The sequence below is a fragment of the Streptomyces sp. NPDC021100 genome (genome assembly GCF_044333095.1).
In the GTDB taxonomy this organism is placed as follows: Bacteria; Actinomycetota; Actinomycetes; order Streptomycetales; family Streptomycetaceae; genus Streptomyces.
In genome coordinates, this window is record NZ_JBIRQH010000001.1 from 605,825 (window position 1) to 661,422 (window position 55,598).

The window sequence follows — 55,598 nt, forward strand, 5'->3', positions numbered from 1 at the left end:
CGGCGCGGAGGACTACGCCTGGCCGCGGCCGGAACTGGACGCCATGGCGGAGGAGCTGTCCGCGCGGCGCGTGCTGATCGCGGGCGCGGGGCACTCGCCCAATGCCGAGGAGCCGGTGGCCACGGCCGCCCGGCTCCTGGAGTTCTGGTCCTCCCTGTCGGCGGCCGGCCCATCGACCGGCTCCCCCTCGTCGGTCAGCAGCCCCGCGCCGCCTCGGTGACCGTGAAGATGCCGCCCTCGGGGTCGCAGAGGGTCGCCTCCTGGCCGACCCGGGAGGTGCCCGGCTCCGCGACGACCGAGCCGCCGGCCGCCTGGGCGGCCTCGACGGCCTTCTCCACGTTGTCCACCCGGAAGTAGACGTGCCAGCGCGGCCGGACCTTGGGGTCGGGGGCCGCCTCGACGGCGCCGCCGCGCAGGCAGGCCACCGTCTGGCCGGCCACCCGCACCATGACCACGTCGTCCTCGTAGCGCACGTCCGTCTCCTGGCCGTCCCACTGGAAGACGCCGCCGTAGAAGAGGGCGGCGTCGAAGCAGTCGCGGGTGCGCAGTTCCAGCCAGGCGGGGGCGGCGCCGCTGCCGATGCTCCAGTCGCGCAGCACCCGCCCCTCCCAGAACCCGAAGACCGCGCCGTCCGGGTCAGCGGCCAGGACGGCGCGGCCGCCGCCGAAGGCGAGCGGGCCGACGGCGACGGTGCCGCCACGCTCGCGGACCCGCGCGGCGGCCGTGTCCGCGTCGTCCACGGCGAAGTAGCTGCTCCAGTGGACGGCGACGCCCATCCGGCGGGCGACGTTGCCCAGTCCGGCGACCGGCCGGCCGCCGGAGAGCGCCACGCAGAAGTCCTCGCCCAGCGACCCCTGCCGGAAGGTCCAGCCGAGCACCGCGCCATAGAACCGCTGCGCCGCGCCGAGGTCGCCGGTCAACAGGCTCACCCAGCAGGGCGTCCCCGGCCCCACGCGCTCGGAAGCCGACATGGCCGATCGCCTCGTTTCTCTTGTCCGGTACTCCAGCGGTGACGGGCGGCCGGCGCGCGTCGGGCCGCGACCCACCCGTAGCAAGGGTTCCACTCGGTCCTCCGGTGCGCATTCCGGCACGCGCGTCCCGCGCGCAGTTCTTCCCCTCGGCGTATGCCCCCGTTCCGTCACTCCATCCCCGTTCGCTTCACCGGTACCTCAGAACCTCATCCGGAGGTGGTCCCAGAAGCCGTCGCGCAGCGCCCGGCGCAGGTCCGCGTGGCCCCGGAGGGACAGGCCGAGCAGCGCCTCGGCGGCGACGAGCAGCTCCTGGTCGACGGCGCCGGGGAGGTAGGGGTGGCCGGGGAGGAGCTCGGCCAGGGCGTCCGGGCCCCGGGCGCCGAGCCACTCGGTGGCGACCCGGGCGCCGACGAACCGCACCTCGTCGCGGTCCGGGACCGCCCCCCGGTGCGCCGGCGCCTCGACGGGCGGCTCGGGGGCGGCCCGCCGGGTCACATAGGGCTCGCAGAACTCCCGGTCGAAGGTGCGCCGGCTGTCGACCTCCCAGAGCAGCGGGTCCGCCTGGTTGCGCCCGCCCGGGGCCTCGATGCCCCAGAGGTGGACGCGGGCGCCGTAGCCCTGCGCGGCCTCGACGGCGGAGACCAGGTCCTCGTCGCCGCCGACGAGCACGGCGTCGCTGATCGCCCGGTGCCGGGCCAGGGTCTCCAGGTCGGTGCGGATCAGGGAGTCGACGCCCTTCTGCTGGTTGTGGGCGTTGAGGTTGCCGAGCCGGACCTTGACGTCGGGGAGCTCGGCGATGGCCTGCTGCTCGGTGGTGTGGATGCGGCGGCGGGCGCCGTCGTACCAGTAGACGCGCAGCAGCCGGCTGTCGGGGAAGATCGTCCGCGCCTTGTCGATGAACGCCTCGATCAGGCCCTCGGCGTCGAGCTCGATGGCCCGGCGGTCCTCGCTGCCGACGACGAGGCGGCCGGCGGCGGCGTAGGCGTAGCCGGCGTCCACGAAGACGGCGTGGGTGGCGGGGGTGGTCGCGACCTCGGCGAGGACGCGGGTGAGCAGTTCGTTGGTGTGCTCGATGCCGGCGACGACCTCGGCCAGGCCGGGCGTTTCCGGGTGTTCTTCGGTCATGTGGGGGGCTCGCTCGCTCAAAAACACTACCGGTCAGTAATTAGTCATGATAAAAATTTCTTTAGCGTAGGGAATGTTTGCAGACAGCACCTCGTTGGACAGATTCGGAACGCGCCGCAGAGTGGCGGCGCCGTTTCCTGTTCTCGCGAAGTTCTCCTCAGGAGGATCAGACGAAGGGAGAAGCCTGTGCGCTTCGAGATCATGCGACTGGACGACGTCGACGGCACCGCCCTCGACAGCACCGTCGTGGACGCCGCCTCCGTCAACCGGATCGTGCAGCAGGCCGCCTCGATCGGCCAGCGCATCTACATCCGCCCGGCCGACACCGCGAACCGGTGACAGGCTGAAGAGTACGCACGTCCGGCAGCCGTCGGACGCGGAACGCCCCCGCACGGACCGTCCGTACGGGGGCGCTTCGCGTTCACGGAGGCGTACTCGGGCCGCCGGCGCGGGGGTTCACCAGTTGTGGATCACCTGGGAGACGCCGTTGATGATCTGCTGCACGGCGAGGGCGGAGAGCATCATGCCCGCGAGCCGGGTGACGAGCACCACACCGCCGTCCTTGATCACCTTGATGATCAGCAGCGAGTAGCGCATCACCAGCCACAGCACCACGTGCATGGCGGCGATGGCGGTCCACACCGAGACCTGGGCGGCGACCGAGTCCGCGTGCTGCACGGCGAGGATCACCGAGACGATCGCACCGGGCCCGGCCAGCAGCGGCATGCCCAGCGGCACCAGCGCGACGTTGACGTCCTTCGTCTGCGTGGGCTCCTCCGACTTGCCGGTGAGCAGGTCCAGCGCGATGAGCAGCAGGAGCAGACCGCCCGCGATCATCAGGGCCGGGGTGGTGATGTGCAGGTAGTCCAGGATCTGCTGGCCGCAGACGCCGAAGACGGTGATGACGCCGAAGGCCACCGCCGCCGCCTGCCAGGCCATCCGCCGCTGGACCTTGGCGGGCCGGCCCGAGGACAGGGCGAGGAAGATCGGCGTGATCCCGGGCGGGTCCATGATCACGAACAGGGTGAGGAAGAGCGAGCCGAAGACAGCGAAGTCGAACACAGTGAGGGCCTTGCGGTGTGGTGCCGGTCGGAGGACGGGGAGGGCGACGCGCGGAGCGGCTGTCGCGGGCTGAAGAGGGGCGAAGAGCGATGAAGAGGGATGCAGAGGGGCGTCGCAGAAGCGAAGGAGGCGAAAGGGGGCGCGTGGAAGGGAGGGTGGTGGCGCGCCGATGTCGTACGGCGCACGGAGGCGCGCGGAAGCCCGGACGCCGTCAGGAGCGCCCGGCCCGCGCGGAGGGCCTTCCGGGGTGGTGTGGGCTCAGCCGCCCGCGCCCGGGACGGGGAACGCGCCCGTCGCGCGGCGCGTGATCTCGCCGTAGATCTCGGGGTCGGTGGTGAACTCGCCGAGTTCACAGGTCTTGTTGCGGCCGTGGTAGTCGCTGGACCCCGTGGTCAGCAGGGAGAGGTCGGCGGCGAGGCCGCGCAGCCGGGCGCGGGTCGGCGCGTCGTGGTCCATGTGATCGACCTCGATGCCGTCGAGTCCGGCCGCGGCCAGCTCGGCTATCGCGCCCTCGGGCACGCACACGCCCCGCTTGACGGCCATCGGGTGGGCGAGGACGGTGACCCCGCCGGCGGCCTTGACCAGGCGGACCGCATCGAACGGGTCGAACTCGTGCTTGTCGGCGTAGGCGCGCCCGCCGTTGCCGATCCACTCGGGCGTGAACGCGTCCGAGACGGTGTCGATCACCCCGAGCTCGACCATGGCCGTCGCCACGTGCGGCCGGCCCACGGCTCCCTTGGCCAGCTCCGCGACCCGCTCCCAGGTGATCGGCACGCCGAGTTCGCGCAGCCGGGCCACCATGGCGCGGGCGCGGGGCTCGCGCCCGTCGCGGACGAGCTCGCGCGCGGCGGCGAACTCCGGCTCCGCCGGGTCGAAGAGGTACGCCAGCATGTGCACGCCGACGCCGTCGGAGCCGCCCAGCCGGCAGGAGAGCTCCGCTCCGGTGACGAGGGTGAGGCCCGGCGGCAGCGCCGCGACGGCCTCCGCGTGCCCGCCGACGCCGTCGTGGTCGGTCAGCGCCACGACGTCCAGGCCCGCCGCGGCGGCGTTGCGGACCAGCTCGGCGGGGGTGTCCGTGCCGTCGGAGGCCGTCGAGTGGGTGTGCAGGTCGATGCGCACGACTCGGGCCTCCCAGCGAACGGACGAGAGCTGAACGGAACAGAACGGAACGGACCGGTCAGCGACAAGCTACGGACGAACCGGTTCAGGATAACGGTCGTCCGCTCGCTCACCGGCCGGTCCGGTCCGGCACCCCGGGCGTGGTGGACGCGACGGTTTGTACAGTCCGGCTCGGACGGCGCGCCGCGGGGCCCAGCCGGCCTCAGGGGGAGACGATCCAGGGCGAGAGCGCCCCGCAGGGCAGCAGGTCCACCTCCGCGCCGGCGTCCCGCAGGTCGGTGAGGACCAGTTCGTCGTACATCAGCAGCCCCGACCTCTCGGGCCAGACGATGGCCCACAGCCAGAGCCCGCACGCCTCGCCGGCGAAGACCGCCCGGTCGCCGGGGACGCCGGAGACGTGCCAGAGCGGGGTGGGGCGGCCCGCCGCGAGGACCTTGGCGTCCGGGGAGCGGTCGACGCTCAGCCGCGTACCGGGGTCGGGGCCGTCGATGCCCGCGTACCGGGCGCCCAGCCCGACGCCCAGTTCCTCCGCGACCAGCAGCAGCTCGCCGGGGCCGCCCAGCGGGCCGGGGCCGGAGCAGGCGACGGCGGTGGCCCGGCCGCCGCTGCGGTCGTCACCGGCGCAGACGACGCCGGTGAACAGCCAGCCCACCGGCAGCGGCCAGGGCATCCAGACGGGGACCCGCGCCCGGCCGACGACGACGGCCAGCGCCTCGACGCTCGGCGGGACCACGGGTTGCAGAGGGTGCACACTGCCGTGCACTGCGCATTGCCAGGAGTCGGCGAAGAGACCGGGCGCACGCACCCGGCCACCGCACTTCGGGCAACTGGGTTCGCCCCTCATAGGTTCCAACGGTCCTCCGAGGGCGCCGTCGCGTCAAGGACGATCACCCTTCCGGAGTGCCGCCCGCCGGCGCCCGCGTCCGGCCCGCGCGTCAGTCGAGCGGAACGCCCTTGCGCAGCGGGTCCCGGAGGTCCGTGCCGTGCCGCAGCCAGCGCTCCTGGAGGGCCGCCGCGCCGTGGACGCGCTTCCAGGCGGCCTCGTTGGGGGTCATCGGCAGCAGCGGGAGGAAGCGGACGGGATCCATCGGCTCGTCGAGCGCCAAGTCCTCGACGAGTCCGCCGGGCTCGCCGACGAGGACGGCGGTGAAGGAGGCGCCCGGCCACAGCGGCTCGCCGGTGTCCAGGGACGCGCCCGGGGCCACGACCAGGCCCTCCACCTGCGGGGAGGCGGCGAGGACGGCGAGCGGGCGGAGCACCTTGTCGGTGTCGGCGCGGCCGGGGCGGACGGTGAGGAGCAGTTCGGCGCGCGGGCCGCGCACCGGGTCGGCCAGCGGGGACGTCGGGTCGGCCATGGGGTGCGCGGACATGCCGAGGGTGGCGTACCGGACGGCGTCCCCGCCGGCGGCGTCGCCGGCGGCCGTGCCGGCGGCCGTGCCGGCGGCGGCGGAGACCGGGAAGCGGAGGACCTCGATGCGGTCGGTGCCGAGGAAGGTCACCGCGGCGCGGGCGTCCGGTTCCCCGAAGGCGGAGCGGAGTCCGGCCTCGACCCGGGCGAGAACGTCTGACATGCGCCGAGCATAGAACGCGTATCGAACAGGCAAAGCGGGGGCTTGACGTCCCGGGCGGCTGCTAGCCTTGGCCTCTGGTCAGGGAGTCACGTCCGTCCCTCAGCGGGGACCGGCCGGAGGAGGTGGGGCTGCGGTGGATCCTAGTCGACCGTGCAGTACCGACAGTTCTCCCGTCTCTCCGCTCCGGACGCGCGTCCCGCGATCCCTGTGATCTGACGCCTTCCCCCACCGGCCCCCTGTGCCGGCTCCGGGAAGTCCCTTCGCGCCCGCGGCTCTTGGCGGAAGAACGCTGCCTCACGCCCCCCCTGCAAGTCTTCAGCGAAGTTCTCCGCGAACTGCCGCCGTTCTCGCGCGGCGCACGAAGCGCGGCCCGCTTCGTGGACGTACGCCTGTGGCCGTACCCCGTTCTCCACAGGCCCGCACGTCCCCGTTCCGGGCTGTGTTGCCCCCGCGCCCCCGACCGGCGGCCGGCCCGTGAATGGAGCCAGCCATGTCGATGATCCGTGACCTGCGCGCCGCCGTCCGTCCCGCCCTGCGCCGCGGCGGCGCCCCGTACGAGTACGACGCCACCCGGGACGCGTCCGCCAGCACCGCCGTGGTGGACTGCGCCGTCTACCGCGAGGGGATGCGGGCCAGCGCCCCCTGCGGCCCCGCCGAGGCCATGCGGCGCGTGCGCGCCGATGGCGGCTTCGTCTGGATCGGCCTGCACGAGCCGACGGAGCAGGAGTTCGCGGGCATCGCGCGCGAGTTCAACCTGCACCCGCTCGCCGTGGAGGACGCCGTCCACGCCCACCAGCGGCCCAAGCTGGAGCGGTACGACGACACCCTGTTCACCGTCTTCAAGACCATCCACTACGTCGAGCACGCCGAACTCACCGCGACCAGCGAGGTGGTGGAGACCGGTGAGGTGATGTGCTTCACCGGCGAGGACTTCGTCATCACCGTCCGGCACGGCGGCCAGGGCTCGCTGCGCGCCCTGCGGCACCGGCTGGAGCAGGACCCGCCGCTGCTGGCCAAGGGCCCCTCCGCCGTGCTGCACGCCATCGCCGACCAGGTCGTGGACGGCTACATAGCGGTCGCCGACGCGGTGCAGGACGACATCGACGAGGTCGAGATCGATGTCTTCTCCGCTCCCGGCAAGGGGTCCTCGCGGGGCGGCGACGCGGGGCGGATCTACCAGCTGAAGCGGGAGGTGCTGGAGTTCAAGCGGGCGGTGACGCCGCTGATGCGGCCGATGCAACTGCTGAGCGAGCGGCCGATGCGGCTGGTCGACCCGGACATCCAGAAGTACTTCCGGGACGTCGCCGACCACCTCGCCCGGGTGCACGAGCAGGTGGTGGCCTTCGACGACCTGCTCAACTCGATCCTCCAGGCCAACCTCGCGCAGGCGTCCGTCGCCCAGAACGAGGACATGCGCAAGATCACGTCGTGGGCGGCGATCTTCGCGGTGCCGACGATGATCGCGGGCATCTACGGGATGAACTTCGACCACATGCCGGAACTGCACTGGAAGTACGGCTATCCCGCCGTCATGGTCGTCACCGTCGCGATCTGTGTGACGATCCACCGCGGCTTCAAGCGGAACGGCTGGCTCTAGCGGTCCCCCGCCCCCCTCTCTGCCCGCGCTCCGCGGCGATCACCAGGGCCAGGCCCGCCAGGATCACCGCGAGCGCCGGGTAGGACGCGGCCGGCGGCAGCTGCCCCAGCCAGAGCGCCGCGATCAGCGCCGCGCCCGGGGTCTCCAGCAGGATCGCGGTCGAGGTGACGGACGGGCCGAGGCTCTTCACCACCCGGTTGACCAGCGAGTGGCCGAGCAGCTGCGCGGTGGCCGTCAGCAGCACCAGCTGCGTCCAGGCGCCGCCGTCGTAGGGGCCGAGGGAGGCGCCGGATATCAGGCAGGCAGCCAGCAGGGCGGCGGTCGTCGTCGCGTAGCAGACGAGGGTGTACGGGACGGTGGCCACCGTCCGCCGCACCTCCGCGCCCAGCAGGACGTACCCCGCCGCCGCCATGCCGCCCGCCAGCGCGAGACCGTCCCCGGCCAGGGCGCGCGGCGAACTGGAGAGGTCCACGCCGGTGAGGATGACCACGCCGAGGAAGGCCAGGGCCGTGCCCGCCCAGGCCACGGCGGGCTGCCGCCGGCCGCGCAGCCGGAGCAGGATCATCGTCCATATCGGGGTGGTGGTGACCAGCGCGGTCGAGGAGGCCACCGAGGTCATGCCGAGGCTCGGCAGCCACACGCCGAAGTGCAGCGCGAGCAGGGCCCCGGCGGCGACGGACAGCAGCACCGCCCGGCGGTTCATGGCCCGCAGCGCGGCACGGTGCCGCAGCAGTGCGACCGGGGTGAGCACGCCCACCGCCATGGCGTTGCGCCAGAACGCGATGGCGAGCGCGGGGACGGCCGTGATGTGGGCGATGAGCGGCGCGGACAGGGCGAGCCCGGAGACGGCGACCAACAGGAGGACGAGGTCGAGGGACACCAGGGACGCTGCCGCCCGCGCGGTGGCCGGCTTGGCGTCGAGGTGCGGTGCGGACGACGCGGCGATCGCCGGCCGCTCGGTACAGGAATCGCTCACGCCCCAAGCCTAGGCCGCAACATCGCGCAGGGTAACCGGAATCATCGGCGCACGGAGGGACGAACCGGCGCGTGGCCCTAGAGTTGGGCGCATGACGGAGACGCGGGCGCTGATCGAAGAGGCTGCCAAGAAGTCGGGCCTGATCTGGGTCCAGGGCCCCACCGGGCCCAGCCGGGCCCTCTGGCACGTCTGGCACGAGGGCGCGGTCCTCGTCGTCGGCGGCCCCGGCGAACAGCCGGTGGACGACCTCGGCCTCGTCGACGGCGGCACCGCCTCGGTGACGGTCCGCAGCAAGGACAAGGGCGGCCGGCTCGTCGAATGGACCGCCACGGTCGCCGAACTCGCCCCCGGTGGCGAGGAGTGGGGGGCGGCGGTCGCCGAACTCAAGGCCAAGCGGCTGAACGCTCCCGACGCGGAGACGATCGCCGAGCGGTGGGCGCGGGAGTGCCGCGTCCTCCGGCTCGCCCCCACCGGGGCGACCGCTTCCCTCCCCGACGGATCGCTCGCGGCCGTGCCGCTGCCCACTCCCGCCACGACGCGGCGGGCGATGCCGGCGGGGTTGCCGCGGCTGCTGCGGCGGGGGCGCCGCGGCTGAGGCCCCTGCGGGGGGCTGTGCCCCGGTCCCACCCCTTCGCCGATTCCTGGGGCTGCGCCCCAGACCCCCTTGTCCTCAAACGCCGGACGGGCTGGATAGTCAGCCCGTCCGGCGTTTGAGGACAGCGCGCGCAGCGCGCTTCAAGGGGTGCGGGGCCCGCCCCCGCAAGAAACGGTGAAAGGGCGGGACCGGGGCACATCACCCCCCGGCAGGGAGCCGCTTCCCGTAGTCGAGCATCTGCCCCTTCTCCGGCACGCGCAGCGGAAACCCCTTCCCCCACTCCGCGAAGTCCACCTCACCCGCACCCCCCGCCCGCTGAAGCCGCAGCGGATACGGAGTCCCGTCGAGGGACACGTCCAGAACCCCACCCGACCCCCGCGCATCACCCGCCGTGAGCCGGATGGAGCGAGCGCCCCCCACCGTTCCGTGGTCCCCACGGAAAAGCTTGCCGTGCAGCCCCAGAAGACCATCAAGCAGCGTGTTCTTGTCGGTGAAGCCGCGCAGCCGCTGATAAGCGGGGTCGCCGGAAGGCACCTTCACGTACTTGCCGTTGAGCTTCTGGGCCGCCGTGGCGAGGTCGCCTTCGCCCTTCTTGGCGGAGGTCCCGGCGCCCGGCGCCGGGACCGGGTTCGGGCCGCCGCCCGGGCGGGCACCCGCGCCGCCGCGGGCCCAGAACGCCGCGTCCCCCTTGACGAACAGCTCGTCGCCGACGCGCAGCAGCTCGAAGGCGACGTCCCCGGAGGTGACCTTGCCGCTGCCGCCGTCCTGCTTCAGCCGGACGGCGATCCGATAGGTGCGGCCCTGGCTGACGACGCTGCCGGACAGGTGGACGGCGTCGGCGCCGCGGGCGGCCTCCCGAGCCCGTTCCTGGATCGCCGCGGCCTTGAGTTTGCCCACGCCGTTGGTGCCCGCGTCCGGGTCCTCCTTACCGCCGCAGGCCACCAGGCCCGTGGACAGCCCCACGCACAGGGCCCCCACGAGAGCCGCGTTCCGGGTTCGCACCTGCTCCTGCCTCCTGTCAGCACTGGATACGGCAGCGTACTCGCGCGCTCTTCCCCCGCGGACCGCCCCCGGTACCTCAGAGCGGCACGGCGCGGCCGGTCACGTTAGCCTGAACCGGACAGCGGCCGGGGGCGGCCGGCGGAGGAGGTGTGCGGCGTGGCGGCGAGCGTCCGCGTGTTCGTGTCGCACCTGTCCGGTGTGGCCGTATTCGACCCGAACGGCGACCGGGTCGGCCGGGTCCGCGACGTGGTGGCGATGCTCCGGGTCGGCGCCCGGCCGCCGCGCGTGCTGGGGCTGGTCGTCGAGGTCGTCAGCCGGCGCGTCATCTTCCTGCCGATGACCCGGGTGACGGGCGTGGAGTCCGGCCAGGTCGTCACCACCGGCGTCGTCAACATGCGGCGCTTCGAACAGCGTCCCACCGAGACGCTGGTCCTGGGCGAGCTGCTGGACCGCCGGGTGCGGCTCGTCGCCACCGGGGACGAGGCCACCGTCCTCGACGTGTCGATCACCCAGCTCCACGCCCGCCGCGAGTGGGAGATCGACAAGGTCTTCGTCCGCCGCGGCAAGGGCGGGGCGCTGCGCCGGAAGGGGGAGACGCTGACCGTCGAGTGGTCGGCCGTCACCGGCTTCTCCCTGGAGGAGCACGGGCAGGGCGCCGCCAGCCTGCTGGCCACCTTCGAGCAGCTGCGCCCCGCCGACCTCGCCAGCGTCCTGCACCACCTGTCCCCCAAACGGCGTGCCGAGGTGGCCGCCGCCCTCGACGACGACCGGCTCGCGGACGTCCTGGAGGAGCTGCCGGAGGACGACCAGATCGAGATCCTCGGCAAGCTCAAGGAGGAGCGCGCGGCCGACGTCCTGGAGGCGATGGACCCCGACGACGCGGCCGACCTGCTCTCCGAGCTGCCCGAGGAGGACAAGGAGCGGCTGCTCACCCTGATGCAGCCGGGGGACGCGGCGGACGTGCGCCGGCTGCTGGCGTACGAGGAGCGGACGGCGGGCGGTCTGATGACGACCGAACCGATCGTGCTGCGGCCCGACGCCACCGTCGCGGACGCCCTCGCACGGGTCCGCAACCCCGACCTCTCCCCCGCGCTCGCCGCCCAGGTGTACGTCTGCCGGCCGCCCGACGAGACACCGACCGGCAAGTACCTGGGGACCGTCCACTTCCAGCGGCTGCTGCGCGACCCGCCGTTCACGCTCGTCGGCTCGATCACCGACACGGACCTGCGGCCGCTGCCCCCGGACACCCCGCTGCCCGCCGTGACCAGCTACCTGGCGACGTACAACATGGTGGCGGCGCCGGTGGTGGACGCCGGCGGCTCGCTGCTGGGCGCGGTCACCGTGGACGACGTGCTGGACCACCTGCTGCCGGACGACTGGCGGGAGACGGAACTGCATCAAGGGGCGCTGGGTATGAGCGCGATGGAGGCGACGGACGGCCCGGGCGGAACGAACGAGTCGGGGGAGGCGAGGGATGGGCGCTGACCGGGGCCGTGACCACGGTCCGTCGCGCGAGCGGGCGAAGGAACGATCCGCCGCCGCTCCCGCTGCCCAGCGCGTCCGGCTGGACCAGCCGCAGCAGAAGCGGCGCCGCTGGCTGCCGGAGTACGACCCGGAGGCGTTCGGCCGGACCTCGGAGGAGATCGCCCGCTTCCTGGGCACCGGCCGGTTCATCGTCTGGATGACGGTCGTCATCGTGCTGTGGGTGGTGTGGAACTGCACCGCCCCCGGTCATCTGCGCTTCGACCGCTATCCGTTCATCTTCCTCACCTTGATGCTCTCCCTCCAGGCGTCCTACGCCGCCCCGCTGATCCTGCTGGCGCAGAACCGGCAGGACGACCGGGACCGCGTCAACCTGGAGCAGGACCGGGAGCAGAACGAGCGGTCCATCGCCGACACCGAGTACCTGACGCGGGAGATCGCGGCGCTGCGGATGGGGCTCGGCGAGGTGGCGACGCGGGACTGGATCCGCTCCGAGTTCCAGGACCTGATCAAGGAACTGGAACAGCGCCGGGTATTCCCGGAGGAGAGTGAGGAACGCGACCGCTGACGGCCTTACCCCGCTGTCGGTGGTCCGCCGTACCATCAGGGCATGGCTACCGAGACCCCTGTCACCGTCCCCGCCGAAGAGGCGGTGCGCGCCGCGCTCGCGACGGTGAACGACCCCGAGATCCACCGGCCCATCACCGACCTGGGCATGGTGAAATCCGTCGACATCGCGGCGGACGGCTCGGTCGCGGTGGCGGTCTACCTGACGGTGGCCGGCTGCCCGATGCGGGAGACGATCACGGAGAACGTGCGGACGGCGGTCGCGGGTGTGGCGGGCGTCACCGGTGTGACGGTCGAGCTGGACGTGATGGGCGACGAACAGCGGCGCGAGCTGGCCGCCACGCTGCGCGGCGGGGTCGCGGAGCGCGAGGTCCCGTTCGCCAAGCCCGGTTCGCTGACCCGGGTCTACGCGGTGGCGTCCGGCAAGGGGGGCGTCGGCAAGTCCTCCGTGACGGTCAACCTGGCGGCGGCGATGGCGGCCGACGGGCTGAAGGTCGGCGTCGTGGACGCGGACATCTACGGCCACTCGGTGCCGCGGATGCTGGGCGCCGAGGGCCGTCCCACCCAGGTCGAGAACATGATCATGCCGCCGTCGGCGAACGGTGTGAAGGTCATCTCCATCGGCATGTTCACACCCGGAAACGCGCCGGTCGTCTGGCGCGGGCCGATGCTGCACCGCGCGCTCCAGCAGTTCCTCGCCGACGTCTACTGGGGCGATCTCGACGTCCTCCTCCTCGACCTGCCGCCGGGCACCGGCGACATCGCCATCTCGGTCGCCCAGCTGGTGCCCAACGCGGAGATCCTGGTGGTGACGACGCCTCAGCAGGCCGCCGCCGAGGTCGCCGAGCGGGCCGGCTCCATCGCCGTGCAGACGCACCAGAAGATCGTCGGCGTGGTGGAGAACATGTCCGGGCTGCCCTGCCCGCACTGCGACGAGATGGTCGACGTCTTCGGCACCGGCGGCGGGAAGCTCGTCGCCGACGGCCTCACCCGCACCACCGGCGCCACCGTCCCCGTCCTGGGCTCGATCCCGATCGACGTCCGGCTGCGCGAGGGCGGCGACGAGGGCAAGCCCGTCGTGCTGACCGACCCCGACTCGCCGGCCGGCAGCGCGCTGCGCGCCATCGCGGGCAAGCTGGGCGGGCGGCAGCGGGGGCTGTCGGGGCTGTCGCTGGGGATCACGCCGCGCAACAAGTTCTGAGCCCGGCCCCTTCGGGGGCGGGTCGGTCGGCGGCGGCCGGGCGGGGCGAGGCCGGCAGCCCACGCGTCCGTCCGCGCCGCGCGTCAGTCCGTGTACGACGCGATGTCCTCGATGACCGCGAAGCCCATGCCATAGGCGCTCATCCCCCGCCCGTACGCGCCGATGTGCACCCCGCCGGCGCAGCCCCCGGTCCCGCAGGAGCCGCCGTCGCCGCCGTGGCCGCAGGCGTGCGGGGCGGAGCCGGCGAGGACCCAGCCGTACTCGGACTCGCGGTAGCGGAAGTCCGCGGAGACGCCGTCGACCGGCAGAGAGAGAGTGGTCCAGGGGGCCTCGTCCAGGTGGTCGGCCAGCTCCCAGGCGAGGGCCGTCTGCTGGTCGAGCCAGTTCTGCCGCAGGGCCCGCTCCATGCGGGCGGGCCAGGTGCAGGCGAGAAGGCCGGCGCCGGCGAGCCAGGCCGCCGAGGAGACGGAGGTGGCCTCCAGCACGCCCGTGCCGTCGGCGCTGCGGCGCACCGGGCGGCTGGCGACGGTCACGACGACCGAGAAGCGCTGCCCGTCGGAGAGGGTGCCGGCCTTGTCGAACCGGTCGGGTTTGGGGGAACGGCCACCCCTGCCAGGGCGGCCCGAGCGCAGTGTGGGCTCCGCACCGTGGCCCGTCGCGCCGTGCTCCACCGTGCCGTCGGCGGCCGTGCCGACCTGCAGCAGCCAGCGCCGTCCGGTGAACGTGCCGTCCAGCCCGTACCAGGGGAACGCCGCCTGGAGGTAGCCATCGAGTGGTCGCCGGTCGCCGGGTGCCCGCTCCGGCTCGTCCGGTCCCCCGGGGAGGGCCTCCCCGGCGGGCGCTCCGGCCGTCACTGCCCGACTGGTGGTCTCCATCTGCGCGGCGCCTCCTCGTTGCCCCGTCGTGCCCGGCCTGCCGTTCCGGCGAGCGCCGTCGACCCGGACAAGGGGAGGATAGCCACCCGCGTCAATGGGGCAGCGCAGGCGTGGCTCAGGTGGCGTCGGAGTCGAACGGAGGTCGCTCGCCCGGCTGGACGGGCCCCTTCTTCAGCAGATCCGGCTTCTTGACCAGGTCCGGGCCGCCGGAGGACGGCGGGCCGGCCGGCTCGGGGTCGCGGCCGTGCACCACGTCGGCCACGTCGGCCATCTCCGAGCGGAAGTCGAAGCCGTTGCGGATCTCCTTCAGCCCGAGCTCGTCCTTGTCGAGGACGTGCTTGCGGACGAAGGTGCGCGGGTTGAGGTCCTCGAACTCGAAGTCCTTGAACTCGGGACCCAGCTCGGACCGGATGTCCTCCTTGGCGCTCTCCGAGAACTGCCGCAGCTTGCGCAGGGTGCGCGACACGTCCTGGATCATCTTCGGCAGCTTGTCCGGACCGAAAATGAGCAGAGCGAGGACGACGAGCGCGATCAGCTCGGGAAGTCCTATGTCGAGCACCTGCAGCTCCTTGATGCGTGGGCGGCCCAGGGGTTCAGGCCGCCTCTCACGGTACCTGGCCCGGAGGGCACCGCGGGAGACGGCCGGGCCAACATCGGGCCAAGGGTCAGCTCGAACTGGCCGTCCCGAGGGTCATCCGGACCGTCCGCTCCTTGCCGTCGCGCTCGACGGTGAGGGTGAGGCGGTCGCCCGGACGGTGGCTGCGGATCTTGACGATGAGCTCCTGACCACTGCGGACGGGCACGTCGTCGACTTTTTTGATGACGTCGCCGGGGGCGATGCCCGCCTTCTCGGCCGGCCCGCCCGGGGTGACGGGCGTGCCGCTGCCGCCTTTGGGATTCACCCGGGCGCCCTCGCCCTGGTACTCCATGTCGAGTGACACACCTATCACCGGATGGGTGGCCCGGCCGGTGTTGATCAGCTCCTCGGCAACCCGCTTGGCCTGGTTGATCGGGATGGCGAAGCCGAGCCCTATGCTTCCGCCCTGGCCGCCCGACTCCGAGGAGCCGCCGGCCGAGCGGATGGCGCTGTTGATGCCGATGACCCGGCCGCGGGAGTCCACGAGGGGGCCGCCGGAGTTGCCCGGGTTGATCGGGGCGTCCGTCTGGAGGGCGTCGACGTAACTGACGTCACTGCCGTCCCCCTTCTTGCCGCCTGCGGTGATCGGGCGGGCCTTGGCGCTGATGATGCCCGTGGTGACGGTGCCGGCGAGGTCGAAGGGGGCGCCGATGGCGACGACCGAGTCGCCGACGTGCACGGAGTCCGAGTTGCCCAGCGGCAGCGGGGTGAGCCCGGAGACGCCCTTGACCTTGACGACGGCCAGGTCGTAGCCGCTGTCCCGGCCGATGACGGTGGCCTTGGCGGTCTGGCCGCCGTTGAACGTGACCTGTATCTCGCCGCCGTTGCCGGCCGGCTCGACGACGTGGTTGTTGGTGAGGATGTGGCCCTTGTTGTCCAGGACGAAGCCGGTGCCGGTGCCCTGGCCGCCGCTGCCGCGCACGTGCAGGGTGACGACGCCGGGCAGGGCGCGGGCCGCGATGCCCGCGATGCTTCCCGGGTCGCGGTCGGCCTTGTCGGCGGGCGCCTGGGGCAGCGTCACCCGGTGCCCCGGCCCGCCGTCCCGCTCCAGCCACGCCCCGATCCCACCACCGAGCCCACCGGCCACCAGGGCCACCACGAGCGCACCGGTGACCAGCCGGGACCGGCTGACCGGCTTCCCGGCGGCCTTCCCCTCCGGCGGCCGGCTCCCGGCCGCGCCCCCGGCCCAGGGGTCGTACTGCCAGGGCCCGGCGGGCCCTGCCGGCGCCCCGGGCCCGTACCCGGCGGGGACGGGGGCGGCACCGGCCGGGTAGCCGTAGCCGACGGGGGCGGGGACGGGCACGGGGGCGTACGGGTGCGGTGCGGCGGGGGCAGCCGGCACGGGCTGCTGCCCGGCCGCCGGCGCGACGGAAGGCCCGGCGCCGTCCGGGGTGTACGGGCGCGGGTGCCGCGCCTCCCCGCCGGCCTGCGGCCCGGCACCCGGCGCGCCCGGAACGGACGGGGGCTGGACGGCCGTCACCTGCTCGCCCGGCCCGGGCGGGCCCGCCGGCGCGGGGGCGCCCGCGTACGAGAGCCGCCCGTCGGCCGGCTCACCGCCGCCGGTGGAGTCCTGCGCGGCGGGGACGGACGGGGGCCGGGGCGCGGGCGTGGACGAGCCCCGCGCGTCGGCGTCGGCCCGCGCGTCCGCGCCCGGCACGGGCGCGGCGGGCGGCTCCAGGGCGTACGAATCCGGCGCACCGGGCGTGGTTTCGGTCACGCGGCCCTCCGGGGCGGTCGTCTGCGGGCCGTCGCCCGCCGGCGCGGAGGAGGCGGGGACGGCTGGTGCGGGCCGGGAGGGCGGTGCGGCGGCCGGGGACGGTTCCGGCGTGCCCGGCGCGGTTCCGGCCGGGCCGGTGGCCGTCGGGGCGGACGCGGCCGGCTCGGCCGGGATGCGCGGGAGGTGAGTGGTGGCGGCCGGCCGGTCGTCCCCGCCGGGCGTCGTGACGGCGGCGGGCTCGGGCCCGGACGGGTCCTCAGCGGCCGAGGCGGCGGCCGGCGCGGGCCGGTGCCGCGCGTCGGGCCCGGGCACGCCCGCGGCCCGCTCGGGCGCGGCGGGTGGCCTCAGGGCGTACGAGTCCGGCGCGTCGGGGCCAGACTCGGACGGACGGTCCGCCGGAGCGGCGGAGTCCGGGCCGTCGCCCGGCGACGCCGTGGCGGCCGGGCGGGGGCCGGGCCCGGGGGCCGCCGGAGAGTGGGAGGCGTCCTGGCTCGGGGCGGGGGCGGCCGAGGACGGCTGCGAAGCGGGCCGTGGGGGCTGCGGGACGGGCTGGGGCGCGGCGTACCCCGGGGGCACGGCGTCCTGCGGCGGGTTCGCCGAGTGGGCCGCCGGGACCGCGGTGTCCTGCGGGGCGGCCGCCGGGTGGTTCGCGGGCGGTACCGCGTCCTGCGGCGCGGCCGTCGGGTACGCCGGGGGCGTGCCGGGCGCCTGGGAGTGGCCGTCGAGGGCCGAGTACGGCCATGCGGCCGTGGCCGGGGGCGGGGTGGCGGTCGTGGGGTGCTGGACCGGAGGGGCCGGGGCCCAGGGGCCCGGGCGGCCGTAGGGGGGTGTGCCGTACGGGTCCGGGTCGTGCAGCGGCTTCCCGCCCTGCGCCGGGTGCCCGGCCGCGTCCGACGGGGAGCCGTCCCGGCCGGTCGGCGGCACCGGTGCCTTGCCCTCGTTCATCTCTGCTCCCCCCACGATGCGTCCACGAGCCGTGGCATCCAGCGGGATGCCCGGCCCACCGGCGATTCAACCAGGTGCCGATGGGCGCGGAGCAGGGTACCCAGCCTGTCAGGTGCGCATCAGCGGACGTATCAGCGTGTGCCGACCGCCTGGCGGGGCATCCGGAAGGGGACGGCGACCGGCAGGGCGGGCGGTATGACCAGCGCGGCCCGGGTGACGGACGGCCGGGCGGGCCGCCCGGTGCCCGGCGCGGGGGTGCGGCTGCCGCCCGAGCGGCTCCGGTCCGGCCGGCGGCCCTCACCGGTGCCGCCGCCGGGAGCGGACAGGGCGAGCGGGTTGAGCGGGTGGGACACTCTGGGGTTCTCCGGGCGGGCCCGCGGCGCCTCCACGGCGGTCCGCAGCGGCTCGGCACCGACCAGGGCGAACGCCGCTATCGTGACGGCCCCCGCCGCCGCGAAGGCGATCCGCCGGCCGCGCGACGGGCTCCGTCCCACCTCGTGGACGCGGAAGCCGCGGTCACGGGCCGTCAGGGCGCCCACCGGCAGGAGGGCGAAGGCGTCCGCCCGCGGGCCGAAGCCGTCGCCGCGCTCGGTGCCGCCCGGGCCGCCGGGACCGTCGTCGGTCACCGACCCCGGCCCCGCGGGGCCGTCCGGGCCCATGGCCGGCAGGCTCTGGAGCCGGGCCAGCAGCCCTTCCGAGAGCTGCGGCGGCGCCGCCTCCGCGAACACGCTCTTGAGCCGGCGCTGTGCGTCGGCCTCCGCCTTGCAGGTCCAGCAGGTGGCCAGGTGGGCGAGCACCCGCTCCCGCGCATCGTGTCCCAACTCCCCGTCGACCAGGGCCGCGAGGCGGTCGCCGAGATGAATCTCGGCGGGGGACTGACCGCCTGAACCGGTCACGCGATCCCGACCTCCCCACTCAGCCGGGCGCCGGGGGCCGCCCCGGCCAGGGCCCGCTGCTCGGCGCGGGCGGAGGGCGAGCGGTGCCGCAGCGCCTTGCGCAGATGGGAACGGCCGCGGTGGATGCGGCTGCGGACGGTGCCCAGCTTCACGCCGAGGGTCGCCGCGATCTCCTCGTAGGAGAGGCCCTCGATGTCGCAGAGGACCACCGCGGCGCGGAACTCGGGCGCCAGCGTGTCCAGCGCCTGCTGCACGTCCGCGTCGAAGTGCGTGTCGTTGAAGTGCTGCTGCGGGGAGGGCTCGCGGCTGGGGAGCCGCTCGGCCGCGTCGTCGCCCAGCGCGTCGAAGCGGATGCGCTGGCGGCGGCGGACCATGTCGAGGAACAGGTTGGTGGTGATGCGGTGCAGCCAGCCCTCGAACGTCCCCGGCGTGTACGTGGACAGCGAACGGAAGACCCGGACGAAGACCTCCTGCGTCAGGTCCTCGGCGTCGTGCTGATTCCCCGTCAGGCGGTAGGCGAGGCGGTAGACCCGTGCGCTGTGCGTGCTGACGATCTCCTCCCAGGTGGGAGGAGTCCACGCCGGCGCGTCCGCGTCGGTGGCGAACGTCGCGGTCGCGGTCTTGCGGGCGGCGGAACGGTCAGCGGTGTCGGTCACGGATTTCGGCTCCGCGGCGGACCGGCGGAAGCGCCTCAGCACTCCCCGGCGGTCACCGTTCGAAGCCGCACCTCCCCTGTCGGCTCTGGTGGTGTCCAGTGGAGCCCCTACCATATCCACCTCGCCCGTTAGCTCCGGATAAGGAATTTTGACCTGCTTTTGGGATTGGTCCGCGGTCCGGCCCCCCTCAGGGCCGACGAGCCTCCGCCCCACTCTCCCCACGCTCCCTCACACCCCGTCAACGCATGGTCCCATCTGCGGGTTCCCGACAGCAGCGGATACAGTCACCGTTGCGTCGACACATGGGGACAGGAGAGGGCCATTACCGGCAACCGGCAGACGAGCTGGGCGTTCGCCGATGCGTACGGCGTCGAGCACATCGAGGACCCGGCGCTGCTCTGGGCACGCGACCGGGCCCACGAGGCAGGGCTCCGCTCGGTGTCGTCCGGCACCGGCTCCGCGCTGCGCCTGCTGGCCGCCGCCGTGGACGCCAAGGCCGTCGCGGAGATCGGCACCGGCACCGGCGTCTCCGGCCTGCACCTCCTGCACGGCATGCGGCCGGACGGCGTCCTCACCACCGTGGACAGCGACCCCGAGTGCCAGCAGTTCGCCCGGCAGGCGTTCCGCGCGGCCGGCTTCGCCGGCAACCGCGCCCGGTTCATCCCCGGCCGCGCCCTGGAGGTGCTGCCGCGGCTGGCGGACGGCGGGTACGACCTGGTGTTCTGCGACGGTGACCGGCTGGAGTACCTTGACTACCTAGCGGAATCGTTGCGCCTGCTGCGCCCCGGCGGGGTGGTCTGCTTCGAGGGCGTCTTCGCGGACGGCCGGACGGTGGACTCGGCCGCCCAGCCGGCGGAGGTGCTGCGACTGCGCGAACTGCTGAGGGTGGTCCGGGAGTCGGCGGTGCTGCTGCCGTCGCTGCTGCCGGTGGGCGACGGGCTGCTGTGCGCGGCGCGGCGGGGCTGACAGGGCCGGGGCCCTCGGGGCGGCCGCCGGTTTCCGGCCGGCGGCGGCCGGCCGGAGCGCGGCCCTTCCGGGACGCGCCCGGAAACCGTCCGGAACATGAGAAGACCCTGCCCCGGCGGCCGGGAGTACCGGCCGCCGGGGCAGGGCAGGGAAAGTCAGCGAAAGACCCGCGGTCCGGGTGTCAGACGACGACGTTCTTCAGGGCGTCGGCAAGAGCCGCCGCCTCGTCCGGGGTCAGCTCGACGACGAGACGACCGCCGCCTTCGAGCGGAACCCGCATGACGATGCCCCGCCCCTCCTTGGTCACCTCGAGCGGGCCGTCGCCCGTCCGCGGCTTCATGGCCGCCATGCTCGTTCCCCTTCCTGAAACCAGCTCATCGTCAGCCGACGACCCCTCCGAAGGGCACGTGTCACCGGCATCGAACACATTGCTTCCAGGCCATTATCCCGCATCGCGCGACCCAATGACCAACATCGGTCGGCATCCCTTCGGCAACACGCTCCGGCAAAACCACCCAATTCGGCGATTGCCCCGTGCCTGCTCGGCAACTGCGCACCCGTACAGAGGAACGATTCTTTGTCTTCTTTGACGCAGGTCACATGCCGGCCCCCTGTGCTTCACGGCCGTCTGAGGCAAGCTGACCGCTGACCGCAGTCATTCCGAGGGAGGGACGCACCATGGCCGACACCGTGCTGTACGAGGTGGCCGACGGGCTCGCGACGATCACCGTGAACCGGCCCGACGCCATGAACGCGCTGGACACCGCCACCAAGGCGGCCCTCCGCGACGCCGTCCTGCGGGCCGCGGAGGACGACGCCGTCCGCGCCGTCCTCCTCACCGGCTCCGGCCGCGCCTTCTGCGTGGGCCAGGACCTCAAGGAGCACACCACCTCGCTGGCCGCCGACCGGGAGCACGGCACCACGCGGACCTGGGAGACGGTCAAGGAGCACTACTCCCCCATCACCCTCGCCCTCGCCGAGATGCCCAAGCCGGTCGTCGCCGGGGTGAACGGGGTCGCCGCCGGGGCCGGCGCGGGCTTCGCCTTCGCCTCCGACTACCGGATCGTCGCCGACACGGCATCCTTCAACACCGCCTTCGCCGGGGTCGCCCTCACCGGGGACTCCGGGGTCTCCTGGACCCTGCCGCGGCTGGTGGGGCACAGCCGGGCCATGGATCTGCTCCTCTTCCCGCGGAACGTGTCCGCCGCGGAGGCGCTCGATCTTGGGATCGCGCACAAGGTCGTGCCCGCTGCCGAGTTGCTCGGCGAGGCGACGGCCGTCGCCCGGCGGCTCGCGGAGGGGCCGACTCTGACGTTCGCCGCGATCAAGCAGGCGTTGGCGTTCGGGGCGGATCACTCGCTCGCCGAGACGTTGGCGGTGGAGGAGGTCCTCCAGACCCGGGTGGGTGGGTCGGAGGATCACCGGGCCGCGGTGGAGGCGTTCTTGCGGAAGGAGCGGCCGCGGTTCGTCGGCCGGTGAGGTTTGCCCCGGTCCCACCCTTTCGCCGTTTCCTGGGGCTGCGCCCCAGACCCCCTTTTCGCGGCTCCGCCGCTCGTCCTCAAACGCCGGACGGGCTGAATATCAGCCCGTCCGGCGTTTGAGGACAACCGCGCGGAGCGCGGTTTCGGGGGTGCGGGGGCAACCCCCCTCACCCCCGCACGTGGCACCCCGCCAAGTGATCGTTCACCACCCCACACGCCTGCATCAGCGCATAAGCCGTCGTCGGCCCCACAAACCGGAAACCCCGCCTCTTCAGCTCCTTCGACAGCGCCGTCGACTCCGGCGTCAGCGGTGGCACGTCCGCCGCCGTGCGCGGCACCGGGCGGGCCCCGGCGGCCGGGGCGAAGGACCAGACCAGTGAGGTGAGCTCGCCGGGGGCCCACTCCGCGGCCACCTTCGCGTTCGCCAGCGCCGCGCTGATCTTGGCGCGGTTGCGGATGATCCCCGGGTCGGCGAGCAGCCGCTCCTCGTCCGCCTCCGTGAAGGCCGCGACCTTGGCGATGGAGAAGCCGGCGAAGGCGGCGCGGAAGCCCTCGCGGCGGCGGAGGATCGTCAGCCAGGAGAGGCCGGACTGGAACGCTTCCAGGCATATCCGTTCGAACAGGGCGTCGTCCCCGCGAACTGGAACACCCCATTCCGTGTCGTGGTAGCGGCGGTAGTCCTCCCGGGACGCGTCCTCCAGCCCCCACGGGCACCGCGCCAGGCCGTCCGGCCCGATCACCACTCCGTCGGTCACCGCTGCTCCCCCTCGTCGTTCCCGGTCTTCGTCCGGCCCTCCACCGCGTCCGTGACCGCGCCCCGCGCCTCCGCGCGGGCCCCCGCCAGGGCCGCCTCCAGTTCGGCGATGCGCGCGTCCCGCTCGGCCAGTTCGGCGGCGAGGCGGTCCAGGACGTCGTCGGTGTCGGTCATGCGGTAGCCGCGTACGGCCACCGGGAGCCGCAGGCCGTCGACGTCCGCGCGGGCCAGCGGCCGGTCCGGGGGCAGCGACCAGGCCGTGCGGTCCGGCTCCGCCTCGGGCAGTACGCCGTCGCGGCCGCTCAGCACGGCGAGCGTGACCGCGGCGACCACCACGACCAGCGCGATGAGCAAGAACCAGAACACGAGCGTCTCCCCGGGATGCCGGCGGACGGATTCCACCGGTCGATCCGTCCTCCCCGATCGTGCCATGTCCCTCAGGGCCCCACTGACAGTTAAGGTCGCTCACGGACCACGACAAGGGAGTGCGGGAAGAATGCTGCGGCTGGGACGACGCGAGTTCGGGCCCCACGAGCCGGTGATCATGGCGATCGTCAACCGGACGCCGGACTCGTTCTACGACCGGGGGGCCACCTTCCAGGACGAGCCCGCGCTGGCCCGGGTCGAGCAGGCGGTGGCCGAGGGCGCCGCGATCATCGACATCGGCGGGGTGAAGGCCGGTCCCGGCGAGGAGGTGACGGCCGAGGAGGAGGCCCGGCGGACCGTCGGCTTCGTCGCCGAGGTGCGCCGCCGCCACCCGGACGTCGTGATCAGCGTGGACACCTGGCGGCACGAGGTCGGCGAGGCGGTCTGCGCGGCCGGCGCGGACCTGCTGAACGACGCGTGGGGCGGGTTCGACCCCCGGCTGGCCGAGGTCGCCGCCCGGCACGGCGCCGGACTGGTCTGCACCCACGCGGGCGGCGTCGCGCCGCGCACCCGGCCGCACCGGACCGCGTACGAGGACGTGATGGCGGACATCCTGCGGGTCACCGTGGGACTGGCCGAACGGGCCGTCGCGCTCGGCGTGCGGCGCGACGGGATCATGATCGACCCCGGGCACGACTTCGGGAAGAACACCCGGCACTCGCTGGAGGCCACCCGGCGGCTCGGCGAGATGGCGGAGACCGGCTGGCCGGTGCTGGTCTCGCTGTCCAACAAGGACTTCGTGGGCGAGACCCTGGACCGCCCGGTCAAGGAGCGGCTCCTGGGGACGCTGGCCACGACCGCGGTGTCGGCCTGGCTGGGCGCCCGGGTGTACCGGGTGCACGAGGTGGCCGAGACCCGGCAGGTGCTGGACATGGTGGCGTCCATCGCCGGCCACCGGGAGCCGGCGGTCGCCCGGCGCGGACTGGCGTAGCCGGGGGCGCCAAGGGCGGGGGCGCGGGAAGTGCGGCGCGCCCCCTTCCTCATGCCCCTACGCCCCCGCCTCCTTCGTCACCAGCGCGATGGCCTCCTCCACGTCGTCCGTCACATGGAACAGCTGGAGGTCCTGCGCCCCCACCTTGCCCTCCGCCACCAGCGTGTCCTCGATCCAGCGCACCAGCCCGCCCCAGTACTCCACACCGAAGAGGACGATCGGGAACCGCGTCACCTTCTTCGTCTGCACCAGGGTGAGCGCCTCGAACAGCTCGTCCAGCGTCCCCAGGCCGCCCGGCAGCACCACGAAGCCGCTCGCGTACTTCACGAACATCGTCTTGCGGACGAAGAAGTAGCGGAAGTCGACCCCCAGGTTCACATAGGGGTTGATGCCCTGTTCGAAGGGCAGCTCGATGCCGAGGCCGACGGAGACGCCGCCCGCCTCCATCGCGCCCTTGTTCGCCGCCTCCATCGCGCCGGGCCCGCCGCCGGTGATCACGGCGAAGCCGGCCTCGACCAGGCCCCGGCCGATCGCGGTCGCGGCCTCGTACTCCGGCGAGTCCCGCCGGGTCCGGGCGGAACCGAACACACTGATCGCCGGGGGCAGTTCGGCGAGGGCGCCGAAGCCCTCGACGAACTCGGACTGGATGCGCAGTACCCGGAACGGGTCCTCGTGCACCCAGTCCGCCGTCCCCCGGGTGTCCAGCAGATGCTGGTCCGTGGTGCCCTGCTGCATCTGCCCATGGCGTCGCAGCACCGGCCCCCGGCGCTGCTCCCGCCGCGTGCGCGCCCCGTCGGAATTGACCATTCCGTACTCCCTCCGCTGCCGTTGGTGCAGTTCAGCGTAGGCCCAACGGGCGAAAACGGGGGTCCCCGGGCGGTGTGGGATCAGGCCGTCAGCCAGGCCCGCAGCCGCTCTTCGCACTGGTGGATCCGTGCCGTGACCACATGTTCGTCGCGCTTGTGCGCGTACAGCGGGTCTCCGGGCCCGTAGTTGACGGCGGGCACCCCGAGGGCGGAGAAGCGGGCCACGTCGGTCCAGCCGAACTTGGGCCGCGCGGTGCCGCCGACGGCTGCCATGAAGGCCGCCGCGGCCGGGTGCGAGAGGCCGGGGAGGGCGCCGCCGGAGTGGTCGTCGACGGTCATCTCCGTGACGCCGCAGCCCTCGAACACCTCGCGGACGTGGGCCAGCGCGTCCTCCGCCGAGCGGTCCGGCGCGTAGCGGAAGTTCACCGTCAGGGTGCACTCGTCGGGGATCACGTTGTTGGCCACCCCGCCGCCGACGCGGACGGCGTTGAGGCCCTCGTGGTACTGGAGGCCGTCGATGACGGGCCGGCGCGGCTCGTAGGCGGCCAGCCGGGCGAGGGCCGGCGCGACGGCGTGGATCGCGTTGGAGCCCATCCAGCTCCGGGCGGAGTGGGCGCGTTCGCCCTCGAAGCGGAGGATCACCCGCAGGGTGCCCTGGCAGCCGCCCTCCACCTCGGCATCGGAGGGTTCGAGGAGGATCGCGAAGTCGCCCGCCAGCCAGTCGGGGTGGGCCTCCGCGACGTGCCCTAGGCCGTTGAGGTGGGCGGAGACCTCCTCGTTGTCGTAGAAGACGAAGGTCAGGTCGCGGTTGGGCGCGGGGACGGTCGCGGCGACGCGGAGCTGGACCGCGACGCCGGCCTTCATGTCGCTGGTGCCGCAGCCCCAGAGCACGCCGTTGTCGTCGAGCCGCGAGGGGACGTTGTCGGCGATGGGCACGGTGTCGATGTGCCCGGCGAGGACGACGCGTTCGGCACGGCCGAGGTGGGTGCGGGCGACGACGTTGTTGCCGTGCCGGTCCACCGTCAGGTGCGGGAGCTCGCTCAGGGCCCGCTCGATGGCGTCGGCGAGCGGCCCCTCCGTACCGCTGACCGACGGGAAGTCGACGAGGCGCGCGGTGAGCGCGGCGGCGTCGAGGGACAGGTCGAGTGCGGCGGCATGGTCCATGCAGGCGACTCTAACCCGGAGCCGCGGGGACCGGCCCGGTCCGGGCGGCCCGCCCGTCCGGGACCCGCCACCACCGGAATCGTCCCCTCCGTCCGCGGCCCGCCCGCGCTGACACCGCGTCCGGACGAAGCGGCCCGCCACCCGCCCCGTCAAGTAACGTGGGCCGCATGCCCCCGATCTTCGCTGTCCGCCGCGGCCGACTGCTGCGCGTCGGGGCCGCCTGCGGAGTCCTGCTGGCGCTGGCCGGATACCTGGTGGCGCACTATCTGACGGCCGGCCCGGGCGCCCCGCGCTGCACCGTGTTCGTGGACGGGGAGTCGTACTCGCTCGATCCCGAGCAGGCGGGGAACGCCTCGGCCATCGCCGCCGTGGGGACGTCGCGCGGACTGCCGGAGCGGGCCGTGACGATCGCCCTGGCCACCGCGATGCAGGAGTCGGGGCTGCGCAACATCCACCACGGCGACCGGGATTCGCAGGGTTTGTTCCAGCAGCGGCCGACGCAGGGCTGGGGCACGGCCCGTCAGATCACCGATCCGGTGTACGCGTCGGGCTCGTTCTACGAGCACCTCGTCCAGGTGCCGGGCTACTCGCGGCTGCCGCTGACGGTGGCGGCGCAGAAGGTGCAGCGCAGCGGGTTCCCGCAGGCGTACGCGAAGCACGAGCCGGGGGCGTCGCTGCTGGCCGCGGCGCTGACCGGGCGGGCCCCGGCCGCGTTCAGCTGCGCGACCAGCCCCAGCGACGGGAAGCCGGGCGACCCGGCGGCGCTGCGGGCGAAGCTGCGGCGGGACTTCGGCGCGGAGGTGCTGCCGGCCGCGGAGACCGCCGGGCGGCAGGGCGCCGCGGCGTCCCGGACGGTGACCGTCCCGGCCCGCCCGGTGCGGACGGCGGCGACGGACGACGGACCGCGGCGGCGCGGCTGGGAGCTGGCGTCCTGGGCGGTGGCGAACGCGGCCGAGCTGCGCGTCACCCGGGTGGCGTTCGACGGCCGGGTGTGGACCGCCGAGGAGTCCCGGGCCGGCTGGCGTACGGAGACGGGCCGCGCCGGCGAGGGCACGGCGGCCGTCCGGATCACCACCGCCCAGTAGACCGCTCAGCAGTACGAGCATGCCCCCGTCGGGGGCATCCACCGGAACGGAAGGTTGCCGCCCGGGAGGGCGGGGTATACGCCGCCGCCCGATACGGCGGTTCCGTGTCGCGCCGCTGGTGAACAGAGGATTGCCGGCCTTTTCCCTCCCCCGGACGCCCGACGGGTTTGCCCGATTGTTCACAGAACTGATAATGCGACGCATTACCAACTCTTTACACAAGGCCACCGCAACCTTCGGAGGGCTCGGGCGGTAGTCACTGCGTCCGCACGCCGGACAGCGAACGACAGTCAGACCCGTCGAAGCACACCCCGTCGAAGGAGCAACATGTCCCTCCCCCTCACGCGTCGGATCGCCCAGGTCGCCCTGCTCGTCGCGGCGGGCACCGCCCCCGTCGTCGGCGCGGCCGGCGCGGCGAGCGCGGACGCGCTCAAGGCCCCCGAGCTGGGCGGTCTGACCGCGGTGGACGCCACCCAGGTGGGCAACCACGTCGAGACGGTCTCCAAGACGGCCGACGCGGTGACGACGGACGCGGGCAACAAGGTCGTGCACACCGCCCTTCCCGCCGCCAAGAAGGCGCTGGGCACCACCAGCACCACCGGCAAGGCCACCCTGCAGTCCGGCCAGAAGACCGCGGGCCACCTGGCGGGCACCGCCGGTTCGACGGTCGGCGGCGCGGCCAAGACCGTGGGCAAGGGCGGCGCGATGGGCAAGGGCCTGCCCACCGACCAGCTCGGCGGCGGCGTGACCAAGTCCCTGCCGCTCGGCGGCTGAACCTGCCGGACCGCACGCGGCGGCCTGAGCGCCGCTCCGGTCCGGGGCCGCGTCCACCGGCCCGCGGACCGGACGGCACCACCGCCGGCGGCTCGTCCGGCACGTGAAGGGCCCGGGACGTCCCGGGCCCTTCACGCGTGCGCGGAGACCGGCGGCTCAGCCCGCCAGGCGGCGGACGGCCTCCTCCACCCGCTCGTCGGTCGCGGTGAAGGCGATCCGCACGAAGCGCTCGCCCGCCGCGCCGTAGAACTCGCCGGGCGCGACGAGGATGCCGAGCTTCGACAGCTCCCCGACGGTGTCCCAGCACGGCTCGTCCCGTGTGGCCCACAGGTACAGCGACGCCTCGCTGTGCTCGATGCGGAACCCGGCGCCCTCGAAGGCGGCCCGCAGGGCGGCCCGGCGGCGGGCGTAGCGCGCCCGCTGCTCGGTGACGTGCGCGGTGTCGCCGAGCGCGGCCACCGTGGCGGCCTGCACCGGGGCGGCGACCATCATCCCGCCGTGCTTGCGGATCCGCAGCAGCTCGCCGAGGACGGCCGCGTCACCGGCGAGGAACGCGGCCCGGTAGCCGGCCAGGTTGGAGCGCTTGGACAGCGAGTGGACGGCGACGATCCCGTCGTACGAACCCCCGCAGACGTCCGGGTGGAGGACGGAGACCGGCTCGGTCTCCCAGCCCAGCTCCAGGTAGCACTCGTCGCTGACGAGCAGGACGCCGTGCTCGCGGGCCCAGGCGACCGCGCGGCGCAGCTCGTCCACCGACATGACACGGCCGGTGGGGTTCGAGGGCGAGTTCAGCCAGAGGAGCCTGAGCCCGGCCGGGTCGAGTGCCGCCATGGCGGCGTCGGACGTGAAGGTCTCCGCGTCGTAGACGACCGGCTCGGCGCCCGCCAGCCGCGCGCCCACCTCGTACGTCGGGTAGGCGAGCCGCGGGTAGGCGACCTTGTCGCCCGCCCCGAGGCCGAGCTGGGTGGGCAGCCAGGCGACCAGTTCCTTGGAGCCGACCACCGGCAGCACGTTCTCGTGCGCCATCCCGCGGGCGCCCAGCCGGCGCTCCGTCCAGCCGGTGAGCGCGTCGCGCAGCGCGGCCGTGCCCCAGACCGTCGGATAGCCGGGGCTGTCCGCCGCCTCGGCGAGGGCCCGGCGGACCAGCGCGGGCACCGGGTCCACGGGCGTGCCCACGGAGAGGTCCACGATGCCGTCGGGGTGGGCGGCGGCCGTGGCCTTGTAGGGCTCGAGGCGGTCCCAGGGGAAGACGGGGAGGCGGGAGGAGACTGCGGTCACGCTGGGCTGCTCGCTCTCTTGGGCTGGGAGTGGTCCATGAAACGGGAATGCCGCGGCCCCGTACGGCGGTGGGCTGTACGGGGCCGGGTGCGGTGCCTAGGGGCAGCTCACTGGTTCTGCGGCGGCAGCGCGGCGATGAACGGGTGGTCCCGCTCGATCAGCCCCAGCTTGGAGGCGCCACCCGGCGAGCCGAGCTCGTCGAAGAACTCGACGTTCGCCTTGTAGTAGTCCTTCCACTCGTCCGGGGTGTCGTCCTCGTAGAAGATCGCCTCCACCGGGCAGACGGGCTCACAGGCGCCACAGTCGACACATTCGTCCGGGTGGATGTACAAGGACCGGGAGCCCTCGTAGATGCAGTCGACGGGGCACTCCTCGATGCACGCCTTGTCCTTCACGTCGACACAAGGCTGCGCGATGACGTAGGTCACGCTGTCGTTCCTCCTCGGTAGGGGTCATCTCGCGCGGGAGCGCGGCGTCGTCGATGCCCACACCTAGTATCTCCGTTCCGGGGCTCATCACGAACAGGAGGGGCTGGGAGAGCTGTGGAATTCACCACGGGCGGACGGCTGGAAATACGGATCAGTTCCGAAGATGTGGGAAAAAGGGTGTCGGTGCGGGCACTGAACGACCGCACCCGCTCCCCGGAACGGTTCGCCGACGCCGTCGGAGTGCTCACCTCCTGGACGGGCGGTGTGCTGCGGATCACACGTCGCGACGGGCGGACGGTCGAGGTCGCGGAGGACGCGCTCGTCGCGGGCAAGGTCGTCCCCGCCGCCCCGGCACGGCGGCGCGGCCCGGCGGCGACGCTGCGGGAGCTCCAGGACGTCGCCGCGCGCGGCTGGCCGGCCACCGAGACCGGACGGCTGGGCGACTGGACGCTCCGCGCCGCCGGCGGCTTCACCGCCCGCGCCAACTCGGCGCTGCCTCTCGGCCGTTCCGGACTGCCGCTGCCGGAGGCGGTGGACCGGGTCACCGCCTGGTACCACGAGCGGGGGCTCCCGGCGCGCGTCCAGATAACCACCGGCGACCCGGCGGAGGACGAGCGGCTCGACGCCGAGCTGGCCGCCCGCGGCTGGACCGCCGAGCGGTACGCCCTGATGCGGACGGCCGCCCTGGCGCCGCTCGCGGACGCGGCCGAGGACACCGGCCGGGTGCTGCTGAGCCGTGCGCCCGACGAGGCGTGGCTGGACGCGTACGGTCGCACCGAGAACACCGCGAACCCCGGCGCGGCCCGCGCGGTGCTGGCCGGCGGGCCGTCCGTGTGGTGCGCGAGCGTTCCCGGCGCCGCCATCGGGCGCTGTGTGGTCGACGGCCGGTGGGCGGGGTTCGCCGCCCTGGAGGTCTCCCCGGAGCACCGGCGGAAGGGGCTGGCGACGCTGGTCATGGCCGCGCTGGCGCGGCGGGCGCTGGACGAGGGCGCCTCGGCCGCGTACCTCCAGGTCGAGACCGGCAACGCGGGCGCGCTGGCGTTCTACGACCGGCTCGGCTTCACGACGCACCACGCCTACCACTACCGTCGCGAGCCGGAGCACTGAGCGGCGGGCGTGCGGGGATCGCCGCGGGGGGATCACCATGGGAAGCGTGGAGGGCGACAGGCGGCGCGCGGAGACCGCGCGGCCGGCCCTCATGACCTGGGGAAGGCCGGAATGACCGAGACCAGCGGCCGGCGGCGGTTCGCCGAAGCGGCCCGCGACGAGCGGCCCGACCTGGCGCTGCTGTGCCTGCTCATCGCCGCCGAGGCCGACCCCGGGCTCGGCGAACGGGAGCTCGACGCGGCCCAGATGGAGCTCGACCGCCTCGCCGGGATGCTGCCGGCGCTCGGCCGGCACGCCGAGCCGGAGCGCTGGGCCGCGGCCCTCGCGGAGCTGCTCGGCGAGCGCTGCGGTTTTCACGGGACCCCCGCCGACTACCGGCGGCTGGAGTCCTCCCTCCTCACCTCGGTGCTGGAGCGGCGCCGGGGGCTGCCGATCCTGCTGTCCGTGGTGTGGCTGGAGGTGGCCCGGCGGGCCGGGGCGCCGGTGTACGGGGTGGCGCTGCCCGGCCACTTCGTCGTCGGCTTCGGCGCTCCCGACGGGCGGCATGTGCTCGCCGACCCGTTCGAGGGCGGGCGGACGCTGTCCGAGGAGGAGGCGGGGCTGCTCGTCGCCGGCGCCACCGGCACCCCGGTGCCGCCCGCCGCGTTCTCGCCCGCCGAACCCCTGGAGATCGTCCTCCGCATCCTCAACAACATCCGCGCCTGGGCGGCGGCCCGCCCCGAGCGCGGCGGCGTCCGGCTCTGGGCCGTGGAACTCTCCCTGCTCCTCCCGAGCCACCCGGCGCGGCTCCGCCACGAGCACGCCGAACTCCTCGTGGAACGCGGGGAATTCGCGCGCGGGGCGCGGGAACTGGAGGAGTACGCCGAGGTGATCGCCCCGGTGGAGCCGGAGACGGCGGAGGCGGTGCGCCGGCAGGCGCTGGCGGCGCGGGCGCTGCTCAACTGACGGCCGGGGCGGTGCGTGCGCGGGTGCGCGTCACGCGCGCACGCTCAGAGCCACCCCTTCTCCCGGGCGATGCGCACCGCGTCGGCCCGGTTCCGCGCCCCCGTCTTCTGGATCGCCGTCGACAGGTAGTTGCGGACGGTCCCGTGCGACAGGTGGAGCCTCTTCGCCAGTTCGGCGTTGGTCGACCCGTCGGCCGAGGCGCGCAGCACCGACCGTTCGCGCTCGGTCAGCGGGTCCGCCCCCGCGGCGAGGGCCGCCGCCGCGAGCGCCGGGTCGATGACCCGCTCGCCGCGCAGCACCCGGCGTACGGCGTCCGCCAGCTGGGCCGCCGGGGCGTCCTTGACCAGGAAGGCGGACGCGCCCGCCTCCATCGCCCGGCGCAGATAGCCGGGGCGGCCGAACGTCGTGAGGATGACGATCCGTACCTCCGGCGCCTCCCGTCCCAGCAGCGCCGCCGCCTCCAGGCCGGTCAGCCCGGGCATCTCGATGTCCAGCAGCGCCACGTCGGGCCGCGCCCGCCGCGCCGCCTCCACCACCTCGTCCCCCCGCGCCACCTGCGCCACGACCTCGATGTCCGCCTCCAGGTCCAGCAGCGCCGCGAGCGCCTCGCGGACCATGGACTGGTCCTCGGCGAGGAGGACGCGGACCGGTGGGGAGGACGGCTCGGCGGAGGTTTCGCTCATGCCGTCAGGGTAGGGGGCGGCGGCCGGCGCGCGGTGCGTCGGTGCAGTTGAGAAGGGAGGTGAGGGGCCCGCGGTTCAGGAGGCGCGTTCCGGCGCGGCCGGCGGGGCCGGTGCCTCCGGTGCCGCGCGGACCAGGGGGACGCAGGCGCGGAGGCGGAAGCCGCCGCGGGGGCCGCTGCCGGTTTCGAGGCGGCCGTCGGCGAGGGCGAGGCGTTCGGCGAGGCCGGTGAGGCCGTTGCCGTGCGGGCACTGGGGGCCCTGGCCGTCGTCGGTGACGGTGAGGCGGAGTTCGTCGCCGCTCTCGGCGAGGGAGACCTCGCAGCGGCGGGCGCCGCTGTGCCGGACGGTGTTGGTGACGGCCTCGCGGAGGGCCCAGGCGAGGGCGCCCTCGGCGTCGGGGGCGAGGTCGGGGTGGCCGGTGCCGGCCCGGGTGAGGTCGGCGGTGATGCCGGCGGCGGCGAGGGCCGTACGGGCGCCGGCGAGTTCGCCCTCCAGGGTGGGGCGGCGGAAGCCGGTGACGGCCTCGCGGACGTCGACGAGGGCCTGCCGGCTGACGCGTTCGATGTCGGCGACCTGCTGGGCGGCCTGCTCGGGGCGGTCCGGCAGCATCCGGCCGGCGAGCTCGCTCTTGAGGGTGATGAGCGAGAGGGAGTGGCCGAGCAGGTCGTGCAGGTCGCGGGCGAGGCGGAGGCGCTCCTCGTTGGCGGCGAGCTGGGCGACGGCGGCCCGCGCCTCGCGGAGTTCGCACATGGTGCGGCCCATCTGGACGACGGCCGTCATCGCCCCGCCGCCGAGCAGCGTGGCCGTCAGCACCATGAACAGGCCGCTGTCCGCGTGGCCGCTGAGCAGGCCGAGGGCCAGGACGGTGGCGCCGATCGCGGCGATGGCCCGCGCCGCCAGGCGGACCGGCAGCAGGACGGCGCTGGAGATGGAGACGTAGACGAGCAAGGTGAGCCAGGCCCCGCCGAGCGTCGCCACCATGAGCAGGGACAGGACGTACAGCCCGGCCAGGACGCCCAGCCGCCTCCGGTTGGCGGCGTCGCCCGACCGGGGGCCGAAGAGCAGGTAGAGGTAGCCGGCGAGGAAGGCGGAGAGCCCGCACCAGCCGAACGCGGTGGCGGTCGGCGAGTGCCGGCCGCCGGTGAGGTCGGCGACCGCGTACACCAGATAGGTGAGGTACAGGACGGTCCAGCAGGACTTGACCAGGACCTGCCGCCGGGTCTCCGGGGCCCTGCCGATCATCATGTCACCGTTTCCGTCCATGTCCCCGAGTCTCCCTCAGGGCCCCCGGGAGCCGGGGGCCGCGCAGCTCACGCCTTGTGGGTGTCCTTGCGGTACAGCCAGGCCGCGGCGCCGCTGAACAGCGCCAGGTAGCCGACGAGCAGCAGGACGTCCCGGGCGCCCGGCGCGTCACCGCGCTCGATGGCCTGGCCGAGGGCGGCGTAGGCGTGGGTGGGAACGTACTCGGCGATCGTCTGGAGCCAGTGCGGGAAGGTCGCGGAGGGCATCCACAGACCGCCGAGGGCGGCCAGGCCGAAGTAGACGATCATCACGATGGGACGGACGGCGTCACCGGTGGCCAGGTAGCCGATGGCCACGCCGAGCGCCGCGAAGACGCAGCTGCCGGCCCAGATGGAACCGGTCAGGGCCAGCCACTGCCACGCCTCCAGGCGGACGCCCTTGGCCACGGCCGCGATCAGGAACACCACGAGGATGCCCGGCAGGGAGACCACGGCGGCCGAGGCGATCTTCGCGGTCACATAGCCGCGGCCCGGCAGCGAGGTCAGCCGCAGCTGGCGCACCCAGCCCTTCTCGCGCTCCTTGGCGATGCGCTCGGCGTTGCCGATCAGGACGGCCGTGATGGCGCCGAAGGTGGCCATGGAGACCATGTACAGCACCGGGAAGGTCAGCCCGGTGTCGCCCAGCTTCTCGTCGCTCTTCGCCCCGGACGCGATCAGGAGGTAGAGCGCCGCCGGGTAGAGCACCGAGAAGAACATGAACTTCTTGTTGCGCAGGGTGCGCGTGACTTCCAGCCGGATCAGGGTGTTCATGAGGAGACCGCCTCCCCGGCGGTGGCGGCGTCGGTGATGGCGATGAAGGCCTGCTCCAGGCCGAGGCCCGCGACCTCCAGGTTGCGCGGGTAGAGCCCGAGCCCGTACAGCGCGTGCACGGTGGCGTCGGCGTCGTGGGACTGGATCCGGACGGTGCGGCCGGAGACCTCCAGGGCGGCCAGCATCGGCAGGGAGCGCAGGGCGTCCTGGGGGATCTGCCCGTCCAGGTCGAAGACGATCCGGCGGGCGCCGGCCTTGGCCTTGATCTCGGCCGCGGAGCCGTCCGCGAGGATCCGGCCGCGGTGGAGGACGATGACGCGGTCGGCGATCGCGTCGGCCTCCTCCAGGTAGTGGGTGGCGAAGAGGACGGCCCGGCCCTCGTCGGCCTGGCGGCGCATGGCGCCCCAAAACGTCTGGCGGGACGTGACGTCCATGCCCGTCGTCGGCTCGTCGAGGACGATCAGGTCGTTCGCGCCGGCCGTCGCGAGCGCGAAGCGCACCCGCTGCTCCTGGCCGCCGGAGAGCTTGTTGACCAGCCGGTCCGCGATCTCGGTGATGCCCGCCTGCTCCATGACCCGGTCGACCGGGTACGCGCGCGGGTGCAGGTCGCAGGCGAGGCGCACCAGTTCGCGGACGCGGACGTCCTCCATCAGGCCGCCGCTCTGCAGCATCGCGCCGACCATGCCCTGTTCGAGCGCGCGCTGCGGGGTGGTGCCGAAGAGCTCGACCGTGCCGGAGTCGGGGTGGCTCAGGCCGAGGAGAAGGTCGAGGGTGGTGGACTTTCCGGCGCCGTTGGGGCCGAGGAGGGCGACGGTCTCGCCCGGGTAGAGCTGGAGATCGAGATCGGCCACGGCCCGTACGGTGCCGTAGCTCTTGTTGACGTTCGCGAAGCTGACGGCGGGAACGGCTCCCGCGCGCCGGCTGTCCCCCGTGAACGTCCCTGCGGTGATGGTCATACGGCCATCCTGGCCGGACGGCGGCGCGCGGGGCAGTGTCGGGCGTCGTGTGCTCGGCATGACAGATGTCATGTCCCCGCCTCGCCCGGGTGATGCGGGGAGGTCCCCGTTCCGGTGACCGGAACGGGGACCTCCGCACGCCGTGCGTGCCGGGTGTCAGCCGACGTTCGTCTTGATGACGACCAGCCGCTCGGCCGGCGTCTTGCCGCGCAGCGCCTTGCCCAGCGCCCCGGCGACGTCCTGCGGGGTGACCGGCGTCCTGCTGCCGTTGCCCCGGGTGATCAGCACGCCGTCGAAGCTCTTGCCGTACAGCGACTTGATCGCCTCGAGGTTGTAGCTCTCGACCAGCTTGCCGCCGACCTCCTTGACCGTGAGGATCTTCGGCAGCGAGAAGGCCGGGCCGAACTGGACGCGGTGCGCCAGGTCGGTCTGGATCGTGACCCGGTCGGACATCGCCGGCTTGGCGAACTCCTCCATCATCCGGTCGACCTCGGCGTTGGACACCTTCGGCTGCCGGCTGGTGGTCGGCAACGTCACGGGGGCGTCCTCGCCGGTCTCGACGCGCCGGCGGTAGGCGTCGGCCACGGCCTGGACGCCCTTGTCGACGTCCACGCCCTGGTACGGCTTGCCGTACACCGGGACGGCCTTGCCGGGGACGAAGCGGATCGTTCCGTCCTTGGCACCGCCGGTCTCGCCCGCGAGGGACTTGAGCGCGGCGGCGACCTTCTCCTCGTCGACGGTCACCGTCGGCCGGGCCGTCTTGCCGCTGCCCACGAGGGAGCCGACGACGGTGACGGGGTTGTAGTCCCGGCCGGAGACCGAGCGGACGGTCTCCTGGGTGTCGATGGACAGCCCGGCCACGGACGGCTTCAGGTCCGCCTTCTTGTCGCCGATGGTCACCTTCAGCGGCGCGGTGGCGCGGCTGCCGACCTTGGCGTCGAGCTTCTGCACGGCCTGCTCCTTGGAGCTGCCGCCGATGTCGACACCGAGCACGGTGGTGCCCTGGGGGACGTCGGAGTGGTTCATCACCAGGCCGGCGCCGTAGGCGACACCGGCGAGGACGACCACGCCGCCGGCCAGCAGGACGAGCTTGTTGCGGCCCTTCTTCTTGGGCTTCTTGGACGCGCCCTTCGCGGCGGCCTTGGCCGGGGGCTTCGGGGCGCTCGGCGGAGTGCCCTGGACCACGCCCGGCGGCTTGGGGACCGACGGACCGCCGGGCTTGGGCACGGCGGGGCCGGCGCCGGGACCGGGCACCGACGGGGCGCCCTGGCCGGCCGCCGCGCCCGTCTTGGGCTTCGGCACGGCGATGCGCGGGGCACCGCTGTCGACGGGCGGCTTGGGCACGGCGACGCGGGGCGCGCCGCTGTCGAGCGGCGGCTTCGGGCCGCCGGGGGCCTGGGGACCGCCCTGGGCCTTCGGCCCGGCCGGGGCCTTGGGGCCGCCCGGGGCCTGCTGCCCGGTCTTCTGGCCGCCCGGTGCGCTGTGCCCACCGGGTGCCTTGGGTCCGCCCGGCGCCTTGTGCCCGCCCGGCGCGGGGACCGGCGGCATGCCGCTGACCAGCGTCTCGGCGGCCGGGTTCGGGCGCATGGCGCCGGGGGGCGGCGGGACGGAGCCCGGGACGCCGGGCGGCGGCACCTGCGGGCCCGGCCGCTGCCGACCGCCGTGCTGTTGACCGAACTGCTGCTGGCCGGTCTGCGGAGCGCCCTTGGCGCCCTTCTTCTTCTTGCCCTGCTTCTTCTGCTGCTGCGCGGGGCCGGGCGGGGGCGGCGGCACGACCGGGGACTGCCCCACGGGCGGCGGCACCACGGGGAAACCGTCGTGCGGGGTGTCCGTCCGGTTGCCGACGGGGAACGGCAGGCGGGGGCCCTGCCCCTGACCGCCCTGGCTCCCCGGACCGGCCTGGCCGCCCTGACCGGGGACCTGGCCCTGGCCCGGGAACGGAGGCGCCGGGAACTGCTGGGTGGTCTCCGGGGCGCCCGGCCCGTTCGCCGTTCCGGCGCCGGGCCCGCTCCACGGCGCGCCGCCGGGAGCCTGGGGGCCGCCGGGGCGCGGCGGGGCGCTACCCGTCAGCGCGTCGGCGGTCCAGGGCGCTCCCCCGGCCGCCGGAGTGGTGTCGAAGGGGTCCTTGGGCAGCGGCGTGGCGCCGGTGACGGACGGGTCGCCGGGGACGGGCATGGCCCCCGTGGTCTCCGGGCCGCCGGGCCACGGCGCACCGCCCTGGCCGGGGAACTGCCCGTGGGTCTGCGGGCCGCCGCCCAGGCCCGGGTGCGCTCCCTGGCCGGGGGCCGGGCTCGCGAACGGGTCGCCGGGAAGGGATCCGGCGCCGGTCGTCGCGGGGTCGCCCGGCCAGGAGGCGTTGCCGCCCCCCGGCAGCTGCTGCATCTGCTGCGTCGGGTGCGACTGCTGGTACGGCGTCTGCGCGCCGCCGAACGGGTCGCCGGACGGGCCGGGGCCGCCGGGCCACGCGCCGCTGCCCTGCCCGGCCTGGCCGCGCTGTCCCGCCTGGCCGCTCTGCCCACCGTGGGCGCCAGGGGCACCCGGGGCGCCCACGCGCGGCACCGCGCCCGTCGTCGACGGGTCGCCGGGCAGCGGCGGGTGCGGGGCGGCACCGCCGCCGGCGAGGTCGCGCGGTATGCCGGGCACCGCGCCCGTACCGGCGTCGGCGCCCGTACCGGGCACCGGGCCGCGCGGCGCCGGGGTGCGGCGGGGCAGGCCGTCGGCGCCGGCCGCGGGGGAGCCGGCGGGCGGCGTGGAGCCGGCGGCCGACTTGCGGGGCGCGAACCAGTCGCTGGTCTTCTCGGCCGGGCGCTCCGGCTCGGGGGCCGGGGCGGCGGCGGGCGGCTCGGGCCGCCGGGCGGACGCGGCGGCCTGCGGACGCTGGTCCGCCTCGCGCTGCCGCGCCGCGCCCTGAGGGGCCTCGGAGGCCGCGGCGGCCTCGCCGGCCTGCGCCTCGTCGCCCACGGGCGTCCGCATGACGACCGGCGGGATGGGACGCGAACCCGGGATGTTGATGCGGATCCGCGTGGTCAGCGTGGTCTCGGTCTTCGGCGCGTCCGGCTTGCGTCCGGTGGTCGGCCGGCCGTCGCCCGCGGATCCGTAGGGCTGAGTCCCCGACGGATACGCGGCGCCACCGCGGCCCTGGGGCCCGGAGGACGGACTGTCAGATTCTCGGCTCAAAGCAGGTTCTCCCGGTTATTCTCCGCCGCCCTCCGACCTCTCCGGGGTCGCCCATGCCCAAGGTCAGGGGGGCTCGGCGGCGCCACCACCATACTGGGCACCGCGGGCGCGCACTTGACGAGCGCCGGATACCCAGGCCGCCCACCGGCGATACGCGCCGTCGCGGCCCGCACGGGGGCGGGCGACATCAAGGAAAAGTCAGGCGAAACGCCGGACAAAACAGTCGCCTCACGAGCCAAGTCGGCTGTCGCGCCCGTTCGGTTGCGGATTTCGGACCAGCGTGGCACAGATCACAACGACGACCATCCCGCCCAGCATGAAGACGTTCGCCCCGAGTCCGGCCTCGAACAGGAAGTCCCCCTCGGGCCGGTTGAGGGCGAGCAGCAGCACCGCGAGCAGCCAGCCGACGCCGCCCACGGCGGCCCCCGTCCGGCCGCCCGTCAGCGCCCGTCCGCCGTAGCAGAGACCGCCGACGGCGAGCAGGGCGAGCAGCAATCCGCCGGGGAACCAGGCGCCTTGCACCAGCGCGCCCGCGACGCCGACCAGGAAGCCGAGGACGAGCAGGCCCAGGTGGGAGACGACCTTCCCGGCCGTCAGGGTGCCGGTCAGCATGCCGCACCCGGCCCTTCGGCCTCGACCCCGGCGAACAGGTCGTCCTCCCGGACGGCGGCCGCCCTTCCGCGCACGAGGCGGTAGTACTCGTCGGCGAGGAGCGGCTGGCCCAGCTCGTTGGAGAGGGCGAAGAAGTGACCGTCCACCACGATCTGAGTGGCGTGCGCCCGCATGGCCGCCGCCTTCGCGGAGAGATAAGGGGCCGTGTGCGGGGCCGCCGTCACCTCGTCGTCCGGGACGACACCCGGCACGTCGTCGAGCGCGGCGACGCCGGGGAACGGCCGGGGCTCCCCCGCCGCCGCGGCCTCGCGCAGCCGCGCGAAGCCCGCCTCGACGACCGAGCGCGGGACGCAGTTCCAGTACACCTTCGCCACCCGGTGCGGCTCCCCGAGGTCCCGGCGGAACGCGGGCTCGGCCGCCAGATCCACCGCGCGCATGGCCACCCGGTGCGCCTGGATGTGGTCGGGGTGGCCGTAGCCGCCGTGCGGGTCGTAGGTGACCAGCACCTGCGGACGCACCTCGCGCATCACCTCAACGAGGGACGCGGCGGCCTCGTCGACGTCCGCTCTCCAGAAGCTCCCGGGACGGTCGTTCTGCGGTGCGCCCATCATCCCGGAGTCCCGGTAGCGCCCCCGGCCGCCCAGGAAGCGGTGGTCGGTGACGCCGAGCTCCTTCATCGCGGCGGCCAGTTCGCCCGCGCGGTGGGCACCGAGGGCGTCCTCCCGGTCGGCCGTGAGGTGGGCGAGGCCCGGCGGGATCACCTCGCCCTCCTCGCCGAGGGTGCAGGTCACCAGGGTGACGTGGGCACCCTCGGCCGCGTACTTGGCCATGGTCGCGCCGTTGTTGATCGATTCGTCGTCCGGGTGCGCGTGCACCAGGAGCAGCCGGCGGCCGGGAAGGTCGGTCATGGGAACAGCCTACGAGCCGGACGGCGCGGCACGGGAGCCGACCACGGCGCCGCGCGGACGCCCGGGCCCCGCCGGCGCGGTCAGAACTTGATACCGCCGATCATCGCGGTGACGCTCTTCGTCAGCTGGTGGAGGGTGGGGGCGACGGTCGAGCTCGCGAGGTAGAACCCCAGCAGCACGCAGATCGCGGCGTGGCCCGCCTTCAGCCCCGACTTCCGGCACAGCAGGATCACGATGATCGCCAGCAGCACCACCGCCGAAATCGAGAGTGCCACAGCGGTTCACCTCCAGATACGCGGTCGGACGGACGGCAGACGGACGGCAGGTCGAACGGCGCGCACGGGCCCGTGGGGGCACGCGGCGGAAAAGCGGGGGCGTCCCCCCTCTGCGTGAAGGATCATAACTATCCGCACAGCTCTCGTGACTCGGTGCACAGGAGCGCGCCCGGGGCGCACGGTGACTTCTCGCCGCGCGGCACCGGCCGGCCCTAGGCTCGGCCGCATGACCGGACAGCTCTCGTTCCCCCGCCAGTACGCCCGGACGCAGCACTTCACCCTGGGCGCTCCCCGTGCGTTCACCGTGGCACCGGACGGTTCACGCGTCGTCTTCCTGCGCTCCCGTTCGGGCACCGACCGCTCTCATGTGCTGTGGGTGCTCGACCTCGACGACGGCCGCGAGTACCCGGCGGGCGATCCGGCGGCGCTGCTGGGCGGCGCGGAGGAGGAGTTGACGCCCGAGGAGCGCGCGCGGCGCGAGCGGGCGCGCGAGGGCTCGGCGGGCATCGTGGGCTACGCGGTGGACGGTGCGGCCGAGTTGGCGGCCTTCGCCCTGTCGGGGCGGCTGTTCGTCGCCGAGCTCCAGGGCGGGAGCGCCGTCGAACTCCCCGTGCCGGGACCGGTCGCGGACCCGCGGCCGTCGCCCGACGGCCGGCACGTCGCGTACGTCGCGGGCGGGGCGCTGCGCGTGGTGGAGGCGGACGGCGGCCAGGACCGGCCGCTGGCGGAGCCGGAGTCGGCGGATGTCACGTGGGGGCTGGCGGAGTTCATCGCGGCGGAGGAGATGGACCGCTCGCGCGGCTTCTGGTGGTCGCCGGACGGTACGGCCCTGCTGGCGGCCCGGGTGGACGAGGCGCCCGTGCGCCGCTGGTGGATCGCCGACCCCGCGCGGCCCGCCGAGGTCCCGGCCGAGATCGCCTATCCGGCCGCCGGGACCCCGAACGCGGAGGTCTCGCTGGCCCTCCTGGGCCTGGACGGCTCCCGTACGGACGTGGTGTGGGACCGCACCCGCTTCCCGTACCTGGCCCGGGTGCACTGGTCCGCGGGCGGCCCGCCGCTGCTGCTGGTGCAGGCTCGCGACCAGCGCACGCAGACCGTCCTGGAGGTGAACACCGCCACCGGCGCCACGCGTACGCTCCTCACCGAGGAGGACCCGGCGAATTGGCTGGATCTGTTCCCCGGTGTGCCCGCGTGGACGCCCGACGGCCGGCTGGTGCGGATCGCGGACACGGACGGGGCGCGCGCCCTGGTCGTCGGCGAACAGGTGCTCACCGGGCCCGAGTTGTTCGTCCACGACGTGCTCGACATCGCCGATGAATCGGTGCTGGTCAGGGCGTCCGCCGGGGCCGCCGCGGACGATCCGGAGCCGGGCGCGGCGCACGTCTGGCGGATCGGCGAGGGGGGCGCGGAACGGCTCTCCGACCGGCGCGGGCGGCACTCCGCCGTACGCTCCGGGGCGGTCACCGTCCTGGTCTCGGCCGTACCGGACCGGCCCGGGAGCGAGGCCGTCGTCCTGCGCGACGGCAAGCCGGTGGCCACCGTGGCGTCGCTCGCCGAGACCCCCGTGCTCTCCGCGCGCCCCCGGTTCACCCGGTCGGGGGATCGCGGGATCCCGTGCGCCGTGCTGCTGCCGACCGGTTACCGGGAGGGCGACGGCCCGCTGCCCGTCCTGATGGACCCCTACGGGGGACCCCATGGCCCCCGGGTGGTCGCCGCGCACAACGCGCACCTCACGTCCCAGTGGTTCGCCGACCAGGGCTTCGCGGTGGTCGTCGCCGACGGCCGGGGCACCCCGCACACCTCCCCCGCCTGGGAGAAGGCGGTCCGCGACGACTTCGCCGGCGTCACCCTCGACGACCAGGTCGACGCCCTCCACGGCCTCGCCGATCGCTTCCCCCTCGACCTCGGCCGCGTCGCCATCCGCGGCTGGTCCTACGGCGGCTACCTCGCCGCCCTCGCCGTCCTCCGCCGCCCCGACGTCTTCCACGCGGGCATCGCGGGCGCCCCGGTCACCGACTGGCGGCTGTACGACACGCACTACACCGAGCGGTACCTCGGACTGCCGGAGGACCGGCCGGAGGTGTACGAGCGGAACTCCCTCGTGGGCGAGCGGGGGTTGTCGGGCGCCGCTCCGGAGCGGCGCCCGCTGATGATCATCCACGGGCTGGCGGACGACAACGTGGTGGTCGCGCACGCGCTGCGGCTGTCGTCCGCGCTGCTCGCGGACGGGCGGCCGCACGAGGTGCTGCCGCTGTCCGGGGTGACGCACATGACCCCGCAGGAGCAGGTGGCCGAGAACCTGCTGCTGCTCCAGGTGGACTTCCTGCGACGGTCGCTGGGCGGGTGAGGGGCCCCAGTCCCGCCCTTCCGCCGTTTCCCGGGGTCAGCCCCCGGACCCCCGGCATCGCGGCTTCGCGCGGTTTCGGGGGTGCGGGGGCCCGCCCCCGCAAGAAACGGGAAGGGGCGGGGCGGGGACACAACTCCACACCAGCTCCCGCAGCCCTCTTGACTGCGCGGTAACCCCGGCGCCACAGTCCCGTGCATCCGACACCACACAGCGGGGGGCCGCGCGATGACGAGTCCTACCCTGTCGCTTCCCGCCCCGGAGCTGACGGGCCGCTCGCCCGGCCGCCTCATGTGGCTGCGCTTCCGGCGCGACCGCGCCGGCGTCGTCTCGGCCTGCGTCGTGGTCTTCTTCTTCGCCGTCGCGGCGGCGGCACCGCTGATCTCGAAGGTGTACGGGAAGACCCCGACGGCGACGTACGGGCTGGACGAGACCGGTCTGCTCAACGAGTACGGCTACCCGATCGCCCCCAACGGGGGGATGTCGGGCCGGTTCTGGTTCGGCATCGAGCCGACGCTCGGCCGGGACGTGCTGACGCAGCTCGTCTACGGCATCCGTACCTCGCTCCTGATCGCCGCGGCGGCCACCGTCCTGTGCGTGGTGACGGGTGTGCTGATCGGGGTGACGGCCGGCTACGTGGGCGGGCGGACGGACTACTTCCTGGGGCGGTTCATCGACCTGCTGCTGGCGTTCCCGCAGCAGTTGTCGTTCGTCGCGTTCACCCCGGTCGTCTACGCGCTGTTCGTCAGCCCGGAGAAGGAGACCCCGACCTATCTCAGGGTGGTGACCCTGATCGTGGTGCTGTGGGCGCTGGGCTGGATGGGGTTGGCGCGGCTGCTGCGCGGGCAGGTACTGAGCCTGCGGGAGCGGGAGTTCGTGGAGGCGGCCAAGGTGACGGGCGCGTCGCCGTGGCGGATCATCACCCGCGAACTGCTGCCCAACCTGTGGACGCCGATCCTCGTCCAGTCCACGCTGATGCTCCCCGCCCTGGTCACCGCGGAGGCGGGGCTGTCCTTCATCGGCGTCGGCATCGTGGAGCCCACCCCGGACTGGGGGCGGATGTTCGCCAACGGCGCCAAGTACTACGAGAGCGACATCACGTACATCTTCTTCCCCGGGATAGCGATGATCCTCTTCGTGGTGGCCTTCAACCTCCTCGGGGACTCCGTCCGGGACGCGTTCGACCCCCGGACCCAGCGCTGAACGGGCGCCCAAGGCAAGACAACGGCACGGCACAGCACGGCACGTCAACGTCACCACACGGACAGGCAGGTGCACCCATGAGGAGACACGACCGCAGGGCCCCTTACGCCGTGGCCCTGGCCGCCGGGGCATTGGTGGTCTCCGCGTGCAGCAGCGGCGGGGGCGGGGGCGGCGGGGGTGACGCGAAGAGCGAGGGTCCCGGCGAGGACAAGACCGTCTCCGCCAACTACTCGATCGGCACCGCCGCCGACGCGGCCGGTCCGGCCCCCGAGGTCGCGGGCGCCAAGAAGGGCGGCACGGTCACCGTCCTCCAGCGGGACGCCTTCAACCACTTGGATCCCGGCCAGATCTACTTCTCCGACGTCCTGACCGACCAGATGCTCTACAACCGCTCCCTCACCTCGTACAAGATCGACGACAAGGGGCGGGTGAAGGTCGTCGGCGACCTCGCGACCGACTCCGGCACCTCGTCGGACGGCGGGAAGACCTGGAAGTTCACCCTCAAGGACGGACTGAAGTTCGAGGACGGGTCCCCGATCACGTCCAAGGACGTCCGGTGGGGCATCGAGCGGCTCTACGCCCCGTTCGAGACCGACGGGCCGCTGTACGTCCCGCAGTGGCTCAGCGGGGACGGCAACGCCTTCCGCAAGGCGCTGCCCGACGGCCCGTACCAGGGCAAGCACCTGCCGTCGTCCGTCCTGGACACCCCCGACGACAAGACGATCGTCTTCCACTTCCAGGCGCCGCACGCGGACACCCCGTACGCGACGGCCATGCCCAACATCGGCGCGGTGAAGGCGGACAAGGACGGGCAGCGCAAGTACGACAACGCGCCCTTCTCCTCCGGGCCGTACAAGGTGGGCAGTTACAAGGTCGGGAAGTCGCTGACCCTGGTGCGGAACGAGCACTGGGACCCGAAGACCGACCCGATCCGGCACCAGTACGCCGACCGGTTCGAGATCAGCTTCGGCCACCAGTTCGCCGACTCCACCCGGCGCTTCCTCGCCGACCAGGGCGGGGACAAGAACGCGCTCTCCTTCAGCAACGGCGTGGCCCCCGAGATGACCGAGAAGGTCCTCGGCCAGCAGGACACCAAGGCGCGCCGGCTGCTGGAGATCCAGCCGTACGTCGACTACATCTCCTTCAACACCACCCGGCTCAAGGACGTCAAGGTCCGCAAGGCCCTCGCGTACGCCATGCCCAACGGGCAGATCCTCCAGCAGAACGGCGGGGCGACGGCCGGTGTCGTGGCCACCAACTACCTCTCCCCCGCCATGGACGGCTACCGGCCGACCGACCCCTACGGGAAGAAGGACAAACCCGCGGGCGACCCTGAGAAGGCCCGGGCCCTGCTGAAGGAGGCGGGCAAGGAGGGTCAGGAGATCGTCTACGCGTACGCCAACACGGACGTACAGCAGAAGATCGCCGTCGTCGTCACCCAGGCCCTGGAACGGGCGGGCTTCAAGGTGCAGAAGAAGGAGATCGACTCCAACACCTGGCGGACCGCCATCTCCGAGGTGGGCAACAAGTTCGACATCTACCGCACCTCCTGGGGCGCCGACTGGCCCGTCTCCTCGACCGTCGTCCCGCCGCTGTACGACGGCCGGCAGATCGCCGACGGCGCGCAGAACTACGGCCACCTCGACGACCCCAAGGTCAACGCGGAGGTCGACCGCATCACGAGGATCACGGACGTGAAGCAGGCGGGCGCCGAATGGCAGAAGCTGGCCGACCGGATCCTCACCGACGACGCGCCGGGCGTGCCCACGTTCTACAACCGGCTGTTCTCGCTGTGGGGTTCGGGGCTCGGCGGGGTCAAGTACCACCCGGTGTACGGGACGGTCGACCCGACCGGCGTGTTCGTGAAGTGACACCCGCCGTACGGGCGGGGGGCGCCCGTTCCGCTCCCCGCCCCGCTCCCCGTCTCCAGGCCGGACACCGACCCGTGAAGAGCCCGCAGCCATGCTGAGATTCCTCCTCCGCCGGTTCCTCGGCGCGATCGTCATCGTCCTGCTGATCAGCGCGATCACCTTCTTCCTCTTCTTCGCGCTGCCCTCCGAGCCCGCCCTGATGTCGTGCGGCAAGAACTGCACGCCCGACGCGCTGGCCGTCATCAACAAGAACCTGGGCCTGAACGAGCCGGTGCCCGTCCAGTACTGGCACTACATGACCGGCATCTTCACCGGCCGCGACTTCTCGGTGGGCCACTGCCCGGCGCCCTGCCTCGGCTACTCCTTCTCCAACCAGCAACCGGTCTGGGACACCATCGTGGACCGCTTCCCGACCACCCTGTCGATCGCCCTGGGCGGGGCCGTCGTCTTCCTCGTCGTGGGCGTCGGCATCGGGATGATCGCCGCCGCCTTCCGGGGCACCTGGATCGACAAGTTCTTCAGCTCGCTGTCGCTGATCGGCAACTCGCTCCAGATCTACTTCGTGGGCGTGGTCGCGCTCGCCGTGTTCGTCAGCGGGCTGCACTGGTTCGACAACCCGGCGTACTACCCGATCACCGAGGACCCCGTGAAGTGGTTCACCGGGATGATCATTCCCTGGCTGGTGCTGTCGATCATCTTCATCGCCAACTACAGCCGCATGACGCGCTCCCAGATGATCGAGCAGCTCGCCGAGGACCACGTCCGCACCGCCCGCGCCAAGGGCCTCGGCCGTCGCACGGTCTTCTTCCGCTACGCCTGGCGGGGGGCGATGACGCCGATCGTCACCCTCTTCGGCATCGACCTGGGGTCGCTGTTCGGCGGGGCGATCGTCACCGAGTTCACGTTCAGCCTGCACGGGCTCGGCCGGCTCGCCGTCTCCTCGGTCAGCGAGACCGATCTGCCCACGCTGATGGCCGTAATGCTCGTCGCCTGTACGGCGATCGTCGTCGCCAACATCGTCGTGGACGCGGCGTACGCGGTGATCGACCCGCGGGTGCGGCTCGGCTGAGGCTCCCCCGGACTCGGCCGAGGCTCCCCGGGACTCGGTTGAGGCTCCCCAGGACACGCAAGGAGTTCCCCCCGATGAACGACATCCCGCCGCCCGGCCCCACGGAAGCGGAGCCGCCGCCCTCCCCCTCTCCCTTCCTGTCCATCCGCGACCTGCGCGTCCGCTTCCGCACCGAGGACGGCGTCGTCAAGGCCGTCGACGGCCTCTCCCTCGACCTGGAGCGCGGGCGCACGCTCGGCATCGTCGGGGAGTCCGGCTCGGGCAAGTCCGTCACCGCCCTCACCGTGCTCGGCCTGCACGACCCGCGCACCACCGACGTCACCGGGCAGGTGCTGCTGGACGGGCGGGAGGTGACGGGCGCGTCCGAGCCGGTGCTGGAACGGCTGCGCGGCGCCAAGGCGGCGATGGTCTTCCAGGACTCGCTGACCGCCCTCTCCCCCTACTACACGGTCGGCCGGCAGATCGCCGAGCCGTACCGCAAGCACACCGGCGCCTCCCGGCAGGCCGCCCGGCGGCGGGCGGTCGAGATGCTGGACCGGGTCGGCATCCCGCACGCGGCGCGGCGCGTCGACGACTACCCGCACCAGTTCTCCGGCGGCATGCGCCAACGCGCCATGATCGCCATGGCGTTGGTCTGCGACCCCGAGCTGCTGATCGCCGACGAACCGACCACCGCCCTCGACGTCACCGTCCAGGCACAGATCCTCGACCTGCTCAAGGAGCTCCAGCGGGAGACCGGTTCGGCGATCGTCCTCATCACCCACGACCTGGGCGTGGTGGCCCGCACCGCGGACGACCTGCTGGTGATGTACGCGGGACGGGCCGTGGAGCGCGGCACCGTCCGCGAGGTGCTGAGCGACCCGCGCCACCCTTACACCTGGGGCCTGCTGGGCTCGATGCCCCGGCTGACCACCGACCCGGAGGCACCGCTGGTGCCCGTCCCGGGCACGCCGCCCAGCCTGCTGGCGCCGCCGCCCGGCTGCCCGTTCCACCCGCGCTGCGCCTGGACCGGGGAGGTGCCGGGCGACCGCTGCGCCACCGAGCGCCCGGAGCTGCCCGCCGGCCGCGGCGCGGCCTGCCACCTGCCGCCCGGCCGGCGGCACCCCCTCTTCGTCGATCCGCCGGCGGATCCGAGGAGCGTCGATCCGCCGGCGGGCCCGAAGATCATCGACCCGCCGGCAGGCCCGAGGAGCGAGGCATGACCGACGACATCCTGGTCGCCGAGGGGCTGACCAAGCACTTCCCGGTCCTGGGCGGCTTCCCCGTCCGGCGCCGGGTGGGCGCGGTACGGGCCGTGGACGGCGTCGACCTGGCCGTCCGGGCCGGGGAGGGCTTCGGGCTGGTCGGCGAGTCCGGCTGCGGCAAGTCCACCACCGGCCGGCTGCTCACCCGCCTGCTGGAACCGACCGCCGGGCGGATCACCTATCAGGGGGAGGACATCACCCACGCGGGCCGCCGGCAGCTCGCGCCCGTCCGCTCCCAGATCCAGATGATCTTCCAGGACCCGTACTCCTCGCTCAACCCCCGGCAGACGGTCGGCCGGATCATCGCCGGCCCGATGGAGGTCAACGGCATCCGCCCGCCCGGCGGCCGGGAGGCCCGGGTGCGCGAACTGCTGGACACCGTGGGCCTCAACCCCGAGCACTACAACCGCTTCCCGCACGAGTTCAGCGGCGGCCAGCGGCAGCGCGTCGGCATCGCCCGCGCGCTCGCCCTCGACCCCAAGGTCATCATCGCGGACGAGCCGGTCTCCGCCCTGGACGTCTCCATCCAGGCCCAGGTGGTCAACCTGCTGAAGACGCTGCGGCGGGAACTGGGCATCGCCTTCCTCTTCATCGCCCACGACCTCGCCGTCGTCCGGCACTTCTCGCAGCGCGTGGCGGTGATGTACCTGGGACGGATCGTGGAGGTCGGCCCGCGGGACGCCATCTACGGCCGGCCCCGGCACCCGTACACCCACGCGCTGCTCTCCGCCGTCCCCGAGGTCCCCCGGCCGGGCACCCCGGCGGAGGCGGCGCCCCAGGAGCGCATCCGCCTCACCGGCGACGTCCCCTCCCCGGTCTCCCCGCCCTCCGGCTGCCGCTTCCGCACCCGCTGCTGGAAGGCGGCGGAGAAGTGCGCGACGGAGGAGCCGCCGCTGGTGCGGGCGGAGGGGAGCGGGGAGGGGCATCTGTCGGCTTGCCATTTCCCGGAGCCGGTGGCGGTCGGCTGAGGCCGGGACCGAGCGGCCGGCCGTCAACTTCTCGCCGGCGTCCGCCCCGGCCGCGGGGTCCCCGGCGACCCGGACGGCTGCGGCGGGAGCTCCGGGGGCTTCTTCCACAGAGGTTGCGACACCAGGTACGTGGAACGGATGAGCGGGGCTCCCGCCTTAAGGCCGGCCCAGAACCTGTCATCCGCAGGCGCGTCATTCACCAGCGTCTGCGCCGTCTCCAGCGCACGGTGGGTGCGCGGATCGAGAATGACCCGGAATCGCTCGTTCCCACTGATGTAGTCGATGCCCGTGCCGGTCCGCCCCTTACTGTCCTTCACCGTACCGGCCGACCGTATACCGGGCGTGCTCGCCAACAGCTCGCCGAAGGCGGCCCGGAGCCGGGACGGAGCGGGGGACCGGGCGAGGATCTCCTCGATGTTGAAGTAGTAGGTGCCGAGTGCCATGCCGTCCGTGCTGGACCCCTTGTAGCCGAACTTCCCCTTGAGCGCCTTCGGGTCGGCGGGCAGCTTCGCGAAGTCGTCCCAGGGGATGTCCACGCCGTTCACGGTGAACCCGGTACCCGAGTGCCCGCTTCCGCCCTCCTGGCGCAGGGTCCCGTCGGCCGACCGGATCCAGACCGCGTCCCGGCTGTACCAGGTGGTCTGGCGGGTCACGCTCCTGTCGGGGAACCCCTTGGCCTGGTACAGGAAGTCGGTCTGCGCCTCCCAGTACGGAGCGACCCCCTCCGACGGATCCGACGGGTCCTCCGCCGTGTCCGCCACGCCGACCCGCCCCCCGCCGAACCCCGGCCCGGCCCAGACCGCCGCCCCCACGGCGACCGCCATCACCGCCGCGGCGGAGACGAGGGCCGGCGCGCGGCGGCGCCACCGGGCGCGGAGCGGCACGGCGCCGCCGGTGTCCGGCACACGCGTACCGGACACCGGAGTGGCCTCCTCCGGGGCGCGCCCCCCCTCGGCGCACGCCGCCGCCCGTACCGCCTCCAGCGCCGCCGCGACGACGTCCGCGGGCGGCGGCTCGACGCGCCCGGCGGCACGCAGCCGAGCGCTGCCCGGGAAGTCGAGGAACTCCTTGCCCTTGCCGTCCATGCCGTCCTCGCGTCCGTTCCCGCTCATGTGAGGTCTCCTGTCAGGGGCAGCGTGCCGGAGGGGGCGAGGGCCGCGCGCAGCCTGGCGCGCGCCCGGTGCAGCCGGGAACGGGCCGTGCCGGCCGGGACGCCGACCACGGCGGCGGCCTCGGCCGGGGACAGCTGCTCCCAGGCGACGAGGAGGATCAACTCTCTTTCCACGTGCGGCAGCTCCGCCATCGTCTCGCGGATCAGCGGCGCGACCGCGGCCGCGTCCAGCCGCCGGTCGACCGCGTACCAGGGGTCGCTGCTCGGCTCGTCCGCCCGTATCTCCCGGCGCTGCCGGGCCTCCCCGCGCCAGTGCGCCGCCAGGACGTTCCGGGCCACCCCGAACAGCCAGGCGCGCGCCGTGCCGCGCGCCGGGTCGTACGTACCCCGCGCCGTGAACGCCTGGAGCCACGCCTCCGCCAGCAGGTCGTCGGCCGCCCCGGGCGCCCGGCGCGCGAAGTAGCCGTGCAGCGCGGTCGCGTGCCGCCCGACCAGCGGCTCGAAGGCCCGCGCCTCCCCTGCCGAGCGCACCAGCAGCTCATCGTCGGTTTCCACCGGCCACCCTCCCCCGGCCGCCTGGTCAGCGGCCCTCGGACCGTACTTGTCGGCCTACGGGGAGAGCGTTCGCGGGAGACCGATCGCGGAGACCGTTCGCGGGAGACCGGGCCCCTCGGCTCAGGCGTCCGCCCGTCCCGTCACTCCCCCGCCGTCGGCACCACCCGCCGCTCCCCCGCGTAGTGGCAGGCGGACACGTGCGCCGCCGGTCCGCCGCTCTCCCGGAACGCCTCCGGGACCTCCAGCGGCGGCACCACCTCGGCGCAGCGGCGGCGCGCCTTCCAGCAGCGGGTGCGGAAGCGGCAGCCGGACGGCGGGTTGGCGGGCGAGGGGACGTCGCCCATCAGCAGGATGCGGTCGCGGCGGGTGCGGACGGACGGGTCGGGCACCGGCACGGCCGACAGCAGCGCCTGGGTGTAGGGGTGGGTGGGGTGCTCGTAGATCTGGGCGTCGGTGCCCGCCTCCACCAGCCGGCCGAGGTACATGACGGCCACCCGGTCGGAGATGTGCCGGACGACGGACAGGTCGTGGGCGATGAAGACGTACGACAGCTCGAACTCGTCCTGGAGCCGTTCCAGCAGGTTGACGACCTGGGCCTGCACGGAGACGTCGAGCGCCGAGACGGGCTCGTCGGCGACGATGATCTCGGGGCGCAGGGCGAGCCCGCGCGCGATGCCGATGCGCTGCCGCTGCCCGCCCGAGAACTGGTGCGGGTAGCGGTTGACGTGCTCGGGGCTGAGGCCGACGACGTCCAGCAACTCCCGTACCCGGCGCCGCCGGTCGCCCTTCGGGGCGACCTCCGGGTGGATGTCGAAGGGCTCGCCGACGATGTCGCCGACGGTCATGCGGGGGTTCAGCGAGGTGTACGGGTCCTGGAACACCATCTGGATGTTGCGGCGAACGGCCTTCAGCGCCCGCCCCGAGAGCCGGGTGATGTCCTCGCCCTTGTACAGGATCCGCCCGGCGGTGGGGCGTTCGAGGTTGACGAGGAGCCGGGCCAGGGTGGACTTGCCGCAGCCGGACTCGCCGACCACGCCGAGGGTCTCGCCGCGCCGCAGGTCGAAGGAGACGCCGTCGACGGCCCGGACGGCGCCGACCTGCCGGCGGACGAGGACGCCGCGGGTCAGCGGGTAGTGCTTGACCAGGTCGCGTACCTCCAGGACCGCCCCGCCGTCGGCGCGCATCAGGAGGCCCCCCGGCTCTCGTCGAGGGTCTCCTGCCAGAAGTGGCAGGCGCTGCTGCGGCCGGGGGCCACGGGGAAGAGGGGCGGCCGGTCGGTGCGGCAGACGTCCCGGGCCCTGGGGCAGCGGGGGTGGAAGGGGCAGCCGGGCGGGATGTCGACGAGGCTGGGCGGCAGGCCCTTGATCGCGTGCAGCTCCCTGCCCTTGCGGTCCAGGCGCGGGACGGACTCCAGCAGGCCCTGGGTGTAGGGGTGGGCGGGGGCGGCGTAGAGGTCGCGGACGGGGGCGTTCTCGACGACGCGTCCCGCGTACATCACCGCGATCCGGTCGGCGACGTCCGCGACGACGCCCAGGTCGTGGGTGATGAGGATGAGGCCCATGGTGAACTCCCGCTGCAACTCCGCGAGCAGGTCCATCACCTGGGCCTGCACGGTCACGTCCAGCGCGGTCGTCGGCTCGTCCGCGATGATCAGGTCCGGTTCCAGCGCGAGCGCCATCGCGATCATGATGCGCTGCCGCATACCGCCCGAGAACTGGTGCGGGTAGTCGCCGACCCGGTCCTTCGCGGCCGGGATCCGTACCCGGTCCATCAGCGTGACCGCGCGGGCCCGCGCGTCCCTGCGGGTCATGCCCTGGTGGACCTCGTACATCTCGGCGAGCTGGGCGCCGACGGTGAGCACCGGGTTGAGCGCCGAGAGGGCGTCCTGGAAGATCATCGCCAGCCGGTCGCCCCGCAGCCGGCGCCGGTGCTCGGCGCCCATGGTGAGCAGGTCCTGGCCGCGGAAGAGGACCTGGCCGCCGGTGACGCGGCCGGGCGGCGAGTCCAGGATGCCCATGACGGCCTGCGCCGTCACCGACTTGCCCGACCCGGACTCGCCGAGCACGGCCAGCGTCTCCCCGGCGTCCACCGAGCAGCTGACGCCGTTGACGGCCTTGGCCACGCCGTCCCGGGTGCGGAACTCGACGTGCAGGTCGCGGACTTCCAGCAGGGCGTCGCTCACGGCCGTCTCCTCAGCGCAGTTTGGGGTCGAGGGCGTCGCGCACCGCGTCGCCGAGCATGATGAACGCGAGCACCGTCACGCTGAGGAACCCGGCCGGCCAGAGCAGCATGTGGGGGGCGTTGCGGATCTGGTTGGAGGCGTTGGAGATGTCGATCCCCCAGGAGACGGTGGGCGGTTTGAGGCCGACGCCGATGAACGACAGTGTGGCCTCCAGGGCGATGTAGGTGCCGAGCGCGATGGTGGCGACGACGATGACGGGGGCCACCGCGTTGGGCGCGATGTGCCGCAGCAGCAGCCGCCGGTCGCCGGCGCCGAGGGCACGGGCGGCGTGGACGTAGTCGTGCTGCTTGGCGGCGACGACGGCGCCGCGGGCGATCCGGGAGATCTGCGGCCAGCCCAGCAGCACGATGAAGCCGACCACCGGCCAGACGGAGCCACCGGTGACGACGGAGAGGAAGACGAGGCCGCCGAGGATGATGGGAATGCCGAAGAAGACGTCGGCGAGCCGCGAGAGCAGCCCGTCCCACCAGCCCCCGTAGTACCCGGCGAGCCCGCCGAGGACGCTGCCGAGCAGCGCGGATCCGGCGGTGGCGCAGACGCCGACGGTGATGGAGGCGCGGGCGCCGTGGATGGTGCGGGTGAAGACGTCGCAGCCCTGGGCGTCGAAGCCGAAGGGGTGGCCGGGCTGCGACCCCTCCTGGGACTTGGCGAGGTCGCACTGGAGCGGATTGCCGCCCGCGACCAGTCCCGGCCAGACGGCGATCAGCAGCAGGAAGGCGATGACCAGCGCGGAGAGCAGGAAGACGGGGTTGCGGCGCAGATCGTGCCAGGCGTCCGACCACAGGCTGCGCGTCTTCTCGGTGGCGCGCGGGGCGGGTCCGGAGGGAACCTTCGCCGCCGGCCGTTCGAGGGTCTCCGCCTCACGGGACGCCAGCCGCGCGGCGCCGCCGTCGCCCGGGCTGACGGCGGCCGGTCCCTCCGGGGGCTGGGGGTACGGGGGCTCAGACATGGCGGATCCTCGGGTCGAGCACGGCGTAGAGGAGGTCGACGATCAGGTTGGCGAGGAGGAAGACGAGGACGAGGACGGTCACGAAGCCGACCACGGTGGGCGAGTTCTGCCGGAGGATGCCCTGGTAGAGCTGGTAGCCGACGCCGTGGATGTTGAAGATCCGCTCGGTGACGATGGCGCCGCCCATCAGCGCGCCGATGTCCGCGCCGATGAAGGTGATCACGGGGATCAGCGAGTTGCGCAGCAGGTGCCGGACGACGATGCGGTGGCGCGGGAGGCCCTTGGCGACGGCGGTGCGGATGTAGTCGGCGCGGGCGTTCTCGGCGAGCGAGGTGCGGGTCAGCCGGGTGACGTAGGCGAGCGACACCAGGCCCAGGACGGCGCCGGGCAGCAGCAGTTCGGCGAAGGTCGCCTCGGGCGAGACGGACGGCGAGACGACCGCCCACTTCACGCCGAAGAGGTACTGGAGGAGGTAGCCGCTGACGAAGGTGGGGACGGAGACGACGATCAGGGTCACCATCAGCACGGAGGTGTCGGCCGGCCGGCCGCGCCGCAGCCCGCTGACGACACCGAGGGCGATGCCGACGACGACCTCGAAGGCCACGGCGACGATCGTCAGCCGCAGCGTCACCGGGAAGGCGTCCCCCATCAGCTCCAGCACGGGCTGCCCGGTGAAGGCGGTGCCGAAGTCCCCGGTGAGGATCTGGCCCATGTAGTGCAGGTACTGCTTCCACAGCGGCTGGTCGAGGTAGAGCTCGGCGCGGATGCGGGCGGCGACGGCCGGGTCGGGCGCCTTGTCGCCGAAGAGGGCGGCGACGGGGTCGCCGAGGGCGTAGACCATGAAGAAGATGAGGAACGTGCTGCCGATGAACACCGGGATCATCTGGAGCAGCCGGCGGATCACATACCGTCCCATGGGACCCCTCCTCGTGGTGCGGTGGAGACGGGGATCACTTGGCCTTGATCCGCTCGTACACGGGCACGCTGAACTGGTTGAGCGTCACGTCGGAGATCTCGGCGGTGTAGCCGGCGTTCCCGTTCTGGTACCAGAGCGGGATCGCCGGCATCAGCTCGGTGAGGATTCGCTCGGCGTCCTGGAACCTGGCGACCGCCTTCCCGGTGTCGGACTCGGCGTTGGCCTCGTCGACGAGCCGGTCGAAGCGGGCGTCGCTGAACTTGCCGTAGTTGGACGAGGCGTCGGTGTAGTAGGTGGGCTGGAGGAAGTTCTGGATGAGCGGGTAGTCCATCTGCCAGCCGGAGCGGAACAGGCCGGTCAACCGCTGCTGGGTGATCTTGTTGCGGAAGTCGGCGAAGGTGCCGACGGGGTTGACGGTGCACGCCCGGTCGTCGCCGAGGGCGTTGTTGACGCTGTTGCACACGGCGTCCATCCACACCCGGTGGGAACCGGTGTCGACGTTCGAGGTGAGGGTGACCCGCCCGCCGGGCAGTCCGCCGCCCTCCCGGATCAACTGCCTGGCGCGGCCCGGGTCGTAGGTGCAGACCTCGCCGCACAGCCCGGCCTTGTAGCCGCCCTTGTCACCGAGCACGGGTGAGGTCCAGTCGCCCGCGGGGGTCCGGGTGCCGCGGTAGATGCGCCGGGTGATCTGCTCCCGGTCGATCGCCATGGACAGCCCCCGCCGGACCTTCTCCATCCCGGCCTTCGTCCACCGCTCGTCGTACAGCGGGAAGACGAGCGTCTGCAGGATGCCGGCCGGCTGGTTGATGTAGCGGTTCCCGAGGTCCTTGCGGACGTTTCTCAGCTGGGTGCTGGGAATGTCGTCGACAAGGTCGATGTTCCCGGCCTGGAGATCGGTGTACGCGGTGTTGTTGTCGGTGTAGACGCGGAGTTCCACGCCGGTGTTCTCCGCCTTGTCCGGGCCCGGATAGCCGTCCCATCGGCTGAGCCGCATGACGGACCCCCGGGTGTACGCGTCGATCGCGTACGGCCCGTTCCCGACGGGCTTCCGCAGCCACCCCGCGTGGTCCTCGAAGAAGGCCCGGGGCAGCGGGGCGAAGGCCGGGTAGCCGAGGGTGTCGGGCCAGGTGGAGAACTTGGTGCGGAGTTTGACGGTGAAGGTCCTGGGGTCCTTGACGGCGAGCCCGGAAAGGGTCTTGGCGGTCGCCTCCCCCCGAAGCGGATGCACTTTGTCATAACCGTCGACGTAGGCGAAGAAAGCGGCGTTCTTCTGCCGGTTGTCGACCAGTGCCGCATAATTCCACGCGTCCACGAAGGACTGCGCG

Annotated in this window: 55 protein-coding genes (2 of these 55 running past the window's edge); 20 read left to right on the forward strand and 35 right to left on the reverse strand. The window is 73.6% G+C overall.

From position 1 onward, the window contains the following. A protein-coding gene (locus ACH4PU_RS02765; RefSeq protein WP_398264825.1) for an alpha/beta fold hydrolase crosses the window boundary here: on the forward strand, positions 1–220 show its 3' portion. Its footprint begins 710 nt before the window's first position; 220 of the gene's 930 nt are visible here — the last part of the coding sequence; its start codon lies beyond the left edge, outside the window; the stop codon is at positions 218–220. Here the strand turns inward: ACH4PU_RS02765 and ACH4PU_RS02770 are convergent. Then, positions 195–971, reverse strand: a complete 777-nt coding sequence (locus tag ACH4PU_RS02770) for a VOC family protein (protein WP_398264827.1) — start codon at positions 969–971, stop codon at positions 195–197. The two genes, ACH4PU_RS02765 and ACH4PU_RS02770, sit on opposite strands and share 26 nt — an antisense overlap. A gap of 198 nt (positions 972–1,169) precedes the next feature. Beyond that, positions 1,170–2,096: an NYN domain-containing protein gene (locus tag ACH4PU_RS02775; RefSeq protein ID WP_398264829.1), complete on the reverse strand. Its 927-nt coding sequence runs from the start codon at positions 2,094–2,096 to the stop codon at positions 1,170–1,172. A 186-nt stretch (positions 2,097–2,282) separates the two neighbouring features. Between ACH4PU_RS02775 and ACH4PU_RS02780 the strand changes: the two genes are divergently transcribed. Beyond that, entirely contained in the window at positions 2,283–2,435 is a 153-nt protein-coding gene (locus ACH4PU_RS02780) for a hypothetical protein (RefSeq protein WP_398264832.1), read from the forward strand. 117 nt (positions 2,436–2,552) lie between these two features. Here the strand turns inward: ACH4PU_RS02780 and ACH4PU_RS02785 are convergent, their stop codons facing one another. The 4 genes from ACH4PU_RS02785 to ACH4PU_RS02800 form a co-directional block, all read right to left on the reverse strand. After that, a complete protein-coding gene (locus ACH4PU_RS02785; protein ID WP_185941730.1) occupies positions 2,553–3,158 on the reverse strand; it encodes a MarC family protein in 606 nt (201 codons plus the stop codon). Between the two features lie 258 nt (positions 3,159–3,416). Next, positions 3,417–4,277, reverse strand: coding sequence for a PHP domain-containing protein (locus tag ACH4PU_RS02790; RefSeq protein ID WP_398264834.1), 861 nt, complete (start codon positions 4,275–4,277; stop codon positions 3,417–3,419). A 202-nt stretch (positions 4,278–4,479) separates the two neighbouring features. Continuing rightward, positions 4,480–5,121 carry a DUF6758 family protein gene (locus tag ACH4PU_RS02795; RefSeq protein ID WP_185941732.1) on the reverse strand — a complete coding sequence of 214 codons (642 nt, stop codon included), beginning with the start codon at positions 5,119–5,121 and terminating at the stop codon, positions 4,480–4,482. Positions 5,122–5,212: 91 nt separating this feature from the next. Next, positions 5,213–5,848, reverse strand: coding sequence for a suppressor of fused domain protein (locus ACH4PU_RS02800; RefSeq protein ID WP_398264837.1), 636 nt, complete (start codon positions 5,846–5,848; stop codon positions 5,213–5,215). Positions 5,849–6,338: 490 nt separating this feature from the next. Here ACH4PU_RS02800 and corA point away from each other — a divergent pair, with 490 nt between their 5' ends. Further along, a complete protein-coding gene (corA, locus tag ACH4PU_RS02805; protein WP_398264839.1) occupies positions 6,339–7,445 on the forward strand; it encodes a magnesium/cobalt transporter CorA in 1,107 nt (368 codons plus the stop codon). On the opposite strand, the gene ACH4PU_RS02810 is transcribed toward corA, so the two are convergent. Continuing rightward, positions 7,423–8,325 carry a DMT family transporter gene (locus ACH4PU_RS02810; protein ID WP_398265356.1) on the reverse strand — a complete coding sequence of 301 codons (903 nt, stop codon included), beginning with the start codon at positions 8,323–8,325 and terminating at the stop codon, positions 7,423–7,425. The two genes, corA and ACH4PU_RS02810, sit on opposite strands and share 23 nt — an antisense overlap. Before the next feature lie 187 nt (positions 8,326–8,512). Between ACH4PU_RS02810 and ACH4PU_RS02815 the strand changes: the two genes are divergently transcribed. Further along, entirely contained in the window at positions 8,513–9,016 is a 504-nt protein-coding gene (locus ACH4PU_RS02815; protein ID WP_398264841.1) for a hypothetical protein, read from the forward strand. Between the two features lie 198 nt (positions 9,017–9,214). Here the strand turns inward: ACH4PU_RS02815 and ACH4PU_RS02820 are convergent, their stop codons facing one another. After that, positions 9,215–10,018 (reverse strand): hypothetical protein, encoded by an 804-nt coding sequence (locus tag ACH4PU_RS02820; protein ID WP_398264843.1) that lies wholly within the window; start codon positions 10,016–10,018, stop codon positions 9,215–9,217. Between the two features lie 156 nt (positions 10,019–10,174). On the opposite strand from ACH4PU_RS02820, the gene ACH4PU_RS02825 reads away from it, so the two are divergent. Genes ACH4PU_RS02825 through ACH4PU_RS02835 form a run of 3 tightly spaced genes read left to right on the forward strand, consistent with a single transcriptional unit; the run spans position 10,175 to position 13,268 of the window. Further along, on the forward strand, positions 10,175–11,503 hold the full coding sequence (locus ACH4PU_RS02825) for a magnesium transporter MgtE N-terminal domain-containing protein (protein WP_398264845.1): 1,329 nt from the start codon (positions 10,175–10,177) through the stop codon (positions 11,501–11,503). Beyond that, complete coding sequence (locus ACH4PU_RS02830; RefSeq protein WP_398264847.1) at positions 11,493–12,068, forward strand: DUF1003 domain-containing protein; 576 nt, start codon at positions 11,493–11,495, stop codon at positions 12,066–12,068. Before ACH4PU_RS02825 ends, ACH4PU_RS02830 begins: the two co-directional genes overlap by 11 nt. A 42-nt stretch (positions 12,069–12,110) precedes the next feature. Continuing rightward, a complete protein-coding gene (locus tag ACH4PU_RS02835; RefSeq protein ID WP_398264849.1) occupies positions 12,111–13,268 on the forward strand; it encodes an Mrp/NBP35 family ATP-binding protein in 1,158 nt (385 codons plus the stop codon). Positions 13,269–13,351: 83 nt separating this feature from the next. Here ACH4PU_RS02835 and ACH4PU_RS02840 read toward each other — a convergent pair whose 3' ends face one another. From ACH4PU_RS02840 to sigE, 5 genes are all read right to left on the reverse strand, one after another. Further along, entirely contained in the window at positions 13,352–14,143 is a 792-nt protein-coding gene (locus tag ACH4PU_RS02840) for a hypothetical protein (RefSeq protein ID WP_398264851.1), read from the reverse strand. A gap of 115 nt (positions 14,144–14,258) precedes the next feature. Next, the gene (locus ACH4PU_RS02845) at positions 14,259–14,702 is read right to left on the reverse strand and encodes a sec-independent translocase (protein WP_398264854.1); all 444 of its coding nucleotides are present in this window, start codon (positions 14,700–14,702) and stop codon (positions 14,259–14,261) included. Between the two features lie 106 nt (positions 14,703–14,808). Continuing rightward, positions 14,809–16,497 (reverse strand): trypsin-like peptidase domain-containing protein, encoded by a 1,689-nt coding sequence (locus tag ACH4PU_RS02850; protein WP_398265359.1) that lies wholly within the window; start codon positions 16,495–16,497, stop codon positions 14,809–14,811. 1,076 nt (positions 16,498–17,573) lie between these two features. Next, the gene (locus tag ACH4PU_RS02855) at positions 17,574–18,338 is read right to left on the reverse strand and encodes a zf-HC2 domain-containing protein (RefSeq protein WP_398264856.1); all 765 of its coding nucleotides are present in this window, start codon (positions 18,336–18,338) and stop codon (positions 17,574–17,576) included. Further along, entirely contained in the window at positions 18,335–19,108 is a 774-nt protein-coding gene (sigE, locus tag ACH4PU_RS02860; protein ID WP_078588176.1) for an RNA polymerase sigma factor SigE, read from the reverse strand. Before sigE ends, ACH4PU_RS02855 begins: the two co-directional genes overlap by 4 nt. Positions 19,109–19,249: 141 nt before the next feature. On the opposite strand from sigE, the gene ACH4PU_RS02865 reads away from it, so the two are divergent. Beyond that, entirely contained in the window at positions 19,250–19,960 is a 711-nt protein-coding gene (locus tag ACH4PU_RS02865) for an O-methyltransferase (protein WP_078588175.1), read from the forward strand. A 181-nt stretch (positions 19,961–20,141) separates the two neighbouring features. Here ACH4PU_RS02865 and ACH4PU_RS02870 read toward each other — a convergent pair whose 3' ends face one another. After that, on the reverse strand, positions 20,142–20,309 hold the full coding sequence (locus ACH4PU_RS02870; RefSeq protein WP_004950282.1) for a DUF3117 domain-containing protein: 168 nt from the start codon (positions 20,307–20,309) through the stop codon (positions 20,142–20,144). Positions 20,310–20,638: 329 nt separating this feature from the next. Between ACH4PU_RS02870 and ACH4PU_RS02875 the strand changes: the two genes are divergently transcribed. Beyond that, positions 20,639–21,439: an enoyl-CoA hydratase-related protein gene (locus tag ACH4PU_RS02875; RefSeq protein ID WP_398264858.1), complete on the forward strand. Its 801-nt coding sequence runs from the start codon at positions 20,639–20,641 to the stop codon at positions 21,437–21,439. A 169-nt stretch (positions 21,440–21,608) separates the two neighbouring features. Here the strand turns inward: ACH4PU_RS02875 and ACH4PU_RS02880 are convergent, their stop codons facing one another. Together ACH4PU_RS02880 and ACH4PU_RS02885 are read right to left on the reverse strand one after the other, a co-directional pair. After that, on the reverse strand, positions 21,609–22,196 hold the full coding sequence (locus ACH4PU_RS02880) for a DNA-3-methyladenine glycosylase I (protein ID WP_398264860.1): 588 nt from the start codon (positions 22,194–22,196) through the stop codon (positions 21,609–21,611). Then, positions 22,193–22,561, reverse strand: coding sequence for a hypothetical protein (locus ACH4PU_RS02885; RefSeq protein WP_398264862.1), 369 nt, complete (start codon positions 22,559–22,561; stop codon positions 22,193–22,195). Before ACH4PU_RS02885 ends, ACH4PU_RS02880 begins: the two co-directional genes overlap by 4 nt. A gap of 130 nt (positions 22,562–22,691) precedes the next feature. Between ACH4PU_RS02885 and folP the strand changes: the two genes are divergently transcribed. Next, complete coding sequence (folP, locus tag ACH4PU_RS02890; RefSeq protein WP_398264864.1) at positions 22,692–23,552, forward strand: dihydropteroate synthase; 861 nt, start codon at positions 22,692–22,694, stop codon at positions 23,550–23,552. A gap of 57 nt (positions 23,553–23,609) precedes the next feature. Here folP and ACH4PU_RS02895 read toward each other — a convergent pair whose 3' ends face one another. Together ACH4PU_RS02895 and dapE are read right to left on the reverse strand one after the other, a co-directional pair. Further along, positions 23,610–24,359, reverse strand: coding sequence for a TIGR00730 family Rossman fold protein (locus ACH4PU_RS02895; protein ID WP_398264866.1), 750 nt, complete (start codon positions 24,357–24,359; stop codon positions 23,610–23,612). An 80-nt stretch (positions 24,360–24,439) separates the two neighbouring features. Continuing rightward, positions 24,440–25,522 carry a succinyl-diaminopimelate desuccinylase gene (dapE, locus tag ACH4PU_RS02900; protein ID WP_398264868.1) on the reverse strand — a complete coding sequence of 361 codons (1,083 nt, stop codon included), beginning with the start codon at positions 25,520–25,522 and terminating at the stop codon, positions 24,440–24,442. 167 nt (positions 25,523–25,689) lie between these two features. Between dapE and ACH4PU_RS02905 the strand changes: the two genes are divergently transcribed. Both ACH4PU_RS02905 and ACH4PU_RS02910 read left to right on the forward strand, forming a co-directional pair. Continuing rightward, positions 25,690–26,607 (forward strand): hypothetical protein, encoded by a 918-nt coding sequence (locus ACH4PU_RS02905; protein WP_398264870.1) that lies wholly within the window; start codon positions 25,690–25,692, stop codon positions 26,605–26,607. A 327-nt stretch (positions 26,608–26,934) separates the two neighbouring features. Continuing rightward, positions 26,935–27,381, forward strand: coding sequence for an ATP-binding protein (locus ACH4PU_RS02910; protein WP_398264872.1), 447 nt, complete (start codon positions 26,935–26,937; stop codon positions 27,379–27,381). 156 nt (positions 27,382–27,537) lie between these two features. On the opposite strand, the gene dapC is transcribed toward ACH4PU_RS02910, so the two are convergent. Together dapC and fdxA are read right to left on the reverse strand one after the other, a co-directional pair. Beyond that, the gene (dapC, locus tag ACH4PU_RS02915) at positions 27,538–28,659 is read right to left on the reverse strand and encodes a succinyldiaminopimelate transaminase (protein WP_398264874.1); all 1,122 of its coding nucleotides are present in this window, start codon (positions 28,657–28,659) and stop codon (positions 27,538–27,540) included. Between the two features lie 107 nt (positions 28,660–28,766). Beyond that, complete coding sequence (fdxA, locus tag ACH4PU_RS02920; RefSeq protein WP_004950253.1) at positions 28,767–29,087, reverse strand: ferredoxin; 321 nt, start codon at positions 29,085–29,087, stop codon at positions 28,767–28,769. A gap of 114 nt (positions 29,088–29,201) precedes the next feature. Here fdxA and ACH4PU_RS02925 point away from each other — a divergent pair, with 114 nt between their 5' ends. Together ACH4PU_RS02925 and ACH4PU_RS02930 are read left to right on the forward strand one after the other, a co-directional pair. Then, positions 29,202–30,194 carry a GNAT family N-acetyltransferase gene (locus ACH4PU_RS02925; protein ID WP_398264877.1) on the forward strand — a complete coding sequence of 331 codons (993 nt, stop codon included), beginning with the start codon at positions 29,202–29,204 and terminating at the stop codon, positions 30,192–30,194. Positions 30,195–30,305: 111 nt separating this feature from the next. Beyond that, positions 30,306–31,139, forward strand: a complete 834-nt coding sequence (locus ACH4PU_RS02930) for a transglutaminase-like domain-containing protein (protein ID WP_398264879.1) — start codon at positions 30,306–30,308, stop codon at positions 31,137–31,139. Between the two features lie 44 nt (positions 31,140–31,183). Here ACH4PU_RS02930 and ACH4PU_RS02935 read toward each other — a convergent pair whose 3' ends face one another. The 8 genes from ACH4PU_RS02935 to ACH4PU_RS02970 all read right to left on the reverse strand — a co-directional run bounded on the left by ACH4PU_RS02935 (position 31,184) and on the right by ACH4PU_RS02970 (position 39,801). After that, positions 31,184–31,822 (reverse strand): DNA-binding response regulator, encoded by a 639-nt coding sequence (locus ACH4PU_RS02935; protein ID WP_185941755.1) that lies wholly within the window; start codon positions 31,820–31,822, stop codon positions 31,184–31,186. A gap of 75 nt (positions 31,823–31,897) precedes the next feature. After that, positions 31,898–33,085: a sensor histidine kinase gene (locus ACH4PU_RS02940; RefSeq protein ID WP_398264881.1), complete on the reverse strand. Its 1,188-nt coding sequence runs from the start codon at positions 33,083–33,085 to the stop codon at positions 31,898–31,900. Between the two features lie 47 nt (positions 33,086–33,132). Beyond that, positions 33,133–33,873, reverse strand: a complete 741-nt coding sequence (locus ACH4PU_RS02945) for an ABC transporter permease (protein ID WP_398264883.1) — start codon at positions 33,871–33,873, stop codon at positions 33,133–33,135. Next, the gene (locus tag ACH4PU_RS02950) at positions 33,870–34,829 is read right to left on the reverse strand and encodes an ABC transporter ATP-binding protein (RefSeq protein WP_398264885.1); all 960 of its coding nucleotides are present in this window, start codon (positions 34,827–34,829) and stop codon (positions 33,870–33,872) included. The genes ACH4PU_RS02945 and ACH4PU_RS02950 overlap by 4 nt, the downstream gene beginning before the upstream one ends. Positions 34,830–34,985: 156 nt before the next feature. After that, positions 34,986–38,006: a hypothetical protein gene (locus tag ACH4PU_RS02955; protein ID WP_398264887.1), complete on the reverse strand. Its 3,021-nt coding sequence runs from the start codon at positions 38,004–38,006 to the stop codon at positions 34,986–34,988. A 228-nt stretch (positions 38,007–38,234) separates the two neighbouring features. After that, positions 38,235–38,618 (reverse strand): DUF6113 family protein, encoded by a 384-nt coding sequence (locus ACH4PU_RS02960; protein WP_398264889.1) that lies wholly within the window; start codon positions 38,616–38,618, stop codon positions 38,235–38,237. After that, complete coding sequence (gene mshB, locus ACH4PU_RS02965) at positions 38,612–39,526, reverse strand: N-acetyl-1-D-myo-inositol-2-amino-2-deoxy-alpha-D-glucopyranoside deacetylase (protein ID WP_398264891.1); 915 nt, start codon at positions 39,524–39,526, stop codon at positions 38,612–38,614. Before mshB ends, ACH4PU_RS02960 begins: the two co-directional genes overlap by 7 nt. An 80-nt stretch (positions 39,527–39,606) precedes the next feature. Next, a complete protein-coding gene (locus ACH4PU_RS02970) occupies positions 39,607–39,801 on the reverse strand; it encodes a hypothetical protein (RefSeq protein WP_004954526.1) in 195 nt (64 codons plus the stop codon). 226 nt (positions 39,802–40,027) lie between these two features. Here ACH4PU_RS02970 and ACH4PU_RS02975 point away from each other — a divergent pair, with 226 nt between their 5' ends. The 6 genes from ACH4PU_RS02975 to ACH4PU_RS03000 all read left to right on the forward strand — a co-directional run bounded on the left by ACH4PU_RS02975 (position 40,028) and on the right by ACH4PU_RS03000 (position 48,500). Next, positions 40,028–42,148 (forward strand): alpha/beta fold hydrolase, encoded by a 2,121-nt coding sequence (locus ACH4PU_RS02975; protein WP_398264894.1) that lies wholly within the window; start codon positions 40,028–40,030, stop codon positions 42,146–42,148. Positions 42,149–42,373: 225 nt separating this feature from the next. Beyond that, on the forward strand, positions 42,374–43,348 hold the full coding sequence (locus tag ACH4PU_RS02980; RefSeq protein WP_398264896.1) for an ABC transporter permease: 975 nt from the start codon (positions 42,374–42,376) through the stop codon (positions 43,346–43,348). Between the two features lie 77 nt (positions 43,349–43,425). Then, on the forward strand, positions 43,426–45,219 hold the full coding sequence (locus ACH4PU_RS02985; RefSeq protein WP_398264898.1) for an ABC transporter substrate-binding protein: 1,794 nt from the start codon (positions 43,426–43,428) through the stop codon (positions 45,217–45,219). Between the two features lie 91 nt (positions 45,220–45,310). Further along, positions 45,311–46,288 (forward strand): ABC transporter permease, encoded by a 978-nt coding sequence (locus ACH4PU_RS02990; protein WP_185941764.1) that lies wholly within the window; start codon positions 45,311–45,313, stop codon positions 46,286–46,288. A gap of 74 nt (positions 46,289–46,362) precedes the next feature. Then, positions 46,363–47,490, forward strand: coding sequence for an ABC transporter ATP-binding protein (locus ACH4PU_RS02995; protein WP_398264901.1), 1,128 nt, complete (start codon positions 46,363–46,365; stop codon positions 47,488–47,490). Next, a complete protein-coding gene (locus tag ACH4PU_RS03000; RefSeq protein WP_398264903.1) occupies positions 47,487–48,500 on the forward strand; it encodes an ABC transporter ATP-binding protein in 1,014 nt (337 codons plus the stop codon). Before ACH4PU_RS02995 ends, ACH4PU_RS03000 begins: the two co-directional genes overlap by 4 nt. Before the next feature lie 23 nt (positions 48,501–48,523). Here ACH4PU_RS03000 and ACH4PU_RS03005 read toward each other — a convergent pair whose 3' ends face one another. The 7 genes from ACH4PU_RS03005 to ACH4PU_RS03035 all read right to left on the reverse strand — a co-directional run. Further along, positions 48,524–49,612 (reverse strand): hypothetical protein, encoded by a 1,089-nt coding sequence (locus tag ACH4PU_RS03005; protein ID WP_398264905.1) that lies wholly within the window; start codon positions 49,610–49,612, stop codon positions 48,524–48,526. Next, on the reverse strand, positions 49,609–50,166 hold the full coding sequence (locus ACH4PU_RS03010; RefSeq protein ID WP_398264907.1) for an RNA polymerase sigma factor: 558 nt from the start codon (positions 50,164–50,166) through the stop codon (positions 49,609–49,611). Before ACH4PU_RS03010 ends, ACH4PU_RS03005 begins: the two co-directional genes overlap by 4 nt. 140 nt (positions 50,167–50,306) lie before the next feature. Beyond that, on the reverse strand, positions 50,307–51,350 hold the full coding sequence (locus tag ACH4PU_RS03015; RefSeq protein WP_398264908.1) for an ABC transporter ATP-binding protein: 1,044 nt from the start codon (positions 51,348–51,350) through the stop codon (positions 50,307–50,309). Continuing rightward, positions 51,350–52,348 (reverse strand): ABC transporter ATP-binding protein, encoded by a 999-nt coding sequence (locus tag ACH4PU_RS03020; RefSeq protein ID WP_398264910.1) that lies wholly within the window; start codon positions 52,346–52,348, stop codon positions 51,350–51,352. The genes ACH4PU_RS03015 and ACH4PU_RS03020 overlap by 1 nt, the downstream gene beginning before the upstream one ends. A 10-nt stretch (positions 52,349–52,358) precedes the next feature. Then, positions 52,359–53,357, reverse strand: coding sequence for an ABC transporter permease (locus ACH4PU_RS03025; protein ID WP_398264912.1), 999 nt, complete (start codon positions 53,355–53,357; stop codon positions 52,359–52,361). Then, a complete protein-coding gene (locus ACH4PU_RS03030; RefSeq protein WP_398264914.1) occupies positions 53,350–54,273 on the reverse strand; it encodes an ABC transporter permease in 924 nt (307 codons plus the stop codon). Before ACH4PU_RS03030 ends, ACH4PU_RS03025 begins: the two co-directional genes overlap by 8 nt. A 34-nt stretch (positions 54,274–54,307) precedes the next feature. Then, on the reverse strand, positions 54,308–55,598 hold the 3' portion of the coding sequence (locus ACH4PU_RS03035; protein ID WP_398264916.1) for an ABC transporter substrate-binding protein. Its footprint extends 338 nt past the window's final position; only the last 1,291 of its 1,629 coding nucleotides appear in the window; the start codon falls outside the window, past its right edge; the stop codon is at positions 54,308–54,310.

Coding starts and splice junctions, on each gene's coding strand:
- ACH4PU_RS02770 (WP_398264827.1), bottom strand. CDS start 971: ATGTCGGCTTCCGAGCGCGTGGGGCCGGGGACGCCCTGCTGGGTGAGC.
- ACH4PU_RS02775 (WP_398264829.1), bottom strand. CDS start 2,096: ATGACCGAAGAACACCCGGAAACGCCCGGCCTGGCCGAGGTCGTCGCC.
- ACH4PU_RS02795 (WP_185941732.1), bottom strand. CDS start 5,121: ATGAGGGGCGAACCCAGTTGCCCGAAGTGCGGTGGCCGGGTGCGTGCG.
- ACH4PU_RS02800 (WP_398264837.1), bottom strand. CDS start 5,848: ATGTCAGACGTTCTCGCCCGGGTCGAGGCCGGACTCCGCTCCGCCTTC.
- corA (WP_398264839.1), top strand. CDS start 6,339: ATGTCGATGATCCGTGACCTGCGCGCCGCCGTCCGTCCCGCCCTGCGC.
- ACH4PU_RS02815 (WP_398264841.1), top strand. CDS start 8,513: ATGACGGAGACGCGGGCGCTGATCGAAGAGGCTGCCAAGAAGTCGGGC.
- ACH4PU_RS02830 (WP_398264847.1), top strand. CDS start 11,493: ATGGGCGCTGACCGGGGCCGTGACCACGGTCCGTCGCGCGAGCGGGCG.
- ACH4PU_RS02835 (WP_398264849.1), top strand. CDS start 12,111: ATGGCTACCGAGACCCCTGTCACCGTCCCCGCCGAAGAGGCGGTGCGC.
- ACH4PU_RS02840 (WP_398264851.1), bottom strand. CDS start 14,143: ATGGAGACCACCAGTCGGGCAGTGACGGCCGGAGCGCCCGCCGGGGAG.
- sigE (WP_078588176.1), bottom strand. CDS start 19,108: ATGGTAGGGGCTCCACTGGACACCACCAGAGCCGACAGGGGAGGTGCG.
- ACH4PU_RS02870 (WP_004950282.1), bottom strand. CDS start 20,309: ATGGCGGCCATGAAGCCGCGGACGGGCGACGGCCCGCTCGAGGTGACC.
- ACH4PU_RS02875 (WP_398264858.1), top strand. CDS start 20,639: ATGGCCGACACCGTGCTGTACGAGGTGGCCGACGGGCTCGCGACGATC.
- folP (WP_398264864.1), top strand. CDS start 22,692: ATGCTGCGGCTGGGACGACGCGAGTTCGGGCCCCACGAGCCGGTGATC.
- ACH4PU_RS02895 (WP_398264866.1), bottom strand. CDS start 24,359: ATGGTCAATTCCGACGGGGCGCGCACGCGGCGGGAGCAGCGCCGGGGG.
- dapE (WP_398264868.1), bottom strand. CDS start 25,522: ATGGACCATGCCGCCGCACTCGACCTGTCCCTCGACGCCGCCGCGCTC.
- ACH4PU_RS02905 (WP_398264870.1), top strand. CDS start 25,690: ATGCCCCCGATCTTCGCTGTCCGCCGCGGCCGACTGCTGCGCGTCGGG.
- ACH4PU_RS02910 (WP_398264872.1), top strand. CDS start 26,935: ATGTCCCTCCCCCTCACGCGTCGGATCGCCCAGGTCGCCCTGCTCGTC.
- ACH4PU_RS02930 (WP_398264879.1), top strand. CDS start 30,306: ATGACCGAGACCAGCGGCCGGCGGCGGTTCGCCGAAGCGGCCCGCGAC.
- ACH4PU_RS02935 (WP_185941755.1), bottom strand. CDS start 31,822: ATGAGCGAAACCTCCGCCGAGCCGTCCTCCCCACCGGTCCGCGTCCTC.
- ACH4PU_RS02940 (WP_398264881.1), bottom strand. CDS start 33,085: ATGGACGGAAACGGTGACATGATGATCGGCAGGGCCCCGGAGACCCGG.
- ACH4PU_RS02945 (WP_398264883.1), bottom strand. CDS start 33,873: ATGAACACCCTGATCCGGCTGGAAGTCACGCGCACCCTGCGCAACAAG.
- ACH4PU_RS02950 (WP_398264885.1), bottom strand. CDS start 34,829: ATGACCATCACCGCAGGGACGTTCACGGGGGACAGCCGGCGCGCGGGA.
- ACH4PU_RS02960 (WP_398264889.1), bottom strand. CDS start 38,618: ATGCTGACCGGCACCCTGACGGCCGGGAAGGTCGTCTCCCACCTGGGC.
- mshB (WP_398264891.1), bottom strand. CDS start 39,526: ATGACCGACCTTCCCGGCCGCCGGCTGCTCCTGGTGCACGCGCACCCG.
- ACH4PU_RS02975 (WP_398264894.1), top strand. CDS start 40,028: ATGACCGGACAGCTCTCGTTCCCCCGCCAGTACGCCCGGACGCAGCAC.
- ACH4PU_RS02980 (WP_398264896.1), top strand. CDS start 42,374: ATGACGAGTCCTACCCTGTCGCTTCCCGCCCCGGAGCTGACGGGCCGC.
- ACH4PU_RS02985 (WP_398264898.1), top strand. CDS start 43,426: ATGAGGAGACACGACCGCAGGGCCCCTTACGCCGTGGCCCTGGCCGCC.
- ACH4PU_RS02990 (WP_185941764.1), top strand. CDS start 45,311: ATGCTGAGATTCCTCCTCCGCCGGTTCCTCGGCGCGATCGTCATCGTC.
- ACH4PU_RS02995 (WP_398264901.1), top strand. CDS start 46,363: ATGAACGACATCCCGCCGCCCGGCCCCACGGAAGCGGAGCCGCCGCCC.
- ACH4PU_RS03000 (WP_398264903.1), top strand. CDS start 47,487: ATGACCGACGACATCCTGGTCGCCGAGGGGCTGACCAAGCACTTCCCG.
- ACH4PU_RS03005 (WP_398264905.1), bottom strand. CDS start 49,612: ATGAGCGGGAACGGACGCGAGGACGGCATGGACGGCAAGGGCAAGGAG.
- ACH4PU_RS03015 (WP_398264908.1), bottom strand. CDS start 51,350: ATGCGCGCCGACGGCGGGGCGGTCCTGGAGGTACGCGACCTGGTCAAG.
- ACH4PU_RS03025 (WP_398264912.1), bottom strand. CDS start 53,357: ATGTCTGAGCCCCCGTACCCCCAGCCCCCGGAGGGACCGGCCGCCGTC.
- ACH4PU_RS03030 (WP_398264914.1), bottom strand. CDS start 54,273: ATGGGACGGTATGTGATCCGCCGGCTGCTCCAGATGATCCCGGTGTTC.